This window comes from Terrihalobacillus insolitus, assembly GCF_028416575.1.
Taxonomy (GTDB): Bacteria; Bacillota; Bacilli; order Bacillales; family Amphibacillaceae; genus Terrihalobacillus; species Terrihalobacillus insolitus.
On sequence record NZ_JAMQKB010000014.1, the window covers coordinates 1 to 57,671 of the forward strand.

A 57,671-nucleotide genomic window follows, 5' to 3' on the forward strand; every position below is an offset into this window, starting at 1 on the left:
GGAAAAACCGTATCCTAGTTGAACGGGATACGGTCATACACAACATAAACCGTGTATGTCTATTTAACTAGAATCCCCCACTTCAACAAAAGCGAACTTTCTTTTGTAAGTGGTGGGTAGTTCAATTATAATCAAAACATCGTTATTTTGCCCAACATCATTAGGTTGAAAATCCTCAATGGAAAGTTCAGGGTAAACTTGTTTAATGTGTTTAATATATTTACTATTCATAAACTATACCTCTTTTTCAGCTCTTTTATATTTGTTACATGTTCTAAATGTCAGAAGCCTTATTTAAAATAGGCTGCTTCTTTAGCAGAATAAAAAGTACTTTAACCCTTGCTGAAAGTTTTTCCCTATACCATATCCCCAATATTCTTTTAATACACAGACCCCAAATTCTACTTTATGAGACGTTCTTTTCAATTTGTTCCCTTCACACCTTGAAAATCCAACAATGCTTTCATTAATTTCAGCAACCAAAAATAAGTTATTAATACTTTCCGTATCATCTATAATTATCTGTCTAAACCCTGGTTCATCTATGTACGCCTCGCCTTTTTCTCTGTCCAAATTCTCTGTTTCTCCATCTATTTGGACCCTTACTTCAGATAGGCTTTTTGAACCTTCTTCTGTTGCAGATCGTACGCTATAACGTAAATTATTGATATCAAATTCTTTTTGGTTAACCTTCATTAAAATGCCACCAATCATTTCTTTTTTTAAATATGCTGTTTTTTTTAGACATAAGAAGCGACTGCCTATAAAGCAATCTCGCCAATACTTATTCAAGATAAGACCCGAGAATAAAACATTAATATGCCGCTTTCATTAATTCCTGGATTTTATTGCTTAACCTTTCTTTTAATTCCCCATGTATTTCATCAGAATATTGATATTCAGCATTTCGCCATTTTTCACCAGAGTATTGCCAAACAGGATAAGGAATTCGTTCTTTAGGGGTTCCCAATTATAGCAAGGAAACACATGGGCATGTAAATAAGCATCTGTATTCCCATAAATAGAATAATTAACTCTTCTAGGGTTACAAATCTTTATAATGGCTTCTCCGATCAAATGTCCAGCAATCACCGTTTTCAACAAAGATTTCATTCATAAATAGCTAGTATTATTTCTTTTCGTGGCATATTTGTTTTTCTTAACTTGTTGACATAAGTATAAAATTCATAGGGAACATACTGTTGCATAATATTAAATCCATTCTTGTCTATATCTATAACCCCATACCTAGCAAAAGGCTCATTAAAACAACCAAGGGAACCAGAGTTGTAAAATGTTTTATTATTACAAACGAATTGATGTTTACTATGATCGTGCCCAAAGCAAATCAATGAGAAATCATTTAATCCGTCTATAACAGAAAAATTCTGTGTTGTAGGCATACCAGTTAAATCAAAGGGATCTTTACTTATATGTTCATCGTACAAAGATTGTTTCATTGGATAATGAATTAGATGTAGGCTTTGTTCATAGATGGTAGTATTTATTATACGAGGAAGATTTTCCAACTTAGAAATATGTTCACTATTTAATCTTTCTGCGATCCATTCATGATGTGGAATAACATTAACTCTGCTTTCTGGATAAGGCTCATTATTTAAAATTGCTAAGACCGATTCATCATGGTTTCCAGTTATCACTTCAATATTATTTAGTTCAAATAAAGTATTCAAAACTTCATTGGAAAAGGGTCCTATTCCAATCATATCACCAAGACAGTATATAAAATCCACTGATTTTTCTTTAATATCTTTTAAAACAGCGTTTAATGCGTATATATTTCCATGAATATCTGAGACTATTGCGATTCTATACATCCCCATCTTCCTCCCTACCACTAAATGAATATCGTATCGTTATATAACCCTTTGTCTTCCAAAAAAGTCTATGTATGCAATTCACTTTCTCTTAAGCCCCCTCACTTTACGTACATTTCTTCACAATCTTTACTCTCGAAAAGTATCAGCCACTAAATTACTAAATTCCCTTAGGTAGTAAAGATAGTTGTCACCACCGTAGTTATATCGCTTGTTATACATTTTTGCTACAACAACATTGTATTCAGGAATCACTAGAAGAGTTGGTCCAGTTATTCCTAGAATTTGATAAGAACCTTTAGGAACTCTTTCCCCAATCTCACTGTAAGCGGCAGTAGTGCCTTGTACATACCAAAACAGTCCATTTTGTGGAAGATTATTATCTTTGAAGGGAGGGCTTTGAATTTGAGTTGCAATTTCAATCACTTCTTTTGGAATGATTTGTTTACCATTCACAAAGCCTTTGTTTAAATGTAGATTTCCCCATTGCGCAAACTCAGATGCAGTCGTATAAAGGTTTGATTCATTACCATTATTGCAACTACCCAACTTATATGAACCCTCTTCATCTGGATTAATAATTTCTTTTACTAACGATTCATTCTCCGTAGTTTCCCAGCCAGTATTCCTTATGCCTAAATGTAAAAATACTCTCTCATTTAACAGTTCTGGAAAACTCTTATTAAAAAGGCTATTTACCAACCAAGTCATCATTAACACATTTATTCCTCTATAAGCCCAACCATGCCCTGCTTCAAACTCTCTAAAAATAGTACCATCTTCTTTTTCGTGTAAACCGTGTGAATGAGTTACTAAATGCCGTAATGTGGTTTTTCCCAGTAGTTGTTCATCTATTTCTTCAAAATATTCAATTGCATAGTCATCAAGGCTTTTAATTTTTCCTTCATAAAGAGCATAAGCCACTGCTAAAGCAAGATAACTTTTTCTTGCAGATGCTACGTTAAATTGAGACGATGAATTGATTGGAGTTGCTTGAGTAGAGTTAGAATGATAACCACTATAATGTTCTAATATTACTTTGTTATCTTTAAGTATATATAATGAAGAAGCACTACTCCTGTTTTTTTCTTTTATATCCTCTACCCAATCAATTAATTTTTCAAGTTTCTCCAATATAGTTACTCCTTTTACAGTTATTTGCTGAAATTTCTTTCATAAAATTCTCTAAAATTTGTTAGAAATCCTTTTTACATTAACGGCCAGTTAGTTGAAATATATTTACGACATATAATGCGTGTTCAAAAAGTCAGCATTAGAAGCAAGCAGGTCGAGACGGCGCTGTTTTGAGTAACGGAGCGAAAGCTTGTTACTTCGAAAGCATTACCTCGCACGAAGAAAAAGTGTTCTTCTTTTTCTAAGGGTATGCTTTTAATACGTGAGTAACGGAAAAACAAGCCATTAAAGGAATACAGGCTAAGACCGCCACGTCCTGTGGCAACGCCTGCATGACCCACATCGTGTGGGCCTGAGATGCGAAGCTTATCATTTGGTGACTTTTTGAACATCCTCTTATAATGTTTTTTCCATTCTAATATTTGTTTCTATATATCCTAATTTTTCATATAAATCTCGTGCTACTTTGTTGTGACCAAAGACGTGAAGCCCTATACTTTTCAGCCCTATTTTTTTAGCAGCGATTTCAAGTTCTTTCATTGCTTGTTTACCATACCCCTTACCTTGGTTACCTTCCCAAATGTTGATGTCATAAATAAAACCTTTTTCGTTTGTTCTTTGTGCGAGCCAAATCATACCAACCTCTTGGTCTCCGTCACGTATTGTAAATAAATTGTTGTTTTCAGTTTTCTCCCCTTCAGGTAACAACTTTATATATTCATTTTTAGCCCTGCTAATTGACCCTTGCTGCTCCCAAATACCCGACTTAATTTGTTCGTCGGCAAAGTTTTTAATTGCATAACTTAGATATTGTTGAAATTCAACCGAATTCATCTTTTCTAATCTAACCGTCATTTTTATTATCTCCTCTTATATTTAATGAATAAAATATAACTTTCTAATTCAACATCCCTGCCCCGTTAACGGAACAACACACGAGTATATACTTAATAGTTTTTCAACAATTAGCAGAAGCACTCTTCACTATTTCTTGGTTAAATTATAGCTCATTTCAATTAAGTCATAAATCCCTTCTTTTGTATCGGTACAATCTAAAACAAGTGTGATCCAATGTTCCTTATTCATATGATATCCAGGGAAAATATCTTATAAAGGGGTCAGGCACCGCAAAAAGACATATGTCCATTTGTGGTGCCTGACCCCTTGTGTTAAAATACAATTTATTTCTTATGTACTAACTTAAACCTTTCACACACAACGATAAAATTGTTCAATGCAAAAAAGCTCACTAGTAATTTATAAAATTAAAATATGCTATAATGTAAAAAAGGAATAATGAAGGAGCAAGCGCTTGTTAGAAAAATTTAATGTTAGTTATCATGGCACAATTAATGATTATGCTGATAAAATCGCAGACAAAATAGATATAACAGCTGGTAGGACATTTACAGACTTTAGGCAAGGATTTTATGGACAAATAACATGAGCCAAGCAAAAGAGTGGGCATTAAAAAAATTTAGTGATTATAAAGAAATAAGCCAAAAGTTGTTTCCAACGATCATTGTGCTGAAATTAGATATTGAAAAACTAAGAAAATTAAATGGCCAAGTGTTCGACAATCCCTCAACCCAATGGGCCCAATTTGTTTATAATTGTAGAAGAGTTGGTAAGCATGGTGGACTATATCATACTGATGATTATGTTTGTGGCCCATTGGCTGACGGGAAAATTGTACCACTTCTTAAGCGACTAGAAAGTCAGAGAATCAGTTTCGGACAATTTCATCAAGGCATCATGCCTTATACAGAAATAAGCAACCAATTATCACTAAACACAATTAATGCAGTAAGATGTATTACACAAATGGAGGTGAAACGCATTGACATTAAAAAAATATAACTTTGATGAAATGGACATGGAGTTTATTTTAGATGTCCAATTTGAATTAGAAAAACATTTTGGAAAAGATACATCTACAATTTTAGTACAGTCAAATTTCTTAAAGAGGCTTGCAGATGATCCAATGTATGTTCACCATTATGATGAAGCATATTGGGCAGATCGAATTCGTGCACTTCATGAAAAAAAACCTAACAGTACGGTAAACTAAGGAGAAGTAGCTAATATAGTGATCAGTTACTTCTTCCTTGTTTTTATAAGTGCCGTCTTTTCCAAAAAAGGAAAAACAGCAACTTCCTCTTCTATTTCCCCAACTGAATGTTAGTTGAACGAAAGTTGAGGATTTACGGACAGTTTATCCCTCACTTATCTTTTCTGTACGCCTTTAAATCATAAAGTGAGGGTATTACTGGTACGTTAATTCGGGGTAGAATAATCGCCGATGACACAGAAATGGTTATTGCTAAGCAAAAAGTTGATCTCTTAATTCATCTGCTACCTGAAAAGCACTTTTTCCTTCTATATATTTTTGAATTTTTGCTTTTTTGTAGCTTCTTCCAAAATATCCCCCCACTTCAATAATTCAGGAGTGCAACTGTAACCATTATGTCCGCAAAATTTTCTTCATTGCTTTTCCTTTTGCTAACTCATCAATCAGCTTATCCAAATAGCGAATTTCCTGCATGGCTGGTTCTTCGATGTCCTCCACTCGGACACCACAGATTACACCTTTGATCAAAGCCCGAGAAGGATTTAGTTGTGGAGATTCCGCGAAAAAAGTCTCAAAGTCTGTCTGTTTTTCCAGTTGCGCTTCTAACTCTTGCTGGCTATACCCGGTCAACCAACGGATAATTTCATCTACTTCTGCTTTCGTACGTCCCTTTTTTTCCGCCTTCGTAACATAATGGGGGTAAACGCTCGCGAAACTCATTGTATAGATCCGATGTTTGGTCATCATATGTTCTCCCTTATAAGTTTTCTTAATTGTAATAAGAATAATGGGCTTGTTCAACCAAATTAACATTCTAATGCTCCTGCTATTGTTAATGATTCAACCAGAAAAATTTTGATCTTTTATTGATTGATAGACAAAAAATTCAGACTGAAAATCATTTCTTGCAATGTAACGTTCATTTTGGTATTCGAATAAGAAAAGTTGGCATTCGTCGTGTACACTAGCATACATTGTTTAATAGCTTTGTGTAGACGATTGAACTCTCGATCATACGTTGAAATTGAGACAGGATCTATATTCACAACTTTTTCCCCTTTTCTTTTACAGTCTTCTTTGCATATATGTTGTTTATGACCCTTGCCAGAAAAACACTCATTAGCACGAACTCTTCCACACGCTTTGCAGTATGGGGCTTGATTGGTGCATTCGTTTGTTAAACTGTAACGCCTTTTTATAAAGGGGGCAGTGCAAAAAGACATATGTCCATTTGTGGTACCTGACCCCTTGTGTTCTGCAAATAATTGATTTAGTGGTACTTCATATATCACTTTATAACTTTAGTCAAATCCATCTTGCCATATACAACCCTGTGAATTTCAACAACCTGTTCTTTAACAACATAGAAAACAGCATAATTCTTAACTAGTAAGAGCCTATATTCATTCTCCAATTCCTTGATTGGCTGATAAACCTTATAAGAATAAGGGAATTGTTGAAGCATAGATATGGAATCATCCAAAGCATTCAATAAATCCATTGCGGCCTTTGGAGCTTTAAGGGTATCAGTTATATAATCTGTAATGTTCTTTAAATCCTTAAATGCCAAAGGCAAGTATTTCAAATTATACATCATCTTCAACCTTATTGGCGATTCTTGCCTTTAAGTCAGAAAACACTTCTTCATGTGAATGCCGCTTGTTAGTAGACTTAGCCTCCAGTTCAGCTTCTTTTAATTTGAAATAAATTTCACCTTCAAACAATTTGCGTTCATAAGCATCAATACTCATAACAACCATATCACCATATCCATTCTTGGTTAAAAATACTGGTTCTGCTGTTTCATGAACAGTTCTTGAAATATCAGAAAAGTTGTTCCGTAAATCCGAAACTGGCCTTATGTGCGGCATGAAAACACCTCTTCATTTGTTTATTAGCATTATATTATCATGATTATACTAAATTATCCAATGACTTTTGTGCTTTAATACGCCACTTTGCCTAGATTACTTAAGTCAACCCAAAACAGGAGAAGTGCGTTAAATAACATATAGAAGTGTGTTTGGATTTTAAATGTGATCAAGCGCGTTACCAAAGTTAAGTGTTTGTCATGGTTGAGTAATTTTATGAAGGACTACTTTGAGGGAGACATAATTCCATATTGATCTTATTTGGCGAAATCCCTTCCTTCACGTTCTCAAATATAAACTATGATCATTATTGTCCATTGTTCCATCAATTATGAAGGGTGTATCTAGAGCCTTAGATAACAGTAACAAAGTTTCTACCTTTGGACTAGTTAGCCCTGCTTCAATCCTACCAATTGTAGATTTAGGAACCCCTGCCAAGTCCGCTAGTTGTTGTTGTGATAAGCTACGGTTTTGACGTACCGTTTTAATTTGGGCAGCAATACGCCCTTCAAATTGAAGGTTTTTCACATGATCTTCACCACGAACTTTTGAATATCTTTTAAAAAAATCACTCACGTATAACCCCTCCTTTTTTGCGAATCAATAAAGACTTGGATCAAGTTTACTATATTTTTGGTAAGTAGTTTCAGCTGGAATTAAGTCAGCTCTTTTAATTAAACCGTTATATTTCTTATCGAAGTAATGTATCAAAATCACTTTATGATAATTGTTTCAGGATACGGGTTGATACTTATAATAGTAAGTTGTCGGGCATATGTATCAGCAAGTTTAGTCCATTTACCTGGAAGACCCTTTCTTATTTCTCGATCGGAATTACGCAAAAGTTTTTCCTCAAAATCTCTTACGTTTCCTCTGTATAAAATGATAAAGGTACGAGAACTTCTCAATTTTTTAACTTCCTCTTTAATTGTTTCTTAAATGATAGCATTTATGCTATCTATCATATTTCAATTTTAAAAATTTAACGAAAGAAATAGGCCATTATTTCTGAAGAAACAATTCCTTTCAGTTTATATAAAGGTTCAGGCACCGCAAAAGGACATATGTCCATTTGTAGTGCCTGACCCCTTGTGTTCCACAATTAATGCATTAACCTTTCTTTAACAAAACACTTTTCAAATTATTTAACTCTTCTTCCGTTAATGTAACACCTTTCCCCATCTTCTCGTGATTAGGTGCCCAGTCACGAATATCATACTTCGGATCGCGACCGTTCCAACTGATAAGGTTAAGTTCTTTGTGCCAACCTTTTGGTGATTCGGAAAGAATAGCGATATGCTCTGTGATTTCATATTTTAGCTCTGCCATTTTTACTCCTCCACTAATTACTTAATGATTTATACATTATATTCTCCACTGGTTTCTGCTGCTCGATTAGCTTGCATATCTTCCACCTTAACATTTCCACACATCAATTCAACCTGCCTCATAACTACATCAAGAGCATTCTTTACTTGTTTTGGTGGGTAATCATATTTTTTTAATAAGCGTTTAATGATTCTTCTCATTCCCGCTTGTGCACTTTTTCGCACATGCCAGTCGATAGATGCATTCCTTTTTATTGCTGCTGTTAGCTCATTGGCGACGAACCATTAGTCCGAGGGAACAGAAAGCACACTTCAATATTTAACTAAAACTTGTCAGGCCTATTGATACCAAGCTATTTTAGCTCTATCAACGCGGCTGTCTCAACATGTATTTTGATAGAATGGTGATACTGACAAGCATAAATATTAGTTTTGCGTGAACGTGCGGCCCCGATAATAACAAATCATTGCCCTTAATGCCATTTGTGTTAAATAGGTAATTTAACATTTTAAACAATAGTTTCCAGATTGCGTTTCTTATCAAAAGTGACTACTCCACTAAAATAACTCACTTCTGGACAGTATCGTTGAACTATGCAACTACAATAATTCATCTGGCATGTAGTATTCGCAGTCTAACTTTTTAAAATCTTTCTTATCCCAAGTTAATACAGGAAGTTTACTATTAGATTTACTCGAAATTAAAGCATCAGCAAAATCAACATTCATATCCGAATACTTTTCAAGCGCAATGACTACATTATCTTCCTCTACTTCAACATTCTCAGATTCAATTACATCTAATAAATATTCGGTTATTTTTCGTTTATCTAATTTATAAAAAGACTTTAGTAACCAACAGCATTCAGCAATTACGACAGTAGGGATTACTAAAGTTATTTCATTTTTTTCTACCTTCTCTACAAGCTTCACTATAGTATTAAATTTATTTGGATCATCCTTATATAAAGGGGTCAGGCACCGCAAAAAGACATATGTCCATTTGTGGTGCCTGACCCCTTGTGTTTCTTAGAAGCAAATACATAAGGCAAACCTAACTTTGTTGCTAAAACAGCAGAACACGTTGAAAGCAAAACAAAATTCGAAATTATTTTCTAAATGCATTGACAATATCTGATTACTGTAATATATTACTTAACAGTAATATATTATTTCAGAATATTAAGACGAATATTAAGTCAATCATGAACTGTATAAAGGAGGATTGTGAAGATAAATTTAAATAGGTTAATCGTTTAGAGTCTTAAATTGTCGTTTTAATTGGTCAAGATACAAAATAAGATTTGGGGGAATTATGATGAAAAGTAAATTGAAGATGTTAAATTCGAAGACAACAAAAGGTTGGAAAATTGGATTAGGTAGTGCCGCTTTGATCGGGTCTATGGTTGCTGGACCGCTTGGCACCTCAGCTGCAGAAACTAATCCGGGATTTGAGGTAAGTTCACAAACCACGAATGCACAGGTTAGTCAGCTTGATGTGATTAAGAGGGAATTGCGAAAGTATACAAGTGTAAAAGCAGCAGAGAAAGCGGGTTATACAAAATTGACTGACTTTGTACCGCAAATGGGCTATCATTACACGAACACAGCTGCGGTAGGGACAGATTTACCAAATATTTTGCTTTATGCACCAGTTAATGGCGTATTAACACTCGTTGGTGCCGAATGGGGTACGGCAGACCCGAATGCCGAATCACCCATTGATGGCACGAACTTTAACCTCGTGCACAAGGCGAGTGCCCATTACACCGATGGTTCTGAAATGGAGTGGGCAGACCCAACAACTGTTCCACAAACCAATCCTGACACTGGGGCAACCTTGGACCAATGGCATCCAGATCTATATGGGATGCATGTTTGGTTCCTTGATAATCCTAATGGAACATTTGCCGACATGAATCCAGCTCTAAATAATGTGATTGGTCATGAAGATTTAAGGCCATAAAAAGAAAGAGTTTGTAAGTTGAAAGAGGCCCGACTTTTATAGTCGGGCCTTCTACTCAATCCTTTTTTTATTCTCTATCCCATACAAGAAAAGTTGTACAATTTGGTTAGCAAGATTTTCAGGTTGAATTAATCTATCTAAAAGTTTTGTTAGTGTCAGCCTTTCGATGACTCCAACTAAACTTTCGGCAACGATTTTTGTGTCAAAATTCGAGTTGAAATAGCCTTTGCTTATTTCATCATCCAGATTTTCCTTTATTCCTTCTGCAATTCCCTTCTTAATATCCCCAGCTTCTTGGGCAATAAAGAAACCGATTTTAGTCAAATATGGATTTTCGGCAAAAAAAGTGAAGATATTTAACAGACTGCTCTTTATCGTATTGGATAAATCGGCATCGTCTAGTCCAGATTCTAAGCGACTTTTACTTACCAGATTTACTAACTGCGTTCGGAAAGAATCCACCAGTTCTTGAAAAAGAGCCTCTTTACTTTGGAAATAGATATAAAAAGTTGGCTGCGTGACCTTCGCCTGTTTTACTATATCGCTCACTTTTGTCTGCTGGTAACCTTTTTTGGCAAACTCCTCAGCTGCAATTGTAAGTAATAATAATCTGCTTTCTTCTCCATTCGATCCCTTTTTTCGTCCTCTTCTAGCCATAAGACAACTCCAACTCCAAATTCATAGTCATTTAAAACCAAATCATAGAAAGAAAATATCGATTTTTATTGGTTGATGGTTTTGTGTTGACCTCTATAATACCAAATTTCTGGGGAGGATACTGACTGCAAACTTGATTCCATTTCATTATCATTACCTCCCGATCATCCTAGTGATTTGATTTTATTATAGCATACAGATCCACTAAACCCTGTTATAGCAAGTTTGTCCCCCTCTGTTATATACTTTTAAACCTTTATACAATAAAGTTTTTCGGCATCTGTATTAATCGAGTGTTAACAGAGCTACGCACTCCACATGTGTCGTCTGCGGAAACATATCAACTGGCTGCACCTGCTTCGTCTCATACCCACCATCGGATAAAATTCGCAAATCCCTTGCTAGTGTTGCTGGATTACAGGATACATATACAATTCGTTTTGGCTGCATGGTGATCATTGCTTGGAGTAGCTCTTCGTCACAGCCTTTTCGTGGGGGGTCTACCACGATTACATCTGGTCGGAGCCCTTGACCTGTCCACCAGGGCAAGATTTTTTCTGCTTCCCCGACGTAGAATTCTACGTTGTTTATGTTGTTTAATTTTGCATTTTCTTTGGCATCGGAAATCGCTTCTGGGACGATTTCAATCCCGTATACTTTTTTTGCTTGTTGTGCTAAAAAGAGCGAAATGGTTCCGATACCGCAATATGCGTCGACAACGGTTTCACTACCACTAAGATTCGCGTATTCTAACGCCTTGTCATACAGAACCTTTGTTTGTGGTGGATTAATTTGATAAAATGACTGAGCTGAAATCGCGAATTTAATGTCCCCAATCGTGTCGTAGATGTATTCGTTACCCCAGAGGACCTTTGTTTTATCACCCAAAATAACGTTCGTTTTACGCTTGTTCACGTTTTGAATGATCGATTTCACTTGTGGATATGTCTCTGTCAGTTGTTGAATAAGTTGTTCTTGATGTGGGAGCTTTTCGGTTCTCGTAATGAGCACGATCATCGTCTCGTTCGTTTGCTGTCCTGTTCGGACCATAATATGGCGCAGAACCCCCCTATCATTCTGTTCACGATATGCAGAAATCCCGAGCTGATCTGCAATTCGACGCACCGCTTCGACCATGCGATCGTTTACCTCGTCCTGCACGACACATGTGTCCATACCATCAATGATCGTGTGGCTCCGTTTTTGATAAAATCCAGTAATGAGCTCTCCGTCGCGTTCGCCTACTGGGATTTGCACTTTGTTGCGATAGCGCCAGGGGTCCGTCATTCCGAGAACGGGATGCACGGGGACATCCTCGATGTGGCCAATTTTTCGTAGCGTGTTTTTTACTTGTTTTTGCTTCATTTCAAGTTGCATATCATAGCTCATATGTTGAAGCTGACAACCGCCACATTGAACGAACACATCACAAGGTGGATCTACACGGTCAGGGCTTTCATTTGTCAGCTTCATAAGCTTTCCGAAGCCGTAGTTCTTGTTTACTTTCACAACTTTGACTTTCCCTGTTTCGCCAGGCAGAACGTAAGGTACGAAAAGAGGATAGCCGTTTATTTTACCTACCCCATCCCCATCATGGGTTATATCTTCAAAAGTTAGTTCAACGGTTTCGTTCTTTTTCACTGGTGGTTTTTGTTTTGCCATTTATCATCGTCCTTTGTATACATTGCTGAAAAAAAGTGTATCACACGAACCTTTGAAAAGAAAATAGAAGCGTTAATCCTACCGATCACCATTCAAATTCCCACTCGTCTTTAAGGTGTAGGTAGATAACAAAAAGTGTGTTTTCGATGTCCCGAATGGTTTTGCCTTCTACTTCCATCCCTACTTTTGGTAATAAAAGGCCTCCCACTTGCTTGGTGAGCTGCGTTCGCTCCCATGTGGATAATTGTAAATAACGATTGGAGTATGTTTTAATTAGATTCCACTCTTTTGCTCCTAATGTCCAATCTTCTAGAATAAGATCATCTTTGGATAATCCTCTATTCTTTATTTCTTTTTCAATACTGTTCCCTTTCTTTTTCGTCTTCTTTTTACCTTCATGGACAACGATTGTACCACCAACAAGGTCGCCTATTCGTTTATGTCTTGAGTGAAAAAAAATCATGAGCATTCCTACTAGGTAGTTAACGGGTAACGAGTCGATGATCCGCAACAGATTGCGAATAAAGCTTGATAATAGCGTAATACTATGGCCATTATCTTGTATAACTCGAATTCCCAATGCTTTTTTTCCAATTGTTTTTCCACCTGAAAAATATTCAAAGACGAAGAAATAGCCCCAATTTATAATAAAAACTACGATAACTGCAATGGCAATCGGAACAGTATTCATCTCTATAGAAAAAAGAAGGTCTGGCTGTCCAGCTACGATGACAAATGCAGCAAGTAAGATGAGTAGGTTCACCGCCATTAAAATGATTTGATCAATAAGGAATGCGGACGCTCTACTTCCTAATCCTGCTAACTGAAACTGAACGGAAACAAATTCAGGTGTTTTAATATTGACTTGTTCTTGATCCATAAAATGACCCCATTTTTGTTCTAATTTCTGAAAACGAAATAACATGGTATGATAACAGTAGCATAGATTCACCTTAATGAAACGTGTTACTCCTAATAGAGGATGTTCAAAAAGTCACCAAATGATAAGCTGCGCATCTCTTCGTTGGCTTGTTTTTCCATTGCTCACGTATTAAAAGCATACGCTGCGCTACTCAAAACTACGCCGCCTCGACCTGCTTGCTTCTAATTTGCCGACTTTTTGAACACGCATTATACCACGAAATACCAAAATAAGAAGGTGTGCCCCATATGAACGTAAAGCAATTCGTGAAACAGCATCGCGCGGAATGGAAACAGCTTGAGCAATTCGTGACGTTACTACATAAAGGAAAAAACAAGTATACTGGCTCTGATATAAATCAATTTCACCGACTATATCAAAAAACAGCCCAACATTTATCTTATAGCCAAACCTATTTTCCAAAAGAAGATGTGACGAAATATTTGAATGAACTTGTTTCTAAATCACACAACCTCTTGTATAAAGACCAAATCTCTAGCATGAAACAAATGCGCCATTTTTTTACGACGACATTTGTCAGGCTTCTGTCCGAACAGTGGAAGTTCGTTGTCGTTGCATTACTTCTTTTTACCTTAGGTGTAGTAGGAAGTTTTATTTCCGTAATGAATGATCCGTTGCACCTTTATTCCGTACTTCCTGGGGAAATAGCTAAAAGTGTTAACCCAGATCGAGTAGGTGAACAGGATGGCGCTGTTGATGCTTCACTTATGTCTGCTACTGTTATGACGAATAATATCCAGGTGGCATTTCTAGCATTTGCAGGTGGTGTCACCTTTGGCTTGTTGACCGTATATTTACTTGTTTACAATGGTATTATTATTGGTGCGCTTGCTGCTTTATTTTGGCAGTATGACAAAACCTATGAGTTTTGGGCGTACATTGTACCACATGGCATGGTTGAGCTTACTGCCATTTTTATTGCTGGTGGTGCTGGCCTGTTAATGGGCTACAAGCTTTTCGTGCCAGGTCCTTTTTCTAGAGGCTATCAATTAAAACAACAAGCAAAGCGATCTGTCCAGCTATTGCTTGGAACCATTCCATTATTCGTTATTGCTGGTGTTATTGAAGGGTTTATTACCCCAGCCCCACTTTCATTAGGAACAAAATATATCGTGGCAGGGTTGACCGTGTTTGGTTTATTGTTATACATCACGACTGGGAAAATGCTGGGAAAAAGGCGCCAACAATTACAATAAGCCTCTGTTTATCCTATCAATATAATGGGAAACGGCTACTGTAGCTAGTTTTTCCTCACTGGCTTCCACTAGTTGGAGGCCTTGCTTTTCCCATTTTATCTTTTCCCGCTTTTTAACAAGCATTTGCTGTTGTGCAACACTTTTTTCCATTGCTTTTTGTACGGTATCTGGTTCTTGTTTTGTTGTTGCTAGGAGGGTTTCGTCCTCTACTCCGATCATCAGAAATAAATGCTTTTGCCTTAATCGTTTTAAGTATAACAGCGTGCTCTCTTCGTATAAAAAAGTACGTACATCACTAAAAAGCAGCAAAAGACTTCTCTTTTTTTGTACCGTTTGCAGATAGTCTAGTACTGCCGCATAATTAGATTCATTTGCCTCCACTTCTAGATTGTAAATGGCTCGCACGATCGTCTGAAAATGAGACATCCCTTTAGCTGGTGGCACATATGCCTTTATATCTTTGGAAAAGGCTAAAACGGCTACATAATCCCCTTTTTGTAAGGCAGCTGTCATAACCGTTAAAGCTGCTTCTAATGCCTTTTCTAATCGGTTCCCATTTGACAGCTCCGCGCCCATTAACCTGCCACAATCGATAAGGATCGTTATATATTTCCCGTGCTCTGGCTCATATTCATTTGTCATGACTTCTTGAAGCTTCGCCGTTTGGAGCCAGTTAATTTTGCGAGGATCATCTCCAACAACATAGCTTCTTATCTTGGCAAATTCTCCTACACCACTTTGCTGTTTCTTAATTTTCAAACCCTCATATAATAAGAATTGCTGTGCGTTTTCTAGGTATTGCTTCGTCTCTGTTAGATCGGGGATTACCTTTACCGAATCCTCTAAGGAAGCCGTTGTTTGTTTTTCCCATAACCCTAATCTACTTGTGTAACGAAAGTATAGTTTGTTTATATGGTATTTTCCTCTGACAGGTGCAAATGTTTCATATGCAATATGCGTTTTCGTCCCTGTTAATGCAACTCCCCCTAATGGAAACGGTTGATCAAAGGATTGAGGAATTCCATCAACAAGCCGATAGGTGAACGCATATTTGGAATTGTTCTGTATTTCAACCTGTACCGTATAGGTGATGTTTCGTTCCATTTCCTCTGGAAGCGAACGCGTAATGATCAGTTCTGTTTGCCTTGGTGATAACGTTACATCCAACAAACTTAGAAGCAAAACAAAAATGTTCGTTGCAAACACAACGATCCAGGAGATTTCCCACAAAGTGGCAAACAGAAGTCCAAAAGTGAGGATTAGAAAAACGACTAGTAATCTTCTTGTCGGCAATATACCTCTATCTTGGAATAGGAATCGACCCCACAAGTTCTTCAACGATTTGGTCAATGGTCGCTCCCTCCAATTCCAAATGTGGTGATAGCTGAATCCGATGTCTCAAAGCAGGTTTGGCTACCATTTTTATATCATCTGGCGTAACATAATGACGATCAGACAAATATGCCCAAGCCTGCGCTGCCTTACCAATGGAAATACCAGCCCTCGTACTTGCCCCAAAGCGAATCGATTCGGAATCCCTCGTTTTTCGAACAATTTGCATCATATAATGTAGGACACTTTCACTCACGGTTACACGTTCAATCTCTTTTTTAATTTGCAAAAATGTGTCGATATCAAGTGTCGCACCTACATTAGTAGCGTCATAACTCCCTTCGATTACTTGTTTTAATACGTGTTGTTCTTCCTCAAACGAAGGAAAATCAATTTGGAGCTTAAACAAGAAACGATCCTGTTGTGCCTCTGGGAGTGGATAGGTTCCTTCAAACTCAATTGGATTTTGGGTTGCTACCACAAAAAACACCTCAGGCAACGGATAGGTTTCCCCGTGAATGGTTACTTGTTTCTCTTCCATTGCTTCTAACAGTGCTGCTTGTGTTTTAGCTGGTGTTCTGTTGACTTCATCTGCTAGTAAAATATTTGTAAATATTGGCCCCTTTAATGTTGTGAATGCACTCTCCTTCATGTTATAGATCTTGCTTCCTGTTATATCACTTGGAAGTAAGTCTGGGGTAAATTGAACACGCTTGAACGTTCCGCCTAGAAGACGAGCAAGTGTGCGAACCATTTGTGTTTTCCCAGTGCCTGGGACACCCTCTAGAAGCACGTGTCCTCCTGCCAAAATAGCGGATAAAAGGAGTTTAATGTTTAACCGCTGCCCTAAAATACGCTGTTCATACTTTTCTAATAAGGATGCTAATTCCGTTTTCACCCTTTTTCCACCTCTTTCCTTAAACGGTCTATGTTTTTTGACCATAGTAAGTATTCCTGTTTACTTACTTTTTCTTTTTGTAATACTGCTGTTAAGTCAGATAAAAACGAACGAATTTCGTCTGTTGATCGTTGCTTCCATTTTCGCTCCAGTGGAACGGCAACATCCTCCCAGTTTTTGCTATAGGGAATCCCCCACATTTCTTGTAGTACTATCTTTAGATAATCCGCTTGGATGTGTAACGATTCTTTGTGTCGGTGTCCTCTAAGGTACCAAGACGACAATGCCTTTATTCCTTCATCACTATATCGTACGGTCTCTTCTCTTGGTATGAAAATTGGACCAAATCTCTTCCCTTGGTACCACAAGCCCATAATAGTAAAGATGATAGCTTGAAGGATAAATACTAAAAGGCCTTTTGGATATAATGTTGTGATTTTGGAACCATTACCTTGGCCATGAATATACTCATCAAATAAAATAACGTTCGTGTTTTGTGCACCTTTTTGAAGTAGTGACAGGATCAATTCAATATGATCATTTTCTAAAATACTGTTATTTGTCATCCAATTGGGGGTGTTTGCCACGATCAAACTTCCGCTTCCATATTGCCGTTGAAACGCAACTGCCCCAGCTTTGTCAGATAGCAAGACCTTATCTTCATTCGATACTTCTAATCGAATGATTGAGCTAATAGTAGCTTGGTATGTATTATTGCTTTCGTTATAGATCTTTTGTTCAAAATCAAGTGGCTGCTCGATTGGAACGGTGTTGACATCGAACATCCCTTTAGGATTATCCATCATTAAGAGGATCGTGTTCCCTGCCTGCATAAAATCCATGTAAGCTTCCATTTCATTTTTTTCTGGTATAAAAGAAGGCTCTACCATGATCATCAATTGGTTCCCTGCATCTTTCTGTAAGTACTCAGGGTTGTTCGACCATGCTGTTACAGAAAAATTTTGTTGATTATTTAAATAAGAATAGATAGCCTTTACTCCAGTAGGGGAAGGGGATTCCGAAACATAACTAGGATATTCCTTTGGTCCCTGGACATTTAAACTATAACTAACGACAATGAATAGTAAAAGAATAACCGTTAGCCAGAGCCACGTTCGTCTGTTCGCTACAGTTTTTTGCAATTTGGCATCCACTCTCCTTTCCCCTCCAGCAAGTGCACCTTTTTCTATCCTGCTCGTGTTTCATCTTTTAACCATTTTTCTATTTTGCTTTTGTATTGATCATATTCCTCATGATTCAGATCACGTTCACCATAGGTCACTTCTTCAAATAATAGGGCAAGGTCATAGAACGCACTAGCACGATGTTGGTTCACCTTTAGCAGTTCATCATAGTACTCCCAATTTGTTTTCCATACTTTTGCTTCTAACCAGCCTTTATCATGAAAATAAAGAAGCAACGCCAAAAACAGGTGGCGGGTTGACAGGGCATAAATCCCTAATTCCTCCTGTTTCGTTGCCTCTTCAAGATGCTGTTTATACGACCAATTCATTTCGTTTATCGATTGAATCGGTTGGTGATTCCGAAATGTGCGAGCGCGTTGCCTGTTCCTGAATAGAAGAACTAAAACGATAAGCAACACTATGACGACAGCAACAACAATCCCAACCATGATGGCACCCGCTGTATTGCCTGAAGCCTCAATTGACGGGAACCATTTTGCTAATAAATCGGCCAGCCATTCCTTGACATTCTCCCACCAGATCTCGATCATGCTTTTGTCGTTGTAATATTTTTGATATTCTTGTCCGTCTAAAATGGCTTGTAGCTCATCTCTTGCTTTGTTCTCCTGTAACATAAAATCACCTAGCTTTCCCAAGGAAATAGGTTATTTGTCGTTGTAGTCTTCAATCATTTCTTTTAAATCATCTGCATCATGTCTCGTCTTTAGATCGAGAAACATAACCGCATAACCTACCGTGAAAATCATGGTTGTAAACAGGGACACAATATTCACGATAATGGTCATGAATACACTATTACCCAGAAGCATTCCAGCTGAAAGCTCCATTGCAGCACTAATGGCAAATATAATCAAAGAGAATACAATGTAAAGTGCTAGTAATACCCATGTTCGGTTACGAGTTAACCTCCAGCTTCTTGAAAGGCCAGGTGCATCCTCCTCTAATACAACAGCACCAAAGTAAAAACTCCATCTCGTTAATAAATATCCAATCACAACTGCAAAGCCTAAGAAAAGTACAATTCCCAAGACAATTCCAATGACCGGATTCATGATGGCTCCAATTACCCCTGCCAAACTAATGACAATCACTGGGACGATGATTAACCCAAAGGCAATCAAACCAAACAAAATAGTACTACCAAGAATCGGCCAAAAACGCGAAAAAGCCTTTTTGATTACGGAACCGACTGTGTAGCTTTCTGCTTTTTTTATATGGTTGATGACAATCAGAATGGCAGCCTCTGCAACTGGATATAAGATAATACTAGCCAATACCATTACTATATCTCCGCCAAGACTAGATGTTGTTGCCGTAGAGGTTTCTTCTAATCCTGTCATCATTTGCTCATACCATAAACCATCATTCCCTACATCTCGGAAAAATTGAACCCCCGATAGTAGTTGGATGATAGCCTGAAGTATATAAATAGGGCCGATTAAAATAAGCAGGATTGTGAATAGATCAGAAAAGCGCTGTTTACTTAAGGTAAAAGTGTGATCCATTATTTCTCCAAATCGCTTCGGCTTGCTAAATTGTACATTCATTTACATAGTCCTCCTAACGTATTGATGGTTCGCGCGTTATGCAGTGAGGTGCAGGACTTCTTTTGTGTTATTTTCAAATAGTGCGTGTTCAAAAAGTCGCCGAATTAGAAGCAAGCAGGTCGAGGAGGCGCAGTTTTGAGGAGCACAGTGTAGACATAACCTACATGAGCACCGGAAAAACAAGCCAACGAAGAGATGCGCAGCTTATCATTTGGTGACTTTTTGAACAACCTCTAATAAAAGTCAGTTTCCATTTTGAGAATTCTATTTTAGCATTACCGTTTTATTTTAACATTATTTCGATGTACATAATATGGAAAATAAAACTTAATTTCTTGTAGTGAGATACTACTATTATATTCTGTAACACCACCAAATCAGCAATTCCCCCACTTTTCGGAAAATTCCGCTCCAATTTCGGAGATTAAACTATTAAAAATGGTATTGGAGTGTCCTCCAATACCTATATCCTTAACCCTACTTCTATATTCTATTTTGCTTTTCGACAAATTCGTCTGGCACAAAATAAGTGATGTGCTGATAAAGATTGACGAATTCTCCTGGTAGTAGCCCCCCAAATTCGCCATCAATATTGAGTTGTAGCTTTTCATCTGTTTCTACCTTAATCCGATTTGCTTTAACATATAAAATATGTCCGTCATCTAAATGGGCTCCTCTTAACGCTAGCGACGCTAAGCGAATAAAATCAGCCAAATTTGTTTTTCTTAAAATAAGCAGGTCAAATAGGCCATCATCCATCGCGGCTGCTGGGGCAAGCTTTTCAAAGCCACCAACAGAATTTGTATTAGAAACAAGAAATAACATAATCTCGTCTTCAAATATTTTTCCATCATATTCTATTTTAACTTTAGTTGGTCGAAGGGAGGGCAACATTTCAATTCCCTTTAAATAGTATGCAAGTTGACCTAGCATCGTTTTAAGCTTACTAGGAACTTCATAGGAAAGCTCTGTTAATTTTCCACCACCAGCTATATTCATAAAATAATGTTCATTCACGCGGCCAATGTCCAATGCTTTTGTTTTACCATCTAACACAACACTAACAGCTTTTTGTATATTCCTTGGGATGCAAAGTGCTCTAGCCAAGTCATTCGTAGTGCCAACTGGGATAATGCCAAGCTGTGGCCGGTGCTCCTGTTCTGCAATTCCTTGAATGACTTCATTTATCGTACCGTCACCGCCAGCTGCGATTATAATATCATATTTCCGTTCTACTGCTGTTCGGGCAGCTTTTGTGGCATCTCCAGCACCAATTGTTGCATGTGCAGATGTCTCGTATCCCGCTTGTTCAAAACGTTGCAATACATCAGGCAGCTCTCTTTTAAAAGCTTCCCGTCCAGATGTTGGATTATAAATAATACGGGCACGTTTCATAGGAATCCCCCTATCCAGTTTGTCCATTATCCATCATAGCCTTTTTTTTGCTAATTGAAAAGTTCTAACCATTTTTTTGAATCGATAAAAGATTTCTACGCGGACTCAGAGGCCCTTATTTTTAGAAAAAGGCCTCATTTCCATGGTTAAGCGGACTCACAGGACGCTATTTGCTATAAATGGGTTATTTATGGCTGGCTTTTTGGCAATTAAGGGCCTCTCAGTCCGCGAAACCCACCAATAACACGGTTTTTTGCCAAATAGCGGCTTCTCAGTCCGCTAAAAATATCTACGCGGACTCAGAAGCCCTTATTTTTAGAAAAAAGCCTCATTTCCATGGTTAAGCGGACTCACAGGACGCTATTTGCTATAAATGGGTTATTTATGGCTGGCTTTTTGGCAATTAAGGGCCTCTCAGTCCGCGAAATCCACCAATACCACGGTTTTTTGCCAAATAGCGGCTTCTCAGTCCGCTAAAAATATCTACGCGGACTCAGAGGCCCTTATTTTCAGAAAAAAGCCTTATTTCCATGGTTAAGCGGACTCACAGGACGCTATTTGCTATAAATGGGTTCTTTATGGCTGGCTTTTTGGCAATTAAGGGCCTCTCAGTCCGCGAAACCCACCAATAACACGGTTTTTTGCCAAATAGCGGCTTCTCAGTCCGCTAAAAATATCTACGCGGACTCAGAGACCCTTATTTTTAGAAAAAAGCCTTATTTCCATGGTTAAGCGGACTCACAGGACGCTATTTGCTACAAATGGGCTAGTTTTGGCTGGCTTTTTGGCAATTAAGGGCCTCTCAGTCCGCGAAACCCACCAATAACACGGTTTTTTGCCAAATAGCGGCTTCTCAGTCCGCTAAAAATTCGATGCGGACTCAGAGGCCCTTATTTTCAGAAAAAAGCCTTATTTCCATGGTTAAGCGGACTCACAGGACGCTATTTGCTACAAATGGGCTAGTTTTGGCTGGCTTTTTGGCAATTAAGGGCCTCTCAGTCCGCGAAATCCACCATTACCACGGTTTTTTGCCAAATAGCGGCTTCTCAGTCCGCTAAAAATATCTAAGCGGACTCAGAGACCCTTATTTTTAGAAAAAAGCCTCACTTCCATGGTTAAGCGGACTCACAGGACGCTATTTGCTATAATTGGGCTTGTTTTGGCTGGCTTTTTGGCAATTAAGGGCCTCTCAGTCCGCGAAACCCGCCAATACCACGGTTTTTTGCCAAATAACGGCTTCTCAGTCCGCTAAAAATATCTACGCGGACTCAGAGGCCCTTATTTTCAGAAAAAGGCCTCATTTCCATGGTTAAGCGGACTCACAGGACGCTATTTGCTATAAATGGGTTATTTATGGCTGGCTTTTTGGCAATTAAGGGCCTCTCAGTCCGCGAAACCCACCAATAACACGGTTTTTTGCCAAATAGCGGCTTCTCAGTCCGCTAAAAATTCGATGCGGACTCAGAAGCCCTTATTTTTAGAAAAAAGCCTCATTTCCATGGTTAAGCGGGCTAATAAGCCATGGGGGTTTTGAACACGCACTTATACTACAAAAAAAGCCTGCTTCACATTGTGAAACAAGCCCTCCATACACTATTATCGTTTTTCCATTTCCTCTAAAATGATCTTATTAACCATTGGTGGGTTTGCTTGCCCTTTTGTTTGCTTCATTACTTGTCCAACGAGAAAACCAAGCGCACGATCTTTTCCGTTCTTATAATCGACGATTGACTGTTCGTTTTGATCTAGGATACCTGTAATAATTTCCTTCAGCTTACCTTCATCTGAAATTTGGACTAGACCTTTTTCTTTAACAATTTTGTCAGGATCTCCACCTTTTTCAACGAGCTCGGAGAATACCTTTTTGGCCATTTTTGATGAAATTGTTCCGTCCTCAATTAATTTAACCATCTTTGCTAGCGATTTAGGGGTAAGTGGTAGATCACTCAGCTCTAATTGGTTTTTGTTCATGTAAGCTGAAACCTCACCCATTAACCAGTTCGATGCCTGTTTGACATCTGCTCCGTTGTCAATCGTTTCTTCAAAGAAATCGGACATTTCCTTTGTGCTCGTTAACACCATTGCATCGTATGCTGGTAGCTCAAGCTCATTTATATAGCGTTCTTTTCGAGCATCGGGAAGTTCAGGAATTTCTGCTCGAATTCGTTCCTTCCATGTTTCATCTATATATAATGGAACGAGGTCTGGTTCAGGGAAGTACCTGTAATCATCTGAACCTTCTTTTACCCGCATTAAAATCGTTTCTTTTGTTTGTTCATCATAACGTCGTGTCTCTTGAAGAATTTCTCCACCCGCTAAAAGGACTTCACGCTGCCGTTTTTCCTCAAACTCCAATCCTTTTTGGACAAAAGAAAAGGAGTTTAAATTTTTCAATTCTGTTTTAACACCAAATTCCTCTTGGCCAATTGGTCGAATCGATATGTTCGCGTCACAGCGCAGCGAGCCTTCCTCCATTTTACAGTCCGACACACCAGTATATTGAATAATGTTCTTTAGTTTTTCTAAGTAAGCATATGCCTCTTTGGGAGATCGGATATCTGGTTCAGACACAATTTCGACCAAAGGTGTACCTTGGCGATTATAATCCACAAGCGAATAGCCTTCATCACTGTGTGTTAATTTTCCCGCATCCTCTTCCATGTGCAGCCGGGTTATACCTATTTTCTTTTTAACGCCGTCCACATCAATTTCAATCCAGCCATTCTCTCCTATTGGCTGATCAAACTGTGAAATTTGATATGCCTTTGGATTATCTGGGTAAAAATAATTTTTACGGTCAAATTTAGTATTGCTAGCCACTTCACAGTTAAGTGCGATTGAAGCCTTCATAGCAAAATTCACAGCTTCCTCGTTCAAAACTGGTAATACTCCAGGATATCCCAAATCAATCGGGTTAACATTTTCATTAGGTTCTGCACCGAAGGCATTCGGGCTTGGACTGAAAATTTTGGATGCAGTTTTCAACTCTACGTGGACTTCAAGACCGATAATGGTTTCAAAATTCATTATCTCACACCTCCCAATACCGGTTTTTGTTTATGATGGTCTGTTGCTTGCTCAAATGCATATGCCGCACGATACAATGTGCTTTCATCAAAATGTTTACCAATAATTTGCAGGCCGATTGGTAGACCTTCTGATGAGAATCCACATGGGATGGACATTCCAGGTACGCCTGCAAGATTCACAGGTATCGTTAAAATGTCATTTGCATACATCGTTAGTGGGTCATCTATTTTTTCTCCTACCTTAAATGCTGTCGTCGGAGCAGTTGGCCCGACAATCACATCATAGTTCTCAAATACTTTTTCAAAATCTTGCTTAATCAGCGTACGAACTTTTTGTGCTTTCTTATAGTACGCATCATAATAGCCAGAACTAAGTGCAAAAGTTCCGAGCATAATACGGCGTTTTACTTCATCACCAAAACCTTCACTGCGAGAAAGCTTAAACATGTCGAGCATATTTTCTGCTTTCTCAGAGCGCACTCCATAACGAACACCATCAAATCGAGCAAGATTGGCGGATGCCTCCGATGATGCCAAGAGATAGTATGCAGCAACAGCATAGCGAGAATGTGGTAGCGACACTTCCTCCCAGGTGGCACCCATATCCTCATATGTTTTAAGTGCTTTTAACACAGCTTCTTTAACTTCTGGGGAAACCCCTTCTTGCAAATACTCCTGTGGAACAGCTATTCTCAACCCTTTTACGTCTTGTTTCGTCGCATCTGCAAAATTCGGAATGTCTACATTAGCTGACGTTGTATCCATTTCATCGTGACCTACCAATGCTTGTAACAAATGTGCATTGTCTTCTACCGTTCGTGTGATTGGGCCGATTTGATCTAAGGAAGAAGCAAACGCTACTAATCCAAAACGTGATACAAATCCATAAGTTGGCTTCAACCCTACTACTCCACAAAAAGAAGCAGGCTGACGAATTGAGCCTCCTGTATCTGATCCGATTGAAAAAAACACTTCCCCTGCTGCAACAGCTGCTGCAGATCCTCCACTTGATCCTCCTGGTACATAATCGGTATTCCACGGATTTCTTGTTGAAAAGTAGCTTGAATTTTCATTTGAAGACCCCATCGCAAATTCATCCATGTTTAATTTCCCGATGGTTACAGTGTTTGACTTTGACAATTTTTTAATAACGGTTGCATCATACAACGGATTTTCAAAATTTCTTAAAAATTGACTTCCACACGTTGTCCGAAGTCCCTCTGTCATAATGTTGTCTTTAATGCCAATTGGGATACCAAAAAGGATCGATTGATCATTTAGTTTCTGTTCGTCTAGTTGCTTTGCTTTTTCATAAGCTTTTTCTTCATTTAAAGTTAAAAAAGCTTTCACCTGTTCGTCTACTTCTTGAATCCGTTGATAGGACTCAGAAACAAGATCTGTTACTTTTATTTCTTTTTTATGTAATTTGTCTTGTAGTTCTGTTAATGTATGATCAAAAAGTGACAATTCTACCCCTCCTTATTCTAAAATCGACGGTACGCGGAACTGGCCATCTTGCTTGTCTGGCGCATTTTGAAGTGCGTCTTCCTTGTCGATCCATTTCTTTGGTTCGTCCTTACGCATGACGTTTTTTAAATCAAGCACGTGTGTTGTTGGCTCCACATGATCCGTGTCTAGTTCGTTTAATAGTTCTGCATATTTAATAATATCTCCAAGATGCTTGGTCATCTTTTCTGTTTCGTCCTCTGAAATCGCGAGGCGGGCGAGATGGGCCACATGCTTTACCTGATCCTTTGTAATTTGAGACATTCGAGTCACCTCCACTGATTTTACGTTTGCTACAATACTTATGATAATAGCAAATAATAACGATTATTGGCAACTTGTAGCATTATTAAGCGTGCATTCATTCTATCACTCCCATCATAATAGGCCAAAAAACAAAAAAACCCCAGAGGTGTCATTAGAGGCACACCCTGGGAAAGTCATTTGGGAGTATATATTTATTATATCCTTTTTGGATTAATAAAACGTTTTTTGAGAAAAAATGCTTGGTTCTTTTTCAATAGATAATTCAAAAGAGAATATACTCGGTTCTTTCTCAATCGTAAATTCAGATGAAAAGATAGATGGCTCCTTTTCAATTGAGAGATTACTATTGTTATTTACAACATAAAGTGATCCCACTAAAATCAAAGCACCTAGTGTCAAGCTAACGATTAGTTTTTTCATTAAATAATTCCTCCTATATTTTTATTATTTGTTCATATGATAAATTGACAAGTTTATAAAACTTATTTGCACTCTTATATTTTTTCCTATCTTCAAAATGCTTGCCAACCATATTTGCATAAATAACCAAATTAGCATAATCTTTTTGTTTTTGTAAATACGGAATAAATTCGTTAACAACAATAGCTTCAAATCTATCAACATCTTTATTAAGTGAATAATAATAAGTACTCAACTTATAATAGTATAATGTTTTAAATTTAGCATCAGAACTAACATTTTCTATTGTTTTTAATCCCTCATCAACCATTTCCTTGGCCTTGTCGTAATTATGAGAATTATAGTACTCGCCAATAAGGGAAGATATAGCAACTAGTTTATCTTCCGCATCAACCTCGGCTTTTTCGAGAACGGAATTAAAAAAATGTATGGCTTGTTTCGTATCACCTTTACTAGCATGCAAATGGCCTAAATTTATGTTTGTTAATCGAATCAATGTTTCATCTTTATCCAATTCTGCCAAATGTCTTGCTAAATTATAGTTTTTAATAGCTTTATCATATACACGAATTCTTCTATACGATATTCCAAGAATGATATGGCATTGGGCACACCTGTGAAAATTGTAATTCTTCCTAAAAATATCTATAGCCTTATTTGAATAATCTATTGCCTCTAATGTATTTCTTATCTTACTATATGTAACAGCCATCGTGTATTTGAGATCAGCTTCTTCATTTTCACTAATATCAGCATGTACAATCTTTTCTTCCGCAAGTCGATAAAACCTCATTGCCTGGTTATACTCTTCCATAACGGAATTATAGTTTCCGTTGAACTTGAACCAATAATATTGGGCGGAGTTTTCAAAGTTGCTTGCTAGTTCTCTTAAACTATTGATTTGCTTTAATGCTAGCCTTTCTTCTCCCAAAACAAGGTAATATCTGATCTTATGAATTTCAAACAACATCTCGTAATCAGAGTTGGAACCTTTCATTAGTTCTTCTAGCTCTTCATATTTTGCGTTAATGGTGTCCCTACTATTGTTTTCAAATAGTAGATCGAACCAATCCTTGCATTTTTCTTCTAATATGGAGTCTTCTTGATCCCTGTACTGTACCCCTAGCCTTACGCATAGCATGTCTATTACTTCTGGACTAGCTACTGTTTTTTGATTTTCTATTTTTGATAAGTAGGATTCAGAAACAATGCCATCTGCTAAGTCTTCTTGGGTCATGTTTTGTTTAATTCTATGTATTTTAATAAAAGATCCTACTTCCATAGAATTCCCACCCCTAAATTATAGAAAATGAATAGGTATATAACCCGCACCTGATTTCTTGACTAGAACCATTTACCCAAAGTGTTGTTGCAGTTCTTCCTTATGAAACTATCATATCATATTTTTAGTTTTTGTATATTGGGAAAGTTGGGGTCAAAAACACCGAATTAACCCACCAAAAACTTTCCTACTTTCCCAGAAACAAAAAAACACCCCTTCCACACTGCTTATGGTTGGTGGATAGGGATGCTCGTACGTACTTTTTTACATTACAGCATTTCAGATGTTGTTTTTCCTTGCATGTGATGGATTAAGTAGTCAGGTCCGCCAGCTTTCGAATCTGTACCAGACATATTGAATCCACCAAACGGATGATAACCTACAATTGCCGCCGTACAACCACGGTTAAAATAGAGGTTACCAACATGGAAATCTTCTCTAGCTTGTTCGATATGATCACGGTTATTTGAGATCACAGCGCCTGTTAAGCCATAATCGGTGTTATTGGCAAACTCAATAGCTTGATCGAAATCTTTCGCTTTTGAGAAACCGACGACAGGACCAAATATTTCTTCCTGCATAATTACCGATTCAGGGTCAAGATCACCAAATACAGTTGGCTTTACGAACCAGCCTTTTGTATTGTCTCCTTCTCCACCAGTAAGTAGTTTACCTTCTTTTTTACCAGTTTCGATGTAGTCTAAAATTTTATTGTATGCTCCTTCATCAATGACAGGACCCATGTACGTGTCATGATTAGTAGGATCTGCAACATTAATTTCTTTTGTTTTATCCACTACACGTTGCAACAACTCGTCATAAATATCTTGGTGGGCAATGACACGAGAGCATGCCGAACACTTTTGACCTGAGAATCCAAATGATGAATACGTAATTGCATCTGCAGCAAGCTCAAGATCTGCATCACTATCAACAACAATCGTATCTTTTCCGCCCATTTCAATAATTGAACGCTTTAGCCATTTTTGACCTGGCTGCACTTTAGCTGCACGTTCGTAAATTCTCGTTCCAACTTCTCTTGAGCCTGTAAAGCTTACAAAACGAGTACGTGGGTGATCTACGAGATAGTCTCCAACTTCAGCACCACTTCCAGGGATATAGTTGACGACACCTGCAGGCATTCCCGCTTCTTCAAGTACTTCTAGAAACTTATATGCAATAACTGGAGTTGAACTAGCTGGCTTAAGCAGTACAGTATTTCCAGTAACAAGAGGTGCCACAGTAGTACCACACATGATCGCAAACAAGAAGTTCCAAGGAGAAATAACAACTCCGACTCCTAGTGGTATATAGTTGTAACGGTTATTTTCAACTTCACGACTGTTGATCTCTACGCCATTTTTGAATTCAAGCATTTGTCGACCGTAATATTCCATAAAGTCAATTGCCTCAGCAGTATCCGCGTCTGCTTCCTTCCACGGCTTACCACCTTCCTTTACTAAATGGGCAGTGAACTCATTTTTACGACGACGGACGATAGCCGCCGCGCGGAACAAAATATCAGCACGCATTTCAGGTTTAGACTTGCGCCACCATTGAAATGTTTCATCCGCAACTTTCATCGCTTTTTCTGCAAGGTCTTTATTTGCCTTCGAAACGTAACCGATAACCTCATCTTTTTTTGCAGGATTATACGAAACGAGCTTGTCCTCTGTCGTAATTCGTTCCCCACCAATAATGAGAGGATATTCTTTACCGAGCTCAGATTCCACTTTTAAAATAGCTTCTTCCAATGCTTTACGATTTTCATCAATGGTAAAGTCTGTGAATGGTTCGTGTTTGTACGGTGTTACCATGTAATAACCTCCTTTTTCAATTCGGACTTAATTGCTCCAACCATTTTAAAACTTTTGGCTGAGGCGCTGCCATTTATATTTTAACCGATTGAGATAAACACTTCAAACATTCTGAAAAGTAAACGGAAGGAGCACATTGATTTCTTTTATTAAACAAGGATTTTTGACCAGAGGCTTGCATTCTTCCCTATTGATCATATACGTAAACATACGGCTCTGATTCACCCGCTTTTCTTACAATAAGGGCTTCTTGTTTATCATTTGACATGATATTCACTTCGAGGTCAAAATAATTTTTAAAGGTTTCCATCACAAGCCCATAGACGTATTGCGTGAACCCAATTACTTCTGCTTTACCATAAAATTCAATTGGCAAATCTATCGTAAGTCTTTGTAGATTTCCATTTACGTAAAATGCTTTGCCAATTACCCCTACATAGTTCGGGAAATACTTCCTAACCTGCTGTTCAAACTCTTTTAAGCTTTCATTGTCATCAAAATACTTATCCTTCAATTCATTTGATGGATAGAGTACATATTCTTCGTTTATAGGTTCCCATTCCCCAATGGAATTTTTATCCCCAGCAACTGTTGTTTTTGCTACAAAGTTACCTGGTACAATCGCGCTCTGTTCTTCTTCGCGATACAACCCAATCATAATCGGGACATCACCAAGGTTGTCCATTTGCCGCAATCTGTCCACTATTTTCTCGGCTATTTTTTTTCCTTCCGTTAGCATGTCAGCCTTTGGAATATCCTCGTAATAATAAGGTCCACCAATTTCCGTTTGAAAGCGGTAGGTAGATTTCATTGCTAACCCGATCGAAATTCCTCCTAATTTCACGGCATCATTTGCACCTTTTTTGAGGAAGTTCTGTTCAAGGATATGGGATAAATATTTCGGACTTTCTCTAAAATCCTCTTCTTTTAACTCATCTTCTGCTATAGGTGGATTCAATCCTATTTGTAGTGATTCTTTTAATTCTTGTTTTTCGGCATCGTTTTTATATAAATCCTTGTTCTCTGACAGGTAATCATCTACTTGTTTATCTGTCATCGTTCGGCCAAGCCAATTTAATACAGTGTCTTCTCCTAAGTATTGACCTTCTTGAAAATAGTAATTACTCGGTTTAAAAATCTCCTTAGACTGGCGTCTTAACCCTTCTTCAAATTCATCAATGTCCAATCGGTTTGCCATTTGATTCACAATGATTCCGCGTGCCTCACTTGGTTCATACGGAAGAAGCACTTTGTAGTTTTCATTCGAAATATTATAACTAGGCACAATAGCTGTTTGTTGCTGTGTATCATCTTTCGTTTCTTCAACCACTTCTTCTTGTTTATCATAGGAAGGGGCACAGGCTGATATAACGAGGAGCATAATGATCAGTACACTAATTTTTTTCACCTTGTCACTCCTATTCCATCAGTTCTTCTTTTAAACGCTGTTCATCCCAAATTTCTATCCCCAATTCCAATGCTTTGTCGTATTTCGAGCCTGCATCTTCTCCTGCTACAACAAAGTCTGTTTTTTTACTAACACTACCAGTTACTTTACCACCCAAGGCTTCTATCTTTTCTTTCGCTTCTTGGCGAGAGAAGAGTTCCATTTTGCCTGTTAAAACTACTGTCTTATCCATAAAAACAGTTACCTCAGGGTCCTCCACTCCTTTTGGTCCTTTGTATTCCATTGCCAAACCTAGACTCTTTAGTTGATCTATTAGTTCTTTCACTTTTGGTTCTTCAAAAAAATGTAGAATGGAATCGGCCATTTTTTCTCCGATTTCGTTAATGGCAATAAGATCATCAAAGGAAGCTGCAGCTAGTCTGTCCAATGTTTCAAATTGTTGTGCAAGGATTTTGGCTGCCTTTGAACCGACGTAGCGAATACCGAGTCCGAATAAAAGTTTTTCTAAGGAATTATTCTTCGAGGTCTCTATCGCAGCCAGAAGGTTATCCACTGACTTATCTCCCATACGTTCCAACTGAAGTAGTTCATCCTTGTTCAGTTTATAAAGATCCGCGATCGTGTGCACTAAGTTTTCACTAAAAAGCTGTTCGATTACTTTTTCTCCTAGACCGTCAATGTTCATAGCATTTCGTGATACAAAGTGAGTTAACCCTTCCTTTAGTTGAGCAGGACAGTTTGGGTTCACGCAGCGCAAAGCGACTTCTTCTTCCAACCGGACGAGTTCACTTCCACATGCCGGACATGCAACAGGCATATGGAACTCCCCTAGACCTTCTGGGCGTTCCTCTAATAGAACGCGTACTACCTCTGGAATAATATCTCCTGCTTTTTTGATGACAACTGTGTCACCTATACGTATATCTTTTTCATGGATTAAACCTTCGTTGTGCAAGGATGCCCGTTTGACAGTTGTTCCAGCAACCTTGACCGGTTCTAATAGTGCAGTAGGTGTAACAACGCCTGTTCGTCCAACACTTAGTTCAATATCAATCAATTTTGTTGTAGCTTCTTCAGCAGGAAATTTATATGCAGTTGCCCATCTTGGACTTTTCGCAGTAAACCCTAGCTTTTTCTGGTGATCCAATCGATCTACCTTAATAACGATTCCGTCAATTTCATAAGTTAAATGTGGTCTTTTTTCAACCCATTCCTGTACATAGTCGATGACTTCCTCGATATTCGTACACTTTTTCCACTCTGGATTTGTTTTAAAACCTAGTTGTTTTAAATATTCGAGACTTTCGCTATGTGCAGAAAGGGTTCTTGCCTCCCACTTGCCAACTCCATAAAGAAAAATATCTAGATTACGAGAGGCGGCAATTTTAGGATCTAGTTGTCTTAACGACCCAGCAGCGGCATTACGTGGATTGGCAAACGGTTCTTCACCATTCTCTTCCTTTTTCTTGTTTAATGCAAGAAAGGATTTATGTGGCATAAACGCTTCTCCACGAACCTCGAATGCTTCTTTTTGATCGATCGTTAGCGGAATGCTTCGTATCGTTTTTATATTTTTTGTAATGTCTTCACCTATCGTCCCGTCCCCGCGTGTTGCGCCTCTTACGAACACACCTTGTTCATAGCTTAACGAAACGGCTAATCCATCTATTTTTAATTCGCATACATAGGTTACTTGATCCTCTTTGAGGCCTTCCCGAACACGGCGATCAAAATCACGAAGATCCGCTTCATTAAAAGCATTTCCGAGACTGAGCATTGGTACAGCATGCTCCACCTTTTTAAATGCATCAAGTGGTTCTCCTCCTACCCGTTGTGTTGGGGAATTGGTGGTAATTAGGTCAGGGAATTGCTGTTCTAGTTCGATTAATTTCTTCAACTTTTGATCATAGTCATAATCCGAAATACTTGGACGATCCTCCACATAATATTCGTGATTATAGGTGTTGATTTCATTACGTAATTCTTCAATTTGTTTTTTGGCTACATCACGATTCATTACTTAACCCTCACTTTTGATAGGTGTTCAGGAACAAAAGCGATATTAGCATTTGCAGGAGGTCTCAAGTCAGCAGACGAAACAGAACGATGACCACATTTTTACTGTGAATGATCGTCCTGACCCAGATCCTTATCCCTCTACGCTTTTGTGATTGGCGCAAACTTAGCTAACAATCGCTTGATTCCTGTTGGTGCAGGAAAGGCAATGTCCAATTCCAATGCTTCCCCTTCGCCCTGTACTTTGACCACTGTTCCTTGTCCCCACTTTTTATGATTGGCTTTATCTCCTGGCTTCCAAGCAAGCGTATCGCCACCAGTTGAGGCAGGCTGTGTCTTTCTTGCGGGTCGTTTCGGTGCAGCAAATGGATCTGGTTTATGTTTTGGAGAAGAATTAAAGCCAAACATCGACTGTTTCATTTCTTCCATTCCCTCTACTAACTGTTCCGGAATTTCATTGATAAACCGACTAACTGGGTTCATATTTGTCCTTCCATATAACGTCCGCATTTTTGCATGGGTTAAATGGAGCTGCTTTTCTGCCCTTGTGATACCAACATAAGCCAAGCGACGCTCTTCTTCCATTTCATCTTCGTCCATTAAGGATCGGCTGTGCGGAAACACATTTTCTTCCATCCCAATTAAAAATACGACTGGAAATTCAAGCCCTTTTGCGGAGTGTAATGTCATAAGAACTACTTTATCATCTCCAAGTGGATCTTCATCTACTTGATCGATATCCGCGATAAGTGCCAAATCGGTTAAAAATGCGAGCAAACTTTTATCTTCACTGTTTTTTTCAAATTGCTTGGTTACCGTTTTAAATTCCTCTAAGTTTTCGAGACGACTTTGAGATTCAAGTGTTCTTTCGTTTCGTAGCATTTCCTCATAGCCTGTCCGATTTAAAACCTCTTCAACCATATCTGTTGCAGACAAAAACTCCTGCTGCTGGGTCCAGTTTCGGATAAGGGCACCGAACTCTGATAGGGATCGAGCCGCCTTACCACTCACTCCTACAAAATCTACTTCTTGTACTGTTTGATATAATGAAATCTCTTGATCCGCAGCATAAGACTGTAGTTTTTCAAGGGATGTTTTTCCAACACCTCGTTTCGGTTCATTCACAACACGAGCAAAGCTCAAGTCATCATTCGGATTCGAAATAAGCCTTAAATATGCCAACATATCTTTAATTTCTTTTCGATCATAAAACTTTGTTCCACCAACAATTTGGTATGGGATATTTGCTTTGACAAACGTTTCCTCAATTGAACGAGATTGTGCATTTGTTCGGTACAAAACCGCAATATCCTTGTAGTTGTATGTGTTATCTGCAATAAAGTCTTCTACTTTATTGGCTACAAACAATCCTTCTTCTTGTTCAGTGGCCGCTTGATAGTACTGGATTTTCGCGCCTTCCTTATTATCTGTCCACAATTTTTTTGGCTTTCTTCCTGTATTGTTTTCGATAACGGTGTTTGCTGCTTCGAGGATATGCTGCGTAGAACGATAATTTTGTTCGAGCAGGATAACGGACGCGCTCGGGTAGTCCTTTTCAAATGAAAGAATATTTTGAATGTCAGCACCGCGCCAACGGTAGATCGATTGATCTGAATCCCCTACAACACATAAATTTTGGTATCGTTTTGCCATTTGCTGAACTAAATAATATTGTGCGTGGTTTGTATCCTGATACTCATCGACGTGGATATATTGAAAGCGCCGTTGATAGTATTCCAATACTTCAGGAATCCGATCAAATAAATGGATCGTTTGCATAATTAAATCGTCAAAATCCAAGGACTGATTTTTGCGGAGTGTTTTTTGATAATTTGTGTAAATGTCTGCTACCTGTTTCTCATAAAAATTATTTGTTTGTTTTTCATATTGTTCAGGTGTTATCAATTCATTTTTGGCTGAGCTTATCGCACCAAGCATCGCTCTTGGATCCCATTTTTTCGGATCTATGTTTAAGCCCTTGATTACCTGTTTGATAACGGACAGTTGATCTCCACTGTCCAAAATGGAAAAATTGCTACTCATCCCGATTCTATCAATATCTCTTCTCAAAATACGTACACACATAGAGTGAAACGTAGAAACCCAAATATTCGATGCTTCAGGTCCCACTAGTCGGAAAACCCGTTCCTTCATCTCACGTGCCGCTTTATTAGTAAACGTAATTGCTAGTATACTTCTAGGGGATACTTCCTTTTCTTCGATTAAATAGGCGATTCGGTGTGTTAAGGTACGGGTTTTACCACTACCTGCACCTGCCATTATTAACAAAGGGCCTTCTGTATGCTGTACCGCCTTTTGTTGTTTTTTATTTAACCCTGTTAGTAAATCTTTGACTTGATTACCCACAGTATCCACCACCTTTATCCCTCTCCTTTTACTGCTTTAACCGTTGTTAATGCCTGTTTGAAATTCTCGTAGATACTATTTCCGACGATGACAACATCCGCATTTTCTTTCATTTGCTTCGCTTCTTCTGCTGTATGAATTCCCCCGCCGTAGAAAAGTAGCGTATGATCTAACTTTTGCTTCACCTTTTTTACTAAAGCAGGATCACCAAGTTTGCCGCTATATTCAATGTAGAAAATGGGGAGACGAAACATTTTTTCTGCCATGAGTGCATAAGCTAAAACGCCTTCTTCATCTGGGATTGTACAATTTGTGAGTTGAAATGCTTTTGCATCCTCATTTAGGATACAGTAACCTTCCACCATAACGTTATCCCAATCCATTACATCGCCATATGTTTTGACAGCATGGTGGTGTATATCCATCATCCACTTCTTATCCTTACTATTCATAACCATCGGGATATAATAGAAATCAAACCCAGGCGTTATGACATCAAGATTCGATATTTCTAAAATAACAGGAACCACGTACCTGCGAATACGGGACAACAAATGTAACACGCCATCCAGTGTGACATGATCCGTACCACCAACAATAATCGCGTCTGTTCCAGAATCGCATATCTGTTCTAGATTGTCATCACTTATTTCTTTGTTTGGATCAAGCTTAAAAATATGTTGCCATTTATTCATATCATACACGGATAATGCCTCCAGTAAAACGTATTGACTGTTCAAATCTATTATAGCAAAGTTTCTTTGAGTATTTACACTAAAAATGCGTGTTCAAAAAGTCGGCAAATTAGAAGCAAGCAGGTCGAGGCGGCGCAGTTTTGAGTATCGCAGCGAAAGCTTGTTGCTTCGAAAGCATTACCTCGCACGAAGAAAAAGTGTTCTTCTTTTTCTGAGGATATGCTTTTAATACGAGAGAAACGGAAAAACAAGCCATTTAAGGAATGCAGGCTAAGACCGCCACGTCCTGTGGCAACGCCTGCATGACCCACATCGTGTGGGCCTGAGATGCGCCGCTTATCATTTGGTGACTTTTTGAACAACCTCTAAAAAAAGAACCCTAGCCGATTGAACTAGGGTTTAAAAATTCTATTATTTATTTTGACCGTTTTCGGTTGGAAAAACAAGTCCATTCGATTATCTTTTTTTATCCATCGCTTTTATTGTCGTCATCTTGTAAACGATCCAATATCATCTCATATGCATCATTACCGTAATTCAAACATTTTTTTACCCTTGAAATCGTTGTGGTAGAAGCACTCGTTTCTTTTTCAATCACTTGGTATGTATACCCTTCTCTTAGCATTTTGGCTACTTGCAACCTTTGGGACAAAGCCTGAATTTCGCTAATGGTTGCAATATCATCAAAAAAACGGTAGCATTCTTCCCGATCTCTTAAGGTTAAGATAGCATCAAACAATTGATCTAAGTGTTGGCCTCTAAGCTTATCTATTTGCATGCTCTCACCTCTTTAATTGCCCCTTTTTTTCGAGGACGATCATTGGATGGTTACGGCTCCATTTAAACCTGGATCCTCTGGAATCACATTAACCCATGTTTTTCCTGGTACAAAACCAACTGGTTGTCCATCTTTGTAAGGCACAATACGTCCTTCTTCATTTCTCCATTGTAGCTTTTCTAGTTTGCCTTTTTGAAGTAAATAAGCATTTCCACCAGATTGCAGATCGACAGACCGCCTACCAGCATCATCTATGACTTCATGACGGGTCTCAACAATAAATACATTATCCACCGACACAGCTTCTTCTGTTTCCAATTCAACCGTCTTACTACCGTCACTATAGCGCACATATTGCTGACTAGAAGAGTCATATTGATATGTAACGATCTCCTCAGGATAGTACACAATTTCTACGTCTGTAGCTTGTCCACCATCAATCGTTTCCACCTCTTCGTCATCAAGAAATGGTAGTGGGGTGTAATCTGCTTTCACTTCGTATCCTTGCTCTTTCGCAACGTCATATATAGCTGGAAAAAGGACATACGAATTGTGAGGGGGCTCTCGAAAGTTTGCACGTTTGAACAAATTCCCATCATTATCATAATAGGCACCATTCAGATTATCGACTACCCCTGCTCTTAGTCGATCTTCAATGAAATCCGCTGCACCATGATAAATATACAAAGCATTATAATTCGCGGCAAGCGTATAATAGTATTCTCTGGCACTCCTTACTGGTCCCACAACCTCAGGCTTTTCACTTTGAAAAAAAGCAATAAACCGTGTAATCGGTCCTTCAGCCAAAATTTCAAAAACAATATCTGCTTTCGTAAGACCTGTTTGTGGCCTTGCCTGCGTGGCATTATTCACCATTACGGATACGATCCGGTCGTTTACTGGGTCGTTTGTCCGGATTCCAGTGAGTGGATAAACGTTTTCAAATTCAGGCTCCTGTTTCGGCTCCTCTATTTGTTCTGTTTGCTCTGTCGTATTGTCTTGTTCTTTTTGTTCCTCATTATTCGATGTTGCTTCCTCTTCATTAGAGCAAGCAACAAGAAAAATAAGGAGGAACAAAAGGAATAAAAAATGCTTTCTCACTATTTTCCCACCTTACTACTTTTCAATTTCCCATGAGAGATGATCAGTCATTGCTATTTCTTCATTTTACCGCATTATCGCTGGAAAAAGCACCTCTTTTTTCTTCACATCCATAATTCCTTTAGGTGTAATTCGAATATATGGTAAATGCATCGACGACAAAAACAACAAATGATAGACAGGATCATTATAAGGATATCCATATTTCTTTAGCAAATCTTTTAGTTTTTTCTCTTCAATGATAAGTTGATCCAACGAGCCGTCATACATAATTCCAGCAAGAGTGAGAGGTAGTTCAAACTTAACTTCCCCATTATGGACAAGGACAATGCCTCCGCCTATTTCCTTCATCCGTTCAAAGGCGATCGCTATGTCTTGTTTGTTTTTCCCAATAAACACGATATCACCTGTATTAGAGTAGGAGCTTACGATTGCCCCCAAAGAGTTCGTAAACCCTTTTATTATTGTATTGACACGCCATGCCCCTTGTCGATCGATTAACATCAAAAACGCTTCATCAAATTTGTTGTGAATCTCGTTTACCGTTGCATCTATCGATACGGCAAATGGCTTCATGATAACGTCGCTCACCATTTCCATCCCAATAGGAAGGGAAAACTGCATGTCATCTTCCTGCAGCTCCCAATCAAGGTTTAGTCGTTCAATACCATACTTCCCCCAATGAATTGGTGGCATACTTTCCGTTCGTTCTCCGTCTTTTTTCATCCATTTTCCTTTTGCTAAAACAGAAATTGGATTCGGGTTTTCCTTCGATTCTAATATATTGATATGTGCCACTCGACCAGGTGCAATACTTCCAATCCTTTCTTGCATACCCAAATGCCTTGCTGCGTTATAGCTCGCCATTAAATAAGCATCAATTACAGGCACGCCTTGTTGGATCGCAATTTCAATACATTGATTCATAATACCTTTTTCATAAAAGGAAGGCGTTGCTCCATCCGTTGTCATTGTAAAAGAATCATAGTAGTCAATCCCCAATTCCTTTATTTCTTTCAATAAATCGGGTAAATCGGGACGGATGGATGAATAACGAAGTCCGACTTGATATCCTAGCTTCAACCGCTCTAGCACTTCTTTACCAGTAATGGATTCATGATCGGCATCAACACCAAGAAGTTTCATTTTCACTAACGTATGCTCCGACGCTCCTGGCAAGTGTCCTTCTACTGGCTTCCGAAGCTGCTTCGTTTCTTGCATCCAATATAAAATTCGATCGTCATCTGACAGCACTTGTGGCCAAGCCGTTAGCTCCCCTCCTTGAACTACAGCTGGATGCTCTAACCATTTCATCACCTTTTCGTTTGTGAATAGTTCTTCTTCCTCTACCTGAAGGGATGACTGAGAATCAAAACGCGACCACCAATACACGGAAACAGGGGAAAGCATAAAGTCGTCTATAATAGAAAACGCTTTCTTTTCCTCCAACAAAAATAACCACATTAAGTTGTCATTAATTAATGTTGTTGTTCCTGAATATGCTGCATATTTCGCTAATTGGTGGGGATTATATAATTGAAATGGATGGACATGTGGTTCAATATATCCTGAAACGGCATAACGCCCCTCATAATTTACGATTTCAGTTCCACTCGTATTGTTTGGGAGTTTGTCGCCGACATAGACGATTCGATCCTGATAAATCCAAATGTTCGCTCGTACCCATTGTTTTAGAAACACATTTAAATACGTTATATTTTTTAACAATAACGTTGGTGCGACCGTTCCATCTATGATAGCTACATGCTTTCTAAGCTCTCGATTTCTCCAACGATAGCGGTGTTCATTCATCGCAGATCTCTCCAATATTTTTTATTTTGTTAATCGTACCATATCAACTTGTAAAACGCATTGAAAAAATATGAACATTTATTGAAGAGATATTCAAAAATGCACCAAATGCTTATTTCGCTGATTATGAATAGAGGCAGCCGTTTTTTAGCTGCCTCATTTGTTTATGCATTTGTGCCGATGTCTTTGCGATAAAAAAAGTCTTCATTGTTTTGGGAGGCTTCCAGTTTTGCATATACTTTTTCACGAGCCTGGGACAAATGATCTGCTGTTGCCCCGACAAGTAGTACTCTTCCACCCGATGTTTGATAGACTTCTTGTTTGCGTTCCGTACCTGCATGGACAATAAAGCAATCAGAATCACTGTTATCGGTTAGACTTTTGGGAATAGACACCCCTTTTCGATAGGGGCCTGGATAGCCTGCAGAGGCAATCACCACACCGACACATGCCCCACCCTTGGTCCGTAAATCAGGATCTTTTCCAGACGTTACATCTTCTATCACTTGTAGCAAATCATTTTCCATTAAGGGTAAAACGACTTGGGTTTCTGGATCACCAAATCTAGCATTAAATTCAATCACCTTTGGGCCATCATTTGTTTCAATCAGACCCGCATACAAAATACCAGTAAAAGACCGTCCATCTTCTACAAGACCTTTTGCAGTGGGCTTTAGAATATGATCTACAGCATACTGTATATTTTTTTTACTCAAGTCTGGAACAGGTGCATATGCCCCCATCCCTCCAGTGTTAGGGCCATTATCCTCATCATAGGCACGCTTATGATCACGAGCAGGGACGAGTGGATACACCCGATCACCGTGAACAAAAGCCATCAGTGAGAATTCCTTACCTTCCAAAAACGCTTCGACAACAACTTTATTACCGGCATTTCCGAATTGTTGATCAACTAACATGTTATCAACTGCAGTACATGCTTCCTCAACAGAGAGAGCAACTACAACTCCCTTTCCAGCTGCAAGCCCATCAGCCTTAATGACAATTGGAGCACCTTTTTCTTTTATGTAGTCTTTTGCCAGATCTGCATTTGTAAATGTTTCATAATCTGCGGTTGGTATATGATGCTTCTTCATAAACGCTTTTGCAAAGTCCTTGCTTCCTTCTATTAATGCGGCCTCTTTAGTCGGACCAAAAACGTTCAGGCTTTCTTTTTGAAAGGCATTGACAATCCCGTCTAATAACGGGGTTTCTGGACCGACGATTGTCCAATCGATTTGCTCTGATTGTGCAAAAGCTACTAGCTTCTCTATTTCTGTATCTTGAATCGGGACACGAGTCGCTTCTTGTTCCATGCCGCCATTACCTGGCGCTACGTATATGTTGCTTACTCGAGTGTCCATTGCAAGCTTCTTGATCATACTGTGCTCCCGTCCGCCACTTCCTACCACGAAAATGTTCACCCAATCCCCCCTCATGTTTCCACCTAACTATTATTAGTGCTTGAAATGACGTAGACCTGTGAACACCATTGCAATTCCATGTTCGTCACATGCTTTAACAGAATCGTCATCACGCTTAGATCCACCCGGTTGGATAATCGCAGTAATTCCTGCTTTTGCGGCCTCTTCCACTGTGTCTGGCATTGGAAAAAATGCGTCAGATGCCATCACCGCACCATTTGTTTGATCAAACGCTTGATCTAATGCTATTTTCGCTGCTCCAACACGATTCATTTGCCCTGCGCCAACTCCAAGTGTACGATCTTTTTTAGCAATAACAATTGCATTGGATTTCACGTGTTTTACAACCTTCCAAGCAAATAACAGATCTGTAAGCTCTTGCTCGTTCGGATGACGTTTCGTCGGAATGGTTAGATCATCGTTTGTGACTGTACCTTTATCCTTATCCTGAACAAGAACACCTCCTGCAACACTCACAACCTTTTGATTGCTACTTGATTCACCTTGATCCATCGAAATCTTTAATAACCGAATATTCTTCTTCTGTGTTAACAGCTCCAATGCCTGTTCTGAAAAGGATGGGGCAATGACAATTTCAAGAAAAATATCTTTTAATTGCTCCGCAGTTTGTAAATCCACTTCTCGGTTTAACGCAACGATCCCGCCAAAAATGGAAATAGGGTCTGCTTCATATGCTTTACGATAGGCGTCGGAAATGCTCGAACCGATCCCTACTCCACACGGATTCATATGTTTAACAGCTACAGCTGCTGCTTGATTGAATTCAAGTACAATTTCAAGTGCCGCATTCGCGTCTTGAATATTGTTAAAGGAAAGCTCTTTCCCATGCAATTGCTCCGCGTTGGCTAGTGATGCGTCGTGAACAACCGGTTCTTTATAAAACGCTGCCTGTTGATGTGGGTTTTCTCCATATCGCAACGACTGCACTTTTTCATACGAAAACGTCAGTGTCTCTGGGTCTTTCTCGCCTGTCAAAGTTAAAAAATATTGCGAAATCATTGCATCATAATGTGCTGTATGCCGAAACACCTTTGCTGCCAAGCGTTTCTTTGTGGCAATGTCGAGTTTGTTTTCTTTAAGCTGGCTTACTATTTCTGCATAGTCATTAGGATCTACGATAACCGTAACGTCATAAAAGTTCTTCGCAGCAGAACGGAGCATCGTTGGACCACCAATATCAATATTTTCTATCGCATCCGTTTCGGTTACACCTTCTTTTTCAATCGTTTGTTTAAACGGATAAAGGTTGACAACTACTAAATCAATTGGTGTAATGTCTTGGCTTTGCAATTGCTCCAGGTGTTGTGTATTCTCTCTTTTGGCAAGTAGACCTGCGTGGATCGATGGATGTAACGTTTTGACACGCCCATCCAAAATTTCATCAAACTTGGTCACATCTGAAACAGGAATTGCTGGAAGACCTGCATCCCTTAATGTCTTCAGCGTCCCCCCTGTTGAGATGATTTCGTATCCTAAGTTGTTCAATTCTTTTGCAAAATCTACTACATTTCTTTTATCTGAAACACTGATTAGTGCACGCTTTTTCATTGTCATTGTATGTCCTTCCCTTCTTTGTTGACGAAACTTTGAACAACCTCTTGAAGTACAATTGGATATAATCGATGTTCCATTTGCTGGATCCGTTCCTGTAGTGACTCCCTATCTTCTCCATCTTCCAATACGAGTGACTCTTGAGCAATAATTTCACCTGTGTCCATGCCCTCGTCCACGTAATGGATCGTAACACCACTTACTTTAACACCTGCGTCTAACGCTTGACCAATAGCATCTTTCCCTGGAAAAGCCGGGAGTAAGGATGGATGGATATTGAGTATTCGTCCGTTATACTCCGTCAGTAAAGTAGGACCGATCAGGCGCATGTATCCAGCTAAAACAATCCATTCCACTTCAGCCTGTTCCAATACTTCTACTATTTCTGTCTCATATAATTCTTTATTCGTATAACCCTTTGGATTAAAAACAAAGGTCGGGATCTCGAATGTGGTAGCTTTTGCAATAACTTTCGCTTCGGGGTTATCACAAACTAACATCGAAATTTCACAGTCCATCGTTCCTGCCTTGATTTCGTTTGCAATCGATTCAAAGTTACTTCCCGTACCTGAAGCAAAGACAGCGATCTTCGTTTTAGTCATCTGTCAGCTCCACCCCATTACGATCGACGACTTCTCCTATTACCGATGCTTTTTCACCTATTTGTTGAAGAAGTTCTAAGCACTGATCCGCATCCTCAGGTGAAACGACGAATACCATCCCAATTCCCATGTTAAATACACCAAGCATTTCGTCAAAAGAAAGGTTGGCACGTTCTGCTAGCACAGTATAAATAGCAGGGATTTCCCAGCTGTCTTTTTTCACTTTTACACCTAAATGTTCTGGTAATGCACGTGGGATATTTTCATAAAACCCACCACCTGTTATATGAGAAATCCCCTTTATTTCCATATGGCTCTTCACATGCTTTACGGATGAGGCATAAATTTTTGTCGGAGTTAGCAATGCTTCTCCGAGGGAACAATCTAATGGCTCGTACGTTTTTGTCCATTCAAGCTGATGTTCCTCAGCAATCTTCCTAACTAAAGAAAACCCGTTTGAATGTAAACCACCAGAGGCAAGCCCGATGATGACATCACCAGTAACGACCGAATCCCCAGTTATCAATTTTTTCTTGTCGGCAATTCCAACAACAAACCCCGCCAAATCATAATCTTCCACTTTATACATGCCGGGCATTTCTGCTGTCTCGCCGCCAATTAACGCACAACCAGCCTGTGCACAACCGTCGGCAATTCCCTTTACAATTTGTTCAATCTGTTCTGGTACATTTTTTCCACAAGCAATGTAATCAAGAAAAAAAAGAGGATCTGCTCCTTGTGCGATAATATCATTTACACACATTGCAACAAGATCTTGTCCAACTGTATCGTGACATTGCAGGTCAATTGCTAATTTCAGCTTTGTACCAACTCCATCCGTTCCTGATACTAATACTGGTTCTTCATAGGAAAAAGCTGAGAGATCAAACAATCCCGCAAATGCACCAACCCCGCCAATCACCTCAGGGCGGTTCGTTTTTTGGATATGCTTTTTCATTAAATCTACGGCACGATAGCCAGCATGGACATCGACACCAGCTTGTTTGTATATGTCACTCATATAACCGCTCCTTTTTCGTTAGCTCCAGCGCCCCCACGCTTTTGTTCTTACGCCTTGTTTGCCGGGTTCAACGTTTCCGGATAAATCTCAGTAGGGTAGTTTCCTGTAAAGCATGCCTGACAAACACCATGCTCTAACGTATCGGGTTGATCGACAATGGAATGTTCCAGGCCATCCGCGGAAAGATATGCAAGACTATCCGCTTGAATCAATTCTCGAATCGATTCAATTGTGTTATTTGAAGCGATTAATTCGCCTTTTGTAGATGTATCAATGCCGTAATAACAAGGATTCTCGATTGGCGGGGAAGCAATACGAACATGCACCTCTTTTGCCCCAGCTTCTTTAAGCAGACGAACAATACGTTTACTCGTTGTTCCTCTAACGATCGAATCATCTACCATGACGACACGCTTTCCTTCTACAATCCCCCGAACTGCGGACAGTTTCATCTTTACCCCTTGTTCCCTTAGTTCCTGTGAAGGCTGAATAAAGGTTCTTCCGACATAACGGTTTTTAATTAATCCTAATTCATATGGGATACCGGAAGCTTCTGAATAACCTATTGCTGCCGATATACTTGAATCTGGTACCCCTGTAACGACATCTGCTTCGACAGGTGCTTCTTTGAATAGTTCCTTTCCCATTTTTTTACGAGAAGCATGGACATTTACTCCATCCAAATTACTGTCTGGACGTGAAAAGTACACATATTCCATCGAACAAAGTGTCCGTTTAAGTGGGGAAGCAAATTGCCGAGATGTTAAGCCATTATCATCAATAATCAGGAGTTCACCTGGTTTAATTTCCCGTAAATAGGTGGCACCCGTTATATCAAACGCACACGTTTCAGATGAAATCACGTAAGCATTGCCTAATTTGCCGAGAGAAAGTGGGCGTAACCCCCTAGGATCCAATGCAACGAATAATTGGTTTTCGGTTAAAATCGTAAAAGCATAAGCGCCTTTGATCATACTTAATGCTTGAGATATAGCTTCGTCCATCTCAAGGTGTCCACTTCGTTTTATTAAATGGGCAAGCACCTCGGTATCCGATGTCGTTTGTAAAATGCTGCCCTGTGCCTCTAGTTGATGTTTTAACGCATACGCATTAACCAAATTTCCATTATGTGCTAATGCCATGCTTCCTTTTTGTGAACGAAATAACAGTGGTTGGACATTTTCATACCCACCACCTCCTTGTGTTGCATAGCGGGCATGCCCTACAGCGGCCGAGCCTTTCAAGCGAGAGAATTCGTTCTGTTGAAAGACATCGTTTATTAATCCATTCCCTTTATGGAGGTGGAGCATTTCCTTATCACTTGTAACGATTCCAGCACCTTCTTGTCCGCGATGCTGTAGCGCATGAAGTCCATAATACGTAACCTCTGCTGCCTTTTCATGACCCCATATCGCGAACACGCCACATTCTTCATTTAGCCCTTTTATTTCAGCAAGCATGGAATCGCTCCTTTCCACAATCCTTTTAAGTCTTGTGTCGGCTCCTTTATCACTATTTTATCTTCGGAGGTGATTTGGTAGTTTCCATCTATCGTCACGTTGCCTAAATAGAAAACGTCCTCTACCATTTGTTCAAATGTTACTCTATCCTGTTGCTTTACGGATACGAGAAAGCGAGATTGTGATTCACTAAAAAGCTGAACAGTTAGATCATTCGTTACTGCTACATTACAGCCAAATTCTTTATCAAACAGACTTTCTGCCAATGCAACAGCCAAACCACCTTCTGAAATGTCGTGTGCAGAAGCAATGATCCCCTGTTGTATAGCATGAAGCAACTGTTGTTGACGTCTTGCTTCCACATCTAGATCAATTGAAGGTGCTTTGCCAAAATACTCCCCTTCTAGCATACTTTGCAGTTCGCTGCCTCCAAATTCTACACTTGCTTCACCGATCACGTAGATGGCATCCCCGGCTTCTTGAAAAAAGGATGGAGTGATGTGAGCAAGTGACTCTATTAATCCAACCATGCCTACTATTGGTGTCGGAAAGATCGCCTTCCCACTTGATTCATTGTATAAGGATACATTTCCACTAATCACAGGTGTATCGAGTTGTCGAGACGCCGCGCACATACCATCAACACTTTTTTCCATTTGCCAAAAGTTCTCTGGTTTATCTGGATTGCCAAAATTAAGTCCGTCTGTTAATGCTAGCGGCTTTCCTCCAGAACACACAATATTTCTCGCAGCTTCAGCAACAGCTATCTTTCCACCCGTTTCTGGATCTAAATACATATATCTGGAATTACAATCTGTTGTCATAGCAAGTGCCTTATCCGTGCCACGGACACGTATAACAGCAGCATCGGATCCAGGTGTCACAACCGTATTCGCTTGAACCATTGAATCATACTGGTCATACACCCATTCTTTGCTCGCGATCGTCGGTTGCTGTAGCAAAGCTTTTAGAACTTCTGAGGCATTGTCCACATTAGGTTCGTACTGATCCATATTTTGAAAATGATCAAAATACTCCGGTACATTGGATGGTTTATGGTAGACAGGCGCGTCCTCTGCCAAGGAATCTACAGGAACATCGGCTACAACCTGCCCATTATGCAGTAAGCGAAATGCTTTGTCTTCTGTAACTCGACCTACAGCAACAGCCTGGAGACCATACTTTTCAAACACTTGGATAATTTCTTGTTCCTGACCCTTCTTAACGACTAAAAGCATTCTTTCCTGCGATTCGGAGAGCATTAGTTCATATGGTGTCATGTCTAACTCACGTTGTGGAACCAAATCCAAATTAAGCTCAAGCCCTGTCCCTGCTTTGCTAGCCATTTCACTTGCAGAAGAGGTTAAGCCTGCTGCACCCATGTCCTGCATACCAACAAGCGCCTCAGAATGGATCACTTCTAAACACGCTTCAATCAACAGTTTTTCCATAAATGGATCCCCTACTTGTACGGAAGGACGTTTGCTATCTGTATCCTCGGAAAGGTCTTCTGAGGCAAAAGTAGCCCCATGAATCCCGTCTCTTCCGGTAGGTGCGCCAGCATAGATGACTGTGTTGCCCACACCTTCTGCAATACCTTTTTTTATATCCTTTTGATCAATCAGTCCCACACACATCGCATTTACGAGTGGATTCCCATCGTAACATGCGTCAAATTGGATTTCTCCACCAACAGTCGGAACCCCTACACAATTGCCATACCCTGCAATACCATCGACAATCCCTTCAAATAAATATTTCACTCTACTAGATGTTAGATTGCCGAAACGCAGGGAGTTTAACAATGCAATCGGACGTGCCCCCATCGAAAAAACGTCTCGAATGATTCCACCAACTCCAGTAGCTGCACCTTGGTACGGTTCAACAGCTGAAGGATGATTATGACTTTCTATTTTAAAAACGACCGCTTGCCCGTCCCCTATATCGATAACACCTGCACCTTCCCCAGGTCCTTGGAGCACGTGAGGAGCTTTTGTCGGAAACTTTTTCAGCAACGGTTTTGACGTTTTATAGCTACAATGCTCTGACCACATAACTGAAAAAATCCCTGTTTCCGTGAAATTTGGTTTTCTTCCTAATACTTTCGTAATATAGGTATATTCACTATCCGTTAAGCCCATTTCACGGTATACCTTTTCCTGTTCGATTGTTTCAGGTGAGATGTCAAGCGCCTGCAACATAGGTTTCCCTCCAATTGTTTACAATAGATTGAAACAGTTTGATTCCGTCGTCACTGCCGAGTATTGCATCGCTTGCCCGTTCTGGGTGAGGCATCATTCCCAATACATTTCCATCCTTATTGACAATTCCAGCGATATCCCCGATCGAGCCATTCGGATTATTCTCATATGTGAAAACAATTTGGTTGTTTGATTGTAGCTGCTGATAGGTGGTATCATCACAAAAATAGTTCCCTTCGCCATGAGCAATCGGCAGTGTAATTGTTTCGAGTGCCGCATATTCAGAAGTAAATAATGTTTGATTATTCTGTACAATGAGGCCCTCTTGGTGACACATGAATTTTAACCGCTCATTTCGAAGCATCGCGCCTGGGAGTAGTTGTGCTTCAAGAAGAACTTGAAAACCATTGCACACCCCTAAAATTGGCGTACCGTTACTTGCTTCAGTCTTTATTTGATCCATAATATGGGATGTAGATGCAATCGCACCAGACCGCAAATAGTCTCCATAAGAAAATCCACCAGGCAATAGTATCGCATCATAGTTTGCTAAATTTGCGTCTTGATACCATACGAAGTCCGCTTCCTCCCCTAAAGCATCTTTAACTGCATAGTACATATCCCGATCACAATTTGACCCTGGAAAAACGACTACGGCAAATTTCACTGGACGATGCCCTCCTCCACGATATACGTGTAATCTTCAATTACTGGATTTGCTAATAATTTGGTGCACATTTCTTCTATTTGTTGTTCAACATTGGCATCGTCTTCCACGATTAATTCCATGTATTTCCCAACCCGTGCTTGTTTAACAGCAGTGTAGCCTAGTGTATGCAACGATTCCTGAACCGCTTTCCCTTGAGGATCCAGCACACCTTGTTTTAACGTAATATATAAATTTATTTTCTTCATTCTAAATTTCCTCCAGTCGTGCCAAAATTTTGTTGTACACGTCCATCAGATCGCCCAAATCCTCACGAAATACATCTTTATCCATTTTTTCTCCTGTATCTACATCCCAAAGTCTACATGTATCGGGGGAAATTTCATCAGAGAGAACGATTTGACCATCTACTGTTCTACCAAATTCAAGCTTGAAATCAACGAGCGAGAGATTCACCAAGTAAAAGAAATCAGCGAGGTGCTCCCCAATTGCGACGGCGGTTTCCTTTATCATCTGTAGCTCTTCTTTTGTTACGTCGGTGAGCAGGAGTGCATGATCATCATTTACTAATGGATCATCAAGCACATCATCTTTAAAGAAGAGCTCTACAAGAGGCGGTATAAATGGTGTTTTTTCTTTTATTGGAAGTCTTCTCGTAATACTTCCTGCCGCAATCCTTCGTACGACAACCTCCAAAGGAATGATCGTCGTTTTTTTCACAAGCTGTTCTGTTTCATTCAATCCCTTTTCAAAATGGGTTGGGATTCCCTTTTCATGTAAATAATTAAAAATTTTCGCCGATATGAGGTTATTGTATCTCCCTTTCCCCACAAAACTTTCCTTTTTTTTGCCGTTAAAAGCTGTCGCATCATTTTTATAAGATAGAATCAGCTTTTCTTCCTCGCCGACAACGTTGAAAACTTGTTTAGCCTTACCCTCATAGAGAAGATTCCCCTTCATGTCCTCCGCCCTTTCATTCCATTTGGATAATAAGATACTAAATCGCCGCCATCACAAGACCACAAGCAATTCCAATACGTACACTTATGAAAGTCCAATTTTGTCAAAAATCTGGTCGACGTTTTTTAAATGGTACGTGTAGTCAAAGCAGTCTGCGATTTGATCGGCGGATAATACCGTTGTGATCTTTTCTTCTGCTTCGATTCGTTCACGAAACGGAACGCCATTTTCCCATGCCTTCATTGCATTTGGTTGGACAAGATCATACGCTTCTTCTCTACTCATCCCTTGATCAATTAAGGAAAGAAGGACACGCTGAGAAAAAATAACGCCGTGCGTCTTATCGATGTTGCGCTTCATATTTTCAGGGAAAACCGTTAAATTCTTCACGATATTTGCGAATCGATTGAGCATGTAGTTCAATGCAATCGTTGAATCTGGTAAAATAATTCGTTCTGCTGAAGAATGAGAAATATCACGCTCGTGCCAAAGAGAGACATTTTCATAGGCCGTTACCATATGGCCACGGACCACCCGTGCTATTCCAGTCATATTTTCGGAGCCAATCGGGTTTCGTTTATGCGGCATCGCTGACGAACCTTTTTGACCTTTAGCGAAAAATTCTTCCACTTCTCTCGTTTCTGTCTTTTGTAATCCACGGATTTCGGTTGCAAATTTTTCGATCGAGCTTGCGATTAATGCAAGTGTCCCAACATATTGAGCATGACGGTCACGCTGTAGTGTTTGAGTGGAGACTGGTGCAGCTGATAAGCCCAATTTTTCACATACATAACGCTCCACAAACGGGTCTATGTTCGCATATGTTCCGACAGCTCCAGAAAGTTTACCCGTTTCAATCGTGTTGGCTGCTGCGTCAAATCTTTCTAGATTACGCTTCATTTCCTCATACCAAAGTGCTAATTTCAGACCAAATGTTGTCGGCTCAGCATGGACACCATGTGTTCTACCCATCATGACTGTGTGTTGATGTTCCTTTGCCTTTGTTGCTAATATGTCAATGAATCGTTGAATATCATTACGAATAATCGTGTTCGCTTGTTTGAGCAGGTAGGATAAAGCAGTGTCCACAACGTCGGTTGAGGTAAGTCCGTAGTGAACCCACTTTTTCTCTTCCCCAAGTGTCTCGGAAACAGCTCGAGTGAAGGCAACAACATCATGCCTTGTATCTTGCTCAATCTGATGAATTCGATTGACGTCAAAAGTTGCGTGTTCACGAAGTTTATGAACGTCCTCCTTTGGAATAATCCCCAGCTCACTCCACGCTTCACATGCTAATAGTTCAACCTCTAGCCATGCCTGAAAACGATTGTCTTCTGTCCAAATGGCCCCCATCTCTTCTCGTGTATAACGTTCGATCATGATTATCCTCCTAGTATCTTAGTGCGTGTTCAAGTGCGTGTTCAACATCCTCTTCAAGAAAAAATTTGTTTGTCCCGTTGAATATCTGCTATAGATGCACCGATAAACGTGACATGACCCATTTTTCTTTTTGGCTTGATCTCTTTTTTTCCGTATACATGAATATGTCCACTTGTGGATGCTTGGATCCTTGCTAAATAGTCTTCCACATCTTCTCCTAATAGATTGACCATACATGCAGCCCCATGGGAGTGGATTTCGATTAAAGGAAGACCGCAAATCGCTCTTATGTGCTGTTCAAACTGTGATACATTACAGCATTCAATCGTAAAATGTCCTGAATTGTGTGGCCGTGGCGCCATTTCGTTCATATATATATCTTCCCCATGAACAAACATTTCAATTGCAAACGTACCAATTACATCTATTCCATCGGCAATCGCTCTCGCTGCAGCTAACACCTTTTCTTTCACCTGTGCGGATACACGAGCAGGAGCGATTGTTGTGTGTAATATGTGATCTTTGTGTGCGTTTTCTGCAAGTGGAAAAAAAGTAATATCACCTGAATGAGATCTCGTAAATACGACCGATACTTCCTTGTCAAAGCTTAACCATTTTTCAAGCACACATCTTCCATGCTTTTCAACAAAAACAATAGCTTCTAACAAATCATCCTCGGATTCTAGCTTCATTTGTCCTTTTCCGTCATATCCACCTCGACACGTTTTCACTACTGCTGGATACTCTATCTTGGTGATCGCCTCATGCAGCTCTTTCTCATTGTGAACGATGGAAAAGGGAGCAACAGGTAAACCGTTAGCTACCATGCTCTTTTTTTCATTTTCCCGATCCTGTGTGATCTCTAATAATCTGTAGCCTTGGGGCAATACGTTTTGTTTTTCCAATAAGTGTGCTGCTGCAACGTCAACATTTTCAAATTCATAGGTAATAACGTCACTTAAATCGGCGAGCAGTTGAATTCCATTCCTATCGTGATAGGGTGCTTCAACATGATGATCTGCAATCTGGGCTGCTGGGCAATCAGGGGTTGGATCAAGCACAGCAATCCGATATCCCATATGCTTTGCGGCCGTTGCCATCATTCTACCAAGCTGACCCCCGCCTAAGATGCCAATTGTTTGTCCAGGTAAAATGTTATTTGGTTGCAAGTTGCTCCCTCATTTCTCCCACTTTTTCTGTTAATTCTCGTTTATATCGTTCTAATTTTTGTGCTACATCCTTATCCCATGTGCCAAGTATTTGTGCTGATAAAAGTCCTGCATTTTGAGCTCCTGCTTTTCCGATTGCAACCGTTGCAACTGGAACGCCGCTGGGCATTTGCACAATCGATAAAAGCGAGTCAATTCCATCTAATTTCGATTGTACAGGAACACCAATAACAGGCAATGTTGTTTTTGACGCAATCATGCCTGGTAGGTGTGCCGCTCCGCCTGCCCCTGCAATGATTACTTTCAACCCTCTATCTCTAGCAGATTCTGCATAAGCAAACATGTCGTCTGGTGTACGGTGAGCAGAAATGACTTCCTTTTCATAAGAGATTTCCAATTGATCTAATAGGTCGCAAGCATGTTTCATTGTATCCCAATCCGATATGCTTCCCATAATAATGCCAATCATGCTAAATGTCCCCCTTTTTAAACAACCTCTTTTACTTGTTAACACACAAAAGCCCATTCATTTTCTCCCCATAAGAGAAGATGAATGGGCTAAAAATCGTCCAGTTCACATACGTATCCCGTAGTCTTTAACGGAATACGTTCATCCTCCCTCATAGTCCATCATTTACGGTAATGGGTAGAAACGATCGGGCCATATTCCCGAAATTATATGAGGTATATCTATTTTTCCTTTTGTCTATTTACATGATAACAAGGATTCGTTTTCAATGTCAACGCATTTTTCGAACAATAGAATATTTAATTAAATTAATGTTCGTATTTTAGTTGCGAATAGTATCAAAAATGATGCTTTTGCCGATCGGCGTAACTGTTTTTTCTCCATTTTCATCTATTTCTTTAAAAATTGGTTCCTCCATTTTACGGACGGGACGATATCCCTCTTTTTCTATTCTGTCCAAACACTGATCAATCGTTTCGTTAGCCTGTAATACAAATCTTTTTTTGTTACTCACCTTGTTGTCCTGGTTGCGATTGGACTGCTTCTTTTGCCTTTTTGCCACTTTTAATACGTCCCCTTCTTACCTGTTTCACCCAGAAGCCACCATGTATTTGTTTCGGTTCATATGCAATAATAAATGCCTTAGGGTCTAATTCACGGATTGTATCATATAAAAGAAGTTCATATTTTCTAGGTGTTAGAATTTGCATGGCTAGTCGATCGCCTTCCATTCCGTATGCAAACCAACTTGTCACACCATACCCTTTATCCCGAAGTTTCCTAGTAAATTCGATGTTCGGATCAGACGATATAACATTGACCGTTATATACCCAAGCGCCAATTTTTCCTCTATTTTCGATCCAACCACGACCCCAATGCCAAAGCCAAGCGCATACGCTACAATGTTCTCAATTTCGTTTAAATTATCTAACACTAACCCCAGTCCAAGTATATAGACCGTTATTTCAAAGACACTTACAACTGCAGCAGTATAGCGTCTTCCTTTCAATGTTAAAATCATTCGAATTGTATTAAATGCAACATATGTAACGTTCACAAGCAGGATTATCGTAATCATGACAACCGTATTATCCAGCAATTCAATCCCCCCACAAATTTCTTCTGTACGACCATTAAGTGTGAACTGTAAAAGTAATAGGAGTTTCACCCAGGTTAACACTCTTACATACACTATTTTAACCAAGTAGAAGGACTAAAAGAAATTCCATCTATATGTTAGCTAGTTTACTACTGCCAGGTAATCAGCGCAAATTAGGAAAGGAGCATGATAAAAATGGATCCATTTCGTAACATGGGAGACTGGAAGAAAAATTTAGATCACTTTTTTGGCGATCGTTTTTGGAATGAATTTGAAGGGATAATGAAGCCAACCATCCCTCAGATGAATATCTATCAAAAGGAAAATGAGCTATTTTGTATAGTCAACATCCCAGGGTTAAATGATTTAGACAATGTTCATGTATATGTGGATCATGCCACTCTTGAATTAAAAGGTGTCATTAACATCGATCATGTTGGAGGACACATCGTAACCGAGGAAATATTGCAAGGCTCCTTTGAAAGAAAAATGGACCTTCCTTTTCCTGTTCGTGACGACAAAATTAACGCTACTTATGGTCACGGGTTACTTGTGATTCACCTGCACCGACTTGTTACAAATAAAAAAAATAAAAACCGCTTGGAAATTCGTAATTTAGAGGATGAGGAGTAGCGGTTCATTACCCCCATCCTCTTTATCTATTTTATCTGCCCTGTTCCACGGATGATATACTTCATGGATGTTAGGGCAGGTAACCCCATTGGACCTCGTGCGTGCAGTTTCTGTGTACTAATGCCAATCTCTGCGCCAAACCCAAATTCAAATCCATCTGTAAAGCGAGTAGAAGCGTTGTGGTAAAGTGCAGCAGCATCCACTTGTTTAAAAAATGCAGCCACATTCTCTTCGTTTTCTGTAATAATTGCTTCAGAGTGTTTCGATCCATATGTTTGAATATGGTTTATTGCTTCTTCTAAACGATCAACCACTCGAATTGCGACAATTAAATCCAGATATTCTGTTTTCCAATCTTCTTTTGATGCAGGAAGTAAACTGTGATCTAATTGTCTCGCTTTTTCATTCGCTCTAATTTCAACATTCTTTTCCTTCAACGCTTGAACCAACGCACCAAAGTGTTTGTTAGCCCAATCTTTATGAATGAGAATCGTTTCAGTTGAGTTACATACGGACGGGCGTTGTGTTTTGGCATTTACCGCAATTTCTACCGCCATCTTATGATCTGCATGATCGTCAATATAAATATGGCAGTTTCCAACACCAGTTTCAAGCACAGGTACAGTTGCATTTTTAACGACCGTTTTAATTAATTCCGCTCCACCACGAGGAATGATGACGTCCAAACACTCATTAAGTTGGAGCATTTTGGTTACAGTTTCTCTACTTGTATCCTCCAATAATTGAACAGAGTCCGTTGGTAATTCGCTTATTTCAAGCGCACGGTGAATAACATCTATAATTGCTTTGTTGGAATGGAGCGCAGATGAACTTCCTCGTAGCAAAGATGTGTTACCTGTTTTCAAACAAAGGCTAGACGCATCTACCGTAACGTTTGGTCTTGCTTCGTAAATCATCCCGATGACCCCAAGTGGTACCCTGATTTTTTCAATTTGCAGACCATTGGGACGTTCCCAGCCTTCAAGTATTTCCCCCACCGGATCAGGTAGATCCGCTACTTGGTGAAGCCCTTCTGCCATGTCCTTCATGCGCTCTTCTGTTAGCCTTAAACGGTCAAGTAGATGATCACCAATCCCGTTGGCTCTCCCTGCGGCTAAATCCTTTTTGTTCTCAGTTAAAATAAATGCTGTCTCCTCTAGTAGTTGTGCAGCTATTAGCTTTAGGGCGTCATTCTTTTGTTCCGTTGTACATACCGCAAGCCTTGTTGCTAGTTCACTAGCTCTCTGTGCTTTCTCAACTAACTCACTCATTTTAACATTCTCTCCTTTGTTAACGTTACCCAATTGTTGCGATGAATAACTTCTGCACGATCACGCTTTGTTTTGACTTTCGCCTCTTGGTTAGAATAGCCTTTAATCAAAGCAAGTTCTTCCGCTGTGAAATTAATTTGTCCTTTTCCAATCAGATCTCCTTTTTCACTCCAAACTTCAACTACATCGCCACTTTCAAATGTCCCACTTAACGCCTTAACACCAGATGGCAATAGGCTTTTTCCATTGATTAAGACTGCACACTCAGCACCTGCATCAATTACAATTCGACCTGCAACATTCGAGTGGATCCCAATCCATTGCTTTTTATTCTTTACCGAAGCATTAATGGAATAGCCAATATATGTGCCATCCCCTTTTCCTGAAGCAATATCAAGTAACTTGTTTGTTCCTTCTCCCTTTCCAATAAAAGCTTGAACTCCAATGGAAAGGGCTGTTTTGACAGCTTCAAGCTTTGAACGCATCCCACCTGTCCCTACCTTCGAGCCCGCTTTTCCAGCAATAGCTAAAAGATCATCCGTGATTTCTGGTAAAAAAGTATATTTTTTTGCTTGTGAATGTTTATGTGGGATTCCATCATACAGTCCATTAATATCCGTTAGAATAATAAGAAAATCAGCATGGGTAAGCCCACTTACTAAAGCGGAAAGCATATCGTTATCACCGAAAGTTAATTCGTCCACTGCGATGGAGTCATTTTCATTAATAATCGGTAATACGCCACGCTTTAAAAGTTCAGTTAATGTTGAGTACGCATTATTGTATTGATCCTGTTGTGAGAAATTTTGCCGTGTAAGTAAAAGTTGTGCAGTTACAATTCCTTCCAACTGAAAATATTCGTAGTACTTTTGCATGAGGAGTCCCTGCCCAACTGCTGCTGCCGCTTGTTTACCAGCAAGTGTAACAGGTCTTGTTCGATAGCCTAAAACAGGAAACCCTGCAGCAACCGCGCCAGAGGATATGAGAATCACCTCATCCCCCTGCTTTGTCAGTTTAGAAATAGCTGTAACGTGTTCCTTGATCTTTTCCGTACAAAGGCTACCGTCTGAATTCGTTAATGAGCTACTCCCAATTTTTACAACAATTCTCTGTTTTGCCACCTCGCTCCTCCTCTTTTTATGGTTATAGTACGATAACCCACATGACTTTAACGACAAAATAAAAACTCCTCCATCCTTCTTTACCAAAGGACGGAAGAGTTGTATCCGCGGTACCACCTTTTTTGCAGCTTAACTGTAATAAGCCGCCTTCTTTCAGCCCGTAACGAGGGGGGGGACGGCTAGATTTCGCTAGCAGCTCAGGGGGTAGGTTCTATCTGTTAGTGGTGGCAGAGCCTTTCAGCCTATGGGCTCCACTCTCTTATACACATATACCAAATATACTGATCCCCATCAATGCCTTCATCTTTTCTTGAAACATATTATAAGTTTACCTGCTTCATTCGTCAACCTCTTTAAATTAAGAAGAGAAAATATAAAATAAATATAACAAAAAGCAGCCACATAATAGGGTTAATTTCTTTCGCCTTGCCTTTGACAACCATCGTAACTGGATAAAAAACAAATCCTATCGCAATCCCCGTAGCTATACTGTACGCTAATGGCATTGTAATAATCGTTAAAAAAGCAGGAACAGCAATCTCAAATTTATCCCATTCAATTTCTTTTAGAGTAGTACACATCAATACACCGACAATGATGAGCGCCGGCGCAGTAACCTCAGAAGTAACCATTCCTAGAAGTGGTGAGAAGAACAACGCAAGAATGAACAACCCAGCCGTAACTACTGCAGTAAACCCAGAACGTCCCCCTGCACTAACCCCTGTAGTAGATTCAACATATGATGTCGTTGTCGAGGTACCTAAAGCCGCACCGACAACAGTTGCTGCAGAATCAGAAAAAAGCGCCTTGCCTGCACGCGGAAGCTTATTGTCTCTCATTAAACCTGCTTTTGATGCAACAGCCACTAACGTGCCAGCCGTGTCAAAGAAATCTACAAATAGAAAAGTAAGAATAACAACGAGCATTTGACCCGTAAAGATATCTCCAAAGTGAACAAACGCTTGACCAAAAGTAGGCCCAAGACTTGGAACACTGCCCACAATATCATTTAACCCTGATGGAGGTTGAATCAACCCAGCAATTATTCCAGCGATTACTGTTACAATCATTCCATAAAAC

56 protein-coding genes, 3 pseudogenes, 1 riboswitch and 1 other annotated feature (1 of these 61 running past the window's edge) are annotated in these 57,671 nt (G+C 39.4%); of the genes and pseudogenes, 6 read left to right on the forward strand and 53 right to left on the reverse strand.

Annotated features, from left to right (window positions below):
• Positions 1 to 63 precede the first annotated feature (63 nt).
• The 7 genes and pseudogenes from NC797_RS12720 to NC797_RS12750 form a co-directional block, all read right to left on the reverse strand.
• Positions 64 to 231, reverse strand: coding sequence for a hypothetical protein (locus tag NC797_RS12720; protein WP_272437171.1), 168 nt, complete (start codon positions 229 to 231; stop codon positions 64 to 66).
• A 117-nt stretch (positions 232 to 348) separates the two neighbouring features.
• Positions 349 to 696: pseudogene (locus tag NC797_RS12725) on the reverse strand (GNAT family N-acetyltransferase); the annotation flags it as partial.
• Between the two features lie 118 nt (positions 697 to 814).
• Complete coding sequence (locus NC797_RS12730; RefSeq protein ID WP_272437172.1) at positions 815 to 970, reverse strand: hypothetical protein; 156 nt, start codon at positions 968 to 970, stop codon at positions 815 to 817.
• Between the two features lie 139 nt (positions 971 to 1,109).
• Positions 1,110 to 1,838 (reverse strand): metallophosphoesterase family protein, encoded by a 729-nt coding sequence (locus NC797_RS12735; RefSeq protein ID WP_272437173.1) that lies wholly within the window; start codon positions 1,836 to 1,838, stop codon positions 1,110 to 1,112.
• Between the two features lie 129 nt (positions 1,839 to 1,967).
• Positions 1,968 to 2,972 (reverse strand): serine hydrolase domain-containing protein, encoded by a 1,005-nt coding sequence (locus NC797_RS12740; RefSeq protein WP_272437174.1) that lies wholly within the window; start codon positions 2,970 to 2,972, stop codon positions 1,968 to 1,970.
• A gap of 396 nt (positions 2,973 to 3,368) precedes the next feature.
• On the reverse strand, positions 3,369 to 3,827 hold the full coding sequence (locus NC797_RS12745; protein ID WP_272437175.1) for a GNAT family N-acetyltransferase: 459 nt from the start codon (positions 3,825 to 3,827) through the stop codon (positions 3,369 to 3,371).
• Between the two features lie 129 nt (positions 3,828 to 3,956).
• Positions 3,957 to 4,079: pseudogene (locus tag NC797_RS12750) on the reverse strand (MmcQ/YjbR family DNA-binding protein); the annotation flags it as partial.
• A gap of 205 nt (positions 4,080 to 4,284) precedes the next feature.
• Here NC797_RS12750 and NC797_RS12755 point away from each other — a divergent pair.
• Genes NC797_RS12755 through NC797_RS12765 form a run of 3 tightly spaced genes read left to right on the forward strand, consistent with a single transcriptional unit; the run spans position 4,285 to position 5,043 of the window.
• Entirely contained in the window at positions 4,285 to 4,419 is a 135-nt protein-coding gene (locus tag NC797_RS12755; RefSeq protein ID WP_272437176.1) for a hypothetical protein, read from the forward strand.
• On the forward strand, positions 4,416 to 4,832 hold the full coding sequence (locus NC797_RS12760) for a DUF3990 domain-containing protein (protein WP_272437177.1): 417 nt from the start codon (positions 4,416 to 4,418) through the stop codon (positions 4,830 to 4,832). The genes NC797_RS12755 and NC797_RS12760 overlap by 4 nt, the downstream gene beginning before the upstream one ends.
• Positions 4,813 to 5,043, forward strand: a complete 231-nt coding sequence (locus NC797_RS12765) for a hypothetical protein (RefSeq protein ID WP_272437178.1) — start codon at positions 4,813 to 4,815, stop codon at positions 5,041 to 5,043. Before NC797_RS12760 ends, NC797_RS12765 begins: the two co-directional genes overlap by 20 nt.
• 393 nt (positions 5,044 to 5,436) lie before the next feature.
• On the opposite strand, the gene NC797_RS12770 is transcribed toward NC797_RS12765, so the two are convergent.
• The 7 genes and pseudogenes from NC797_RS12770 to NC797_RS12800 all read right to left on the reverse strand — a co-directional run bounded on the left by NC797_RS12770 (position 5,437) and on the right by NC797_RS12800 (position 9,229).
• Entirely contained in the window at positions 5,437 to 5,787 is a 351-nt protein-coding gene (locus NC797_RS12770) for a DUF2200 domain-containing protein (protein WP_272437232.1), read from the reverse strand.
• 544 nt (positions 5,788 to 6,331) lie between these two features.
• Positions 6,332 to 6,637: a type II toxin-antitoxin system RelE/ParE family toxin gene (locus NC797_RS12775; protein WP_272437179.1), complete on the reverse strand. Its 306-nt coding sequence runs from the start codon at positions 6,635 to 6,637 to the stop codon at positions 6,332 to 6,334.
• Positions 6,630 to 6,914 (reverse strand): type II toxin-antitoxin system Phd/YefM family antitoxin, encoded by a 285-nt coding sequence (locus NC797_RS12780; protein ID WP_272437180.1) that lies wholly within the window; start codon positions 6,912 to 6,914, stop codon positions 6,630 to 6,632. The genes NC797_RS12775 and NC797_RS12780 overlap by 8 nt, the downstream gene beginning before the upstream one ends.
• 279 nt (positions 6,915 to 7,193) lie before the next feature.
• Positions 7,194 to 7,490, reverse strand: a complete 297-nt coding sequence (locus NC797_RS12785; RefSeq protein ID WP_272437181.1) for a helix-turn-helix domain-containing protein — start codon at positions 7,488 to 7,490, stop codon at positions 7,194 to 7,196.
• 534 nt (positions 7,491 to 8,024) lie between these two features.
• Complete coding sequence (locus NC797_RS12790; RefSeq protein ID WP_272437182.1) at positions 8,025 to 8,243, reverse strand: YdbC family protein; 219 nt, start codon at positions 8,241 to 8,243, stop codon at positions 8,025 to 8,027.
• A gap of 29 nt (positions 8,244 to 8,272) precedes the next feature.
• Positions 8,273 to 8,509 (reverse strand): annotated as a pseudogene (locus tag NC797_RS12795) (type I restriction enzyme endonuclease domain-containing protein); the annotation flags it as partial.
• Positions 8,510 to 8,842: 333 nt separating this feature from the next.
• A complete protein-coding gene (locus tag NC797_RS12800) occupies positions 8,843 to 9,229 on the reverse strand; it encodes a PIN domain-containing protein (RefSeq protein ID WP_272437183.1) in 387 nt (128 codons plus the stop codon).
• A 331-nt stretch (positions 9,230 to 9,560) separates the two neighbouring features.
• Between NC797_RS12800 and NC797_RS12805 the strand changes: the two genes are divergently transcribed.
• Positions 9,561 to 10,208 (forward strand): hypothetical protein, encoded by a 648-nt coding sequence (locus tag NC797_RS12805; RefSeq protein ID WP_272437185.1) that lies wholly within the window; start codon positions 9,561 to 9,563, stop codon positions 10,206 to 10,208.
• 51 nt (positions 10,209 to 10,259) lie between these two features.
• Here NC797_RS12805 and NC797_RS12810 read toward each other — a convergent pair whose 3' ends face one another.
• From NC797_RS12810 to NC797_RS12820, 3 genes are all read right to left on the reverse strand, one after another.
• Positions 10,260 to 10,865 carry a TetR/AcrR family transcriptional regulator gene (locus NC797_RS12810; protein WP_272437186.1) on the reverse strand — a complete coding sequence of 202 codons (606 nt, stop codon included), beginning with the start codon at positions 10,863 to 10,865 and terminating at the stop codon, positions 10,260 to 10,262.
• 285 nt (positions 10,866 to 11,150) lie between these two features.
• Positions 11,151 to 12,527, reverse strand: coding sequence for a 23S rRNA (uracil(1939)-C(5))-methyltransferase RlmD (gene rlmD, locus NC797_RS12815; RefSeq protein WP_272437187.1), 1,377 nt, complete (start codon positions 12,525 to 12,527; stop codon positions 11,151 to 11,153).
• Positions 12,528 to 12,612: 85 nt separating this feature from the next.
• Complete coding sequence (locus NC797_RS12820) at positions 12,613 to 13,407, reverse strand: RDD family protein (RefSeq protein ID WP_272437188.1); 795 nt, start codon at positions 13,405 to 13,407, stop codon at positions 12,613 to 12,615.
• 290 nt (positions 13,408 to 13,697) lie between these two features.
• On the opposite strand from NC797_RS12820, the gene NC797_RS12825 reads away from it, so the two are divergent.
• Positions 13,698 to 14,666 carry a stage II sporulation protein M gene (locus NC797_RS12825; RefSeq protein ID WP_272437189.1) on the forward strand — a complete coding sequence of 323 codons (969 nt, stop codon included), beginning with the start codon at positions 13,698 to 13,700 and terminating at the stop codon, positions 14,664 to 14,666.
• Here the strand turns inward: NC797_RS12825 and NC797_RS12830 are convergent.
• The 33 genes from NC797_RS12830 to NC797_RS12990 all read right to left on the reverse strand — a co-directional run bounded on the left by NC797_RS12830 (position 14,658) and on the right by NC797_RS12990 (position 53,566).
• On the reverse strand, positions 14,658 to 16,016 hold the full coding sequence (locus NC797_RS12830; protein WP_272437190.1) for a DUF58 domain-containing protein: 1,359 nt from the start codon (positions 16,014 to 16,016) through the stop codon (positions 14,658 to 14,660). The two genes, NC797_RS12825 and NC797_RS12830, sit on opposite strands and share 9 nt — an antisense overlap.
• Positions 15,967 to 16,896, reverse strand: a complete 930-nt coding sequence (locus tag NC797_RS12835) for an AAA family ATPase (RefSeq protein ID WP_272437191.1) — start codon at positions 16,894 to 16,896, stop codon at positions 15,967 to 15,969. Before NC797_RS12835 ends, NC797_RS12830 begins: the two co-directional genes overlap by 50 nt.
• The gene (locus NC797_RS12840) at positions 16,893 to 18,050 is read right to left on the reverse strand and encodes a DUF4350 domain-containing protein (protein ID WP_272437192.1); all 1,158 of its coding nucleotides are present in this window, start codon (positions 18,048 to 18,050) and stop codon (positions 16,893 to 16,895) included. Before NC797_RS12840 ends, NC797_RS12835 begins: the two co-directional genes overlap by 4 nt.
• A 32-nt stretch (positions 18,051 to 18,082) precedes the next feature.
• The gene (locus NC797_RS12845; protein ID WP_272437193.1) at positions 18,083 to 18,715 is read right to left on the reverse strand and encodes a DUF4129 domain-containing protein; all 633 of its coding nucleotides are present in this window, start codon (positions 18,713 to 18,715) and stop codon (positions 18,083 to 18,085) included.
• Between the two features lie 30 nt (positions 18,716 to 18,745).
• On the reverse strand, positions 18,746 to 19,648 hold the full coding sequence (locus NC797_RS12850) for a DUF7847 domain-containing protein (protein ID WP_272437194.1): 903 nt from the start codon (positions 19,646 to 19,648) through the stop codon (positions 18,746 to 18,748).
• A gap of 483 nt (positions 19,649 to 20,131) precedes the next feature.
• Positions 20,132 to 21,043 (reverse strand): diacylglycerol kinase, encoded by a 912-nt coding sequence (locus NC797_RS12855; RefSeq protein ID WP_272437195.1) that lies wholly within the window; start codon positions 21,041 to 21,043, stop codon positions 20,132 to 20,134.
• A 1,596-nt stretch (positions 21,044 to 22,639) separates the two neighbouring features.
• On the reverse strand, positions 22,640 to 24,070 hold the full coding sequence (gene gatB, locus NC797_RS12860; RefSeq protein ID WP_272437196.1) for an Asp-tRNA(Asn)/Glu-tRNA(Gln) amidotransferase subunit GatB: 1,431 nt from the start codon (positions 24,068 to 24,070) through the stop codon (positions 22,640 to 22,642).
• The gene (gatA, locus tag NC797_RS12865; RefSeq protein WP_272437197.1) at positions 24,070 to 25,539 is read right to left on the reverse strand and encodes an Asp-tRNA(Asn)/Glu-tRNA(Gln) amidotransferase subunit GatA; all 1,470 of its coding nucleotides are present in this window, start codon (positions 25,537 to 25,539) and stop codon (positions 24,070 to 24,072) included. Before gatA ends, gatB begins: the two co-directional genes overlap by 1 nt.
• Before the next feature lie 12 nt (positions 25,540 to 25,551).
• Positions 25,552 to 25,842: an Asp-tRNA(Asn)/Glu-tRNA(Gln) amidotransferase subunit GatC gene (gene gatC / locus NC797_RS12870; RefSeq protein ID WP_272437198.1), complete on the reverse strand. Its 291-nt coding sequence runs from the start codon at positions 25,840 to 25,842 to the stop codon at positions 25,552 to 25,554.
• Between the two features lie 213 nt (positions 25,843 to 26,055).
• Positions 26,056 to 26,265, reverse strand: a complete 210-nt coding sequence (locus tag NC797_RS12875) for a hypothetical protein (RefSeq protein ID WP_272437199.1) — start codon at positions 26,263 to 26,265, stop codon at positions 26,056 to 26,058.
• Between the two features lie 13 nt (positions 26,266 to 26,278).
• Entirely contained in the window at positions 26,279 to 27,547 is a 1,269-nt protein-coding gene (locus NC797_RS12880) for a helix-turn-helix domain-containing protein (protein ID WP_272437200.1), read from the reverse strand.
• 269 nt (positions 27,548 to 27,816) lie between these two features.
• A complete protein-coding gene (gene pruA / locus NC797_RS12885; protein ID WP_272437201.1) occupies positions 27,817 to 29,364 on the reverse strand; it encodes an L-glutamate gamma-semialdehyde dehydrogenase in 1,548 nt (515 codons plus the stop codon).
• Positions 29,365 to 29,551: 187 nt separating this feature from the next.
• Positions 29,552 to 30,772, reverse strand: coding sequence for a CamS family sex pheromone protein (locus tag NC797_RS12890; RefSeq protein ID WP_272437202.1), 1,221 nt, complete (start codon positions 30,770 to 30,772; stop codon positions 29,552 to 29,554).
• 10 nt (positions 30,773 to 30,782) lie between these two features.
• A complete protein-coding gene (gene ligA / locus NC797_RS12895) occupies positions 30,783 to 32,789 on the reverse strand; it encodes an NAD-dependent DNA ligase LigA (protein WP_272437203.1) in 2,007 nt (668 codons plus the stop codon).
• A gap of 140 nt (positions 32,790 to 32,929) precedes the next feature.
• Positions 32,930 to 35,155 carry a DNA helicase PcrA gene (gene pcrA, locus NC797_RS12900; protein WP_272437204.1) on the reverse strand — a complete coding sequence of 742 codons (2,226 nt, stop codon included), beginning with the start codon at positions 35,153 to 35,155 and terminating at the stop codon, positions 32,930 to 32,932.
• 14 nt (positions 35,156 to 35,169) lie between these two features.
• Positions 35,170 to 35,859: a heptaprenylglyceryl phosphate synthase gene (pcrB, locus tag NC797_RS12905; RefSeq protein ID WP_272437205.1), complete on the reverse strand. Its 690-nt coding sequence runs from the start codon at positions 35,857 to 35,859 to the stop codon at positions 35,170 to 35,172.
• A 457-nt stretch (positions 35,860 to 36,316) separates the two neighbouring features.
• Positions 36,317 to 36,628, reverse strand: a complete 312-nt coding sequence (locus tag NC797_RS12910; protein WP_272437206.1) for a YerC/YecD family TrpR-related protein — start codon at positions 36,626 to 36,628, stop codon at positions 36,317 to 36,319.
• Positions 36,629 to 36,667: 39 nt separating this feature from the next.
• Positions 36,668 to 37,729, reverse strand: coding sequence for a DUF3048 domain-containing protein (locus tag NC797_RS12915; RefSeq protein WP_272437207.1), 1,062 nt, complete (start codon positions 37,727 to 37,729; stop codon positions 36,668 to 36,670).
• A gap of 66 nt (positions 37,730 to 37,795) precedes the next feature.
• A complete protein-coding gene (locus tag NC797_RS12920; protein ID WP_272437208.1) occupies positions 37,796 to 39,541 on the reverse strand; it encodes an adenine deaminase C-terminal domain-containing protein in 1,746 nt (581 codons plus the stop codon).
• A gap of 164 nt (positions 39,542 to 39,705) precedes the next feature.
• Positions 39,706 to 40,965, reverse strand: coding sequence for a phosphoribosylamine--glycine ligase (gene purD / locus NC797_RS12925; RefSeq protein ID WP_272437209.1), 1,260 nt, complete (start codon positions 40,963 to 40,965; stop codon positions 39,706 to 39,708).
• A gap of 33 nt (positions 40,966 to 40,998) precedes the next feature.
• Positions 40,999 to 42,534, reverse strand: a complete 1,536-nt coding sequence (gene purH, locus NC797_RS12930) for a bifunctional phosphoribosylaminoimidazolecarboxamide formyltransferase/IMP cyclohydrolase (RefSeq protein ID WP_272437234.1) — start codon at positions 42,532 to 42,534, stop codon at positions 40,999 to 41,001.
• Positions 42,535 to 42,536: 2 nt separating this feature from the next.
• Positions 42,537 to 43,139 (reverse strand): phosphoribosylglycinamide formyltransferase, encoded by a 603-nt coding sequence (gene purN / locus NC797_RS12935; protein ID WP_272437210.1) that lies wholly within the window; start codon positions 43,137 to 43,139, stop codon positions 42,537 to 42,539.
• Entirely contained in the window at positions 43,132 to 44,160 is a 1,029-nt protein-coding gene (gene purM, locus NC797_RS12940) for a phosphoribosylformylglycinamidine cyclo-ligase (RefSeq protein WP_272437211.1), read from the reverse strand. The genes purN and purM overlap by 8 nt, the downstream gene beginning before the upstream one ends.
• 47 nt (positions 44,161 to 44,207) lie before the next feature.
• A complete protein-coding gene (purF, locus tag NC797_RS12945; RefSeq protein ID WP_272437212.1) occupies positions 44,208 to 45,620 on the reverse strand; it encodes an amidophosphoribosyltransferase in 1,413 nt (470 codons plus the stop codon).
• Positions 45,605 to 47,821, reverse strand: a complete 2,217-nt coding sequence (purL, locus tag NC797_RS12950; protein WP_272437213.1) for a phosphoribosylformylglycinamidine synthase subunit PurL — start codon at positions 47,819 to 47,821, stop codon at positions 45,605 to 45,607. Before purL ends, purF begins: the two co-directional genes overlap by 16 nt.
• Complete coding sequence (gene purQ, locus NC797_RS12955) at positions 47,805 to 48,488, reverse strand: phosphoribosylformylglycinamidine synthase subunit PurQ (RefSeq protein ID WP_272437214.1); 684 nt, start codon at positions 48,486 to 48,488, stop codon at positions 47,805 to 47,807. Before purQ ends, purL begins: the two co-directional genes overlap by 17 nt.
• Positions 48,485 to 48,736: a phosphoribosylformylglycinamidine synthase subunit PurS gene (gene purS / locus NC797_RS12960; protein ID WP_272437215.1), complete on the reverse strand. Its 252-nt coding sequence runs from the start codon at positions 48,734 to 48,736 to the stop codon at positions 48,485 to 48,487. The genes purQ and purS overlap by 4 nt, the downstream gene beginning before the upstream one ends.
• Position 48,737: 1 nt before the next feature.
• On the reverse strand, positions 48,738 to 49,448 hold the full coding sequence (purC, locus tag NC797_RS12965) for a phosphoribosylaminoimidazolesuccinocarboxamide synthase (protein ID WP_272437216.1): 711 nt from the start codon (positions 49,446 to 49,448) through the stop codon (positions 48,738 to 48,740).
• Positions 49,449 to 49,532: 84 nt separating this feature from the next.
• Positions 49,533 to 50,828: an adenylosuccinate lyase gene (gene purB, locus NC797_RS12970; protein WP_272437217.1), complete on the reverse strand. Its 1,296-nt coding sequence runs from the start codon at positions 50,826 to 50,828 to the stop codon at positions 49,533 to 49,535.
• Positions 50,829 to 50,881: 53 nt separating this feature from the next.
• On the reverse strand, positions 50,882 to 51,997 hold the full coding sequence (gene purK, locus NC797_RS12975; RefSeq protein WP_272437218.1) for a 5-(carboxyamino)imidazole ribonucleotide synthase: 1,116 nt from the start codon (positions 51,995 to 51,997) through the stop codon (positions 50,882 to 50,884).
• A complete protein-coding gene (gene purE, locus NC797_RS12980; protein ID WP_272437219.1) occupies positions 51,984 to 52,466 on the reverse strand; it encodes a 5-(carboxyamino)imidazole ribonucleotide mutase in 483 nt (160 codons plus the stop codon). The genes purK and purE overlap by 14 nt, the downstream gene beginning before the upstream one ends.
• A 134-nt stretch (positions 52,467 to 52,600) precedes the next feature.
• Positions 52,601 to 52,700, reverse strand: a riboswitch (purine riboswitch).
• An 88-nt stretch (positions 52,701 to 52,788) separates the two neighbouring features.
• Positions 52,789 to 52,980, reverse strand: coding sequence for an NETI motif-containing protein (locus tag NC797_RS12985; RefSeq protein ID WP_272437220.1), 192 nt, complete (start codon positions 52,978 to 52,980; stop codon positions 52,789 to 52,791).
• On the reverse strand, positions 52,973 to 53,566 hold the full coding sequence (locus NC797_RS12990) for a DUF2179 domain-containing protein (RefSeq protein ID WP_272437235.1): 594 nt from the start codon (positions 53,564 to 53,566) through the stop codon (positions 52,973 to 52,975). The genes NC797_RS12985 and NC797_RS12990 overlap by 8 nt, the downstream gene beginning before the upstream one ends.
• 195 nt (positions 53,567 to 53,761) lie before the next feature.
• Between NC797_RS12990 and NC797_RS12995 the strand changes: the two genes are divergently transcribed.
• Positions 53,762 to 54,199 carry an Hsp20/alpha crystallin family protein gene (locus tag NC797_RS12995; RefSeq protein WP_272437221.1) on the forward strand — a complete coding sequence of 146 codons (438 nt, stop codon included), beginning with the start codon at positions 53,762 to 53,764 and terminating at the stop codon, positions 54,197 to 54,199.
• A gap of 26 nt (positions 54,200 to 54,225) precedes the next feature.
• Here the strand turns inward: NC797_RS12995 and NC797_RS13000 are convergent, their stop codons facing one another.
• The 3 genes from NC797_RS13000 to NC797_RS13010 form a co-directional block, all read right to left on the reverse strand.
• A complete protein-coding gene (locus NC797_RS13000; protein WP_272437222.1) occupies positions 54,226 to 55,470 on the reverse strand; it encodes a glutamate-5-semialdehyde dehydrogenase in 1,245 nt (414 codons plus the stop codon).
• Positions 55,467 to 56,591 (reverse strand): glutamate 5-kinase, encoded by a 1,125-nt coding sequence (gene proB / locus NC797_RS13005; RefSeq protein ID WP_272437223.1) that lies wholly within the window; start codon positions 56,589 to 56,591, stop codon positions 55,467 to 55,469. The genes NC797_RS13000 and proB overlap by 4 nt, the downstream gene beginning before the upstream one ends.
• An 83-nt stretch (positions 56,592 to 56,674) precedes the next feature.
• Positions 56,675 to 56,895 (reverse strand) — a binding site (T-box leader).
• A gap of 49 nt (positions 56,896 to 56,944) precedes the next feature.
• Positions 56,945 to 57,671, reverse strand: the 3' portion of a protein-coding gene (locus tag NC797_RS13010) for an NCS2 family permease (protein WP_272437224.1). Its footprint extends 587 nt past the window's final position; 727 of the gene's 1,314 nt are visible here — the last part of the coding sequence; its start codon lies beyond the right edge, outside the window — the gene reads right to left on this strand; its stop codon occupies positions 56,945 to 56,947.

Coding starts and splice junctions, on each gene's coding strand:
- purL (WP_272437213.1), bottom strand. CDS start 47,821: ATGTTGCAGGCGCTTGACATCTCACCTGAAACAATCGAACAGGAAAAG.
- NC797_RS12875 (WP_272437199.1), bottom strand. CDS start 26,265: ATGAAAAAACTAATCGTTAGCTTGACACTAGGTGCTTTGATTTTAGTG.
- NC797_RS12850 (WP_272437194.1), bottom strand. CDS start 19,648: ATGAATGTACAATTTAGCAAGCCGAAGCGATTTGGAGAAATAATGGAT.
- NC797_RS12810 (WP_272437186.1), bottom strand. CDS start 10,865: ATGGCTAGAAGAGGACGAAAAAAGGGATCGAATGGAGAAGAAAGCAGA.
- NC797_RS12745 (WP_272437175.1), bottom strand. CDS start 3,827: ATGACGGTTAGATTAGAAAAGATGAATTCGGTTGAATTTCAACAATAT.
- NC797_RS12770 (WP_272437232.1), bottom strand. CDS start 5,787: ATGACCAAACATCGGATCTATACAATGAGTTTCGCGAGCGTTTACCCC.
- NC797_RS12910 (WP_272437206.1), bottom strand. CDS start 36,628: ATGCAAATAGATAAGCTTAGAGGCCAACACTTAGATCAATTGTTTGAT.
- purF (WP_272437212.1), bottom strand. CDS start 45,620: ATGCTTGCTGAAATAAAAGGGCTAAATGAAGAATGTGGCGTGTTCGCG.
- ligA (WP_272437203.1), bottom strand. CDS start 32,789: ATGAATCGTGATGTAGCCAAAAAACAAATTGAAGAATTACGTAATGAA.
- rlmD (WP_272437187.1), bottom strand. CDS start 12,527: ATGGCAAAACAAAAACCACCAGTGAAAAAGAACGAAACCGTTGAACTA.
- NC797_RS12735 (WP_272437173.1), bottom strand. CDS start 1,838: ATGTATAGAATCGCAATAGTCTCAGATATTCATGGAAATATATACGCA.
- NC797_RS12760 (WP_272437177.1), top strand. CDS start 4,416: ATGAGCCAAGCAAAAGAGTGGGCATTAAAAAAATTTAGTGATTATAAA.
- NC797_RS12780 (WP_272437180.1), bottom strand. CDS start 6,914: ATGCCGCACATAAGGCCAGTTTCGGATTTACGGAACAACTTTTCTGAT.
- NC797_RS12775 (WP_272437179.1), bottom strand. CDS start 6,637: ATGTATAATTTGAAATACTTGCCTTTGGCATTTAAGGATTTAAAGAAC.
- purE (WP_272437219.1), bottom strand. CDS start 52,466: ATGATTGGCATTATTATGGGAAGCATATCGGATTGGGATACAATGAAA.
- NC797_RS12720 (WP_272437171.1), bottom strand. CDS start 231: ATGAATAGTAAATATATTAAACACATTAAACAAGTTTACCCTGAACTT.
- NC797_RS12845 (WP_272437193.1), bottom strand. CDS start 18,715: ATGTTACAGGAGAACAAAGCAAGAGATGAGCTACAAGCCATTTTAGAC.
- purH (WP_272437234.1), bottom strand. CDS start 42,534: ATGAAAAAGCGTGCACTAATCAGTGTTTCAGATAAAAGAAATGTAGTA.
- NC797_RS12820 (WP_272437188.1), bottom strand. CDS start 13,407: ATGGATCAAGAACAAGTCAATATTAAAACACCTGAATTTGTTTCCGTT.
- purN (WP_272437210.1), bottom strand. CDS start 43,139: ATGACTAAAACGAAGATCGCTGTCTTTGCTTCAGGTACGGGAAGTAAC.
- NC797_RS12920 (WP_272437208.1), bottom strand. CDS start 39,541: ATGAATGAACACCGCTATCGTTGGAGAAATCGAGAGCTTAGAAAGCAT.
- NC797_RS13000 (WP_272437222.1), bottom strand. CDS start 55,470: ATGAGTGAGTTAGTTGAGAAAGCACAGAGAGCTAGTGAACTAGCAACA.
- purC (WP_272437216.1), bottom strand. CDS start 49,448: ATGAAGGGGAATCTTCTCTATGAGGGTAAGGCTAAACAAGTTTTCAAC.
- purM (WP_272437211.1), bottom strand. CDS start 44,160: ATGAGTGACATATACAAACAAGCTGGTGTCGATGTCCATGCTGGCTAT.
- purS (WP_272437215.1), bottom strand. CDS start 48,736: ATGAAGAAAATAAATTTATATATTACGTTAAAACAAGGTGTGCTGGAT.
- NC797_RS12995 (WP_272437221.1), top strand. CDS start 53,762: ATGGATCCATTTCGTAACATGGGAGACTGGAAGAAAAATTTAGATCAC.
- pruA (WP_272437201.1), bottom strand. CDS start 29,364: ATGGTAACACCGTACAAACACGAACCATTCACAGACTTTACCATTGAT.
- NC797_RS12790 (WP_272437182.1), bottom strand. CDS start 8,243: ATGGCAGAGCTAAAATATGAAATCACAGAGCATATCGCTATTCTTTCC.
- purB (WP_272437217.1), bottom strand. CDS start 50,828: ATGATCGAACGTTATACACGAGAAGAGATGGGGGCCATTTGGACAGAA.
- NC797_RS12825 (WP_272437189.1), top strand. CDS start 13,698: ATGAACGTAAAGCAATTCGTGAAACAGCATCGCGCGGAATGGAAACAG.
- NC797_RS12805 (WP_272437185.1), top strand. CDS start 9,561: ATGAAAAGTAAATTGAAGATGTTAAATTCGAAGACAACAAAAGGTTGG.
- gatB (WP_272437196.1), bottom strand. CDS start 24,070: ATGAATTTTGAAACCATTATCGGTCTTGAAGTCCACGTAGAGTTGAAA.
- NC797_RS12880 (WP_272437200.1), bottom strand. CDS start 27,547: ATGGAAGTAGGATCTTTTATTAAAATACATAGAATTAAACAAAACATG.
- NC797_RS12855 (WP_272437195.1), bottom strand. CDS start 21,043: ATGAAACGTGCCCGTATTATTTATAATCCAACATCTGGACGGGAAGCT.
- gatC (WP_272437198.1), bottom strand. CDS start 25,842: ATGTCTCAAATTACAAAGGATCAGGTAAAGCATGTGGCCCATCTCGCC.